Source organism: Aquamicrobium lusatiense (genome assembly GCF_014201615.1).
Classification (GTDB): Bacteria; Pseudomonadota; Alphaproteobacteria; order Rhizobiales; family Rhizobiaceae; genus Mesorhizobium; species Mesorhizobium lusatiense.
Genome location: NZ_JACHEU010000005.1, coordinates 57,672 through 112,597, shown reverse-complemented (window position 1 = coordinate 112,597; position 54,926 = coordinate 57,672). Strand labels below are relative to the sequence as shown.

At 63.2% G+C, this 54,926-nt stretch carries 54 protein-coding genes and 1 tRNA gene (1 of these 55 only partly in view); 24 read left to right on the top strand and 31 right to left on the bottom strand.

Annotation, left to right across the window (positions count from 1 at the left end):
- Together HNR59_RS18685 and HNR59_RS18680 are read left to right on the top strand one after the other, a co-directional pair.
- A protein-coding gene (locus HNR59_RS18685; RefSeq protein ID WP_183832560.1) for an EAL domain-containing protein crosses the window boundary here: on the top strand, positions 1–686 show its 3' portion. Its footprint begins 172 nt before the window's first position; the window shows 686 of its 858 coding nt (coding positions 173–858); its start codon lies beyond the left edge, outside the window; its stop codon occupies positions 684–686.
- 72 nt (positions 687–758) lie between these two features.
- Positions 759–1,376: a glutathione S-transferase family protein gene (locus HNR59_RS18680; protein ID WP_183832559.1), complete on the top strand. Its 618-nt coding sequence runs from the start codon at positions 759–761 to the stop codon at positions 1,374–1,376.
- A 17-nt stretch (positions 1,377–1,393) separates the two neighbouring features.
- Here the strand turns inward: HNR59_RS18680 and HNR59_RS18675 are convergent, their stop codons facing one another.
- Together HNR59_RS18675 and HNR59_RS18670 are read right to left on the bottom strand one after the other, a co-directional pair.
- Positions 1,394–2,146, bottom strand: coding sequence for a bestrophin-like domain (locus HNR59_RS18675; RefSeq protein WP_183832558.1), 753 nt, complete (start codon positions 2,144–2,146; stop codon positions 1,394–1,396).
- Between the two features lie 255 nt (positions 2,147–2,401).
- Positions 2,402–2,611 (bottom strand): cold-shock protein, encoded by a 210-nt coding sequence (locus HNR59_RS18670; protein WP_183832557.1) that lies wholly within the window; start codon positions 2,609–2,611, stop codon positions 2,402–2,404.
- Between the two features lie 245 nt (positions 2,612–2,856).
- Between HNR59_RS18670 and HNR59_RS18665 the strand changes: the two genes are divergently transcribed.
- On the top strand, positions 2,857–3,201 hold the full coding sequence (locus HNR59_RS18665) for a hypothetical protein (RefSeq protein WP_183832556.1): 345 nt from the start codon (positions 2,857–2,859) through the stop codon (positions 3,199–3,201).
- Between the two features lie 27 nt (positions 3,202–3,228).
- Here the strand turns inward: HNR59_RS18665 and HNR59_RS18660 are convergent, their stop codons facing one another.
- On the bottom strand, positions 3,229–3,816 hold the full coding sequence (locus HNR59_RS18660; RefSeq protein WP_246374852.1) for a methylated-DNA--[protein]-cysteine S-methyltransferase: 588 nt from the start codon (positions 3,814–3,816) through the stop codon (positions 3,229–3,231).
- Positions 3,817–3,930: 114 nt separating this feature from the next.
- Here HNR59_RS18660 and HNR59_RS18655 point away from each other — a divergent pair, with 114 nt between their 5' ends.
- Both HNR59_RS18655 and HNR59_RS18650 read left to right on the top strand, forming a co-directional pair.
- A complete protein-coding gene (locus HNR59_RS18655; RefSeq protein WP_246374851.1) occupies positions 3,931–4,758 on the top strand; it encodes a lytic transglycosylase domain-containing protein in 828 nt (275 codons plus the stop codon).
- 817 nt (positions 4,759–5,575) lie between these two features.
- Entirely contained in the window at positions 5,576–5,833 is a 258-nt protein-coding gene (locus HNR59_RS18650; protein WP_183832555.1) for a hypothetical protein, read from the top strand.
- A gap of 134 nt (positions 5,834–5,967) precedes the next feature.
- Here the strand turns inward: HNR59_RS18650 and HNR59_RS18645 are convergent, their stop codons facing one another.
- From HNR59_RS18645 to HNR59_RS18625, 5 genes are all read right to left on the bottom strand, one after another.
- Positions 5,968–6,291 carry a DMT family transporter gene (locus HNR59_RS18645; protein WP_183832554.1) on the bottom strand — a complete coding sequence of 108 codons (324 nt, stop codon included), beginning with the start codon at positions 6,289–6,291 and terminating at the stop codon, positions 5,968–5,970.
- A gap of 99 nt (positions 6,292–6,390) precedes the next feature.
- Complete coding sequence (locus tag HNR59_RS18640; RefSeq protein ID WP_183832553.1) at positions 6,391–7,137, bottom strand: F0F1 ATP synthase subunit A; 747 nt, start codon at positions 7,135–7,137, stop codon at positions 6,391–6,393.
- Positions 7,138–7,354: 217 nt separating this feature from the next.
- On the bottom strand, positions 7,355–7,798 hold the full coding sequence (locus tag HNR59_RS18635; RefSeq protein WP_183832552.1) for an SRPBCC family protein: 444 nt from the start codon (positions 7,796–7,798) through the stop codon (positions 7,355–7,357).
- A 25-nt stretch (positions 7,799–7,823) separates the two neighbouring features.
- Positions 7,824–8,450 (bottom strand): TetR/AcrR family transcriptional regulator, encoded by a 627-nt coding sequence (locus HNR59_RS18630; RefSeq protein ID WP_183832551.1) that lies wholly within the window; start codon positions 8,448–8,450, stop codon positions 7,824–7,826.
- Between the two features lie 805 nt (positions 8,451–9,255).
- Complete coding sequence (locus tag HNR59_RS18625) at positions 9,256–10,287, bottom strand: helix-turn-helix domain-containing protein (protein ID WP_183832550.1); 1,032 nt, start codon at positions 10,285–10,287, stop codon at positions 9,256–9,258.
- Between the two features lie 138 nt (positions 10,288–10,425).
- Here HNR59_RS18625 and HNR59_RS18620 point away from each other — a divergent pair, with 138 nt between their 5' ends.
- A complete protein-coding gene (locus HNR59_RS18620) occupies positions 10,426–11,508 on the top strand; it encodes an alpha/beta hydrolase family protein (RefSeq protein ID WP_183832549.1) in 1,083 nt (360 codons plus the stop codon).
- A gap of 234 nt (positions 11,509–11,742) precedes the next feature.
- Entirely contained in the window at positions 11,743–12,126 is a 384-nt protein-coding gene (locus tag HNR59_RS18615; protein WP_183832548.1) for a bleomycin resistance protein, read from the top strand.
- Between the two features lie 68 nt (positions 12,127–12,194).
- On the opposite strand, the gene carB is transcribed toward HNR59_RS18615, so the two are convergent.
- Positions 12,195–15,680 carry a carbamoyl-phosphate synthase large subunit gene (gene carB, locus HNR59_RS18610; protein WP_183832547.1) on the bottom strand — a complete coding sequence of 1,162 codons (3,486 nt, stop codon included), beginning with the start codon at positions 15,678–15,680 and terminating at the stop codon, positions 12,195–12,197.
- 353 nt (positions 15,681–16,033) lie between these two features.
- On the opposite strand from carB, the gene ypfJ reads away from it, so the two are divergent.
- From ypfJ to HNR59_RS18595, 3 genes are all read left to right on the top strand, one after another.
- Positions 16,034–16,978 (top strand): KPN_02809 family neutral zinc metallopeptidase, encoded by a 945-nt coding sequence (ypfJ, locus tag HNR59_RS18605; RefSeq protein ID WP_183832546.1) that lies wholly within the window; start codon positions 16,034–16,036, stop codon positions 16,976–16,978.
- Positions 16,979–17,160: 182 nt separating this feature from the next.
- Positions 17,161–17,982, top strand: coding sequence for a sulfite exporter TauE/SafE family protein (locus HNR59_RS18600; RefSeq protein ID WP_183832545.1), 822 nt, complete (start codon positions 17,161–17,163; stop codon positions 17,980–17,982).
- A gap of 78 nt (positions 17,983–18,060) precedes the next feature.
- A complete protein-coding gene (locus HNR59_RS18595) occupies positions 18,061–19,314 on the top strand; it encodes a TCR/Tet family MFS transporter (RefSeq protein WP_183832544.1) in 1,254 nt (417 codons plus the stop codon).
- 18 nt (positions 19,315–19,332) lie between these two features.
- Here HNR59_RS18595 and carA read toward each other — a convergent pair whose 3' ends face one another.
- Complete coding sequence (gene carA, locus HNR59_RS18590; RefSeq protein ID WP_183832543.1) at positions 19,333–20,535, bottom strand: glutamine-hydrolyzing carbamoyl-phosphate synthase small subunit; 1,203 nt, start codon at positions 20,533–20,535, stop codon at positions 19,333–19,335.
- Between the two features lie 282 nt (positions 20,536–20,817).
- On the opposite strand from carA, the gene HNR59_RS18585 reads away from it, so the two are divergent.
- Positions 20,818–21,267: a GatB/YqeY domain-containing protein gene (locus tag HNR59_RS18585; protein WP_210307434.1), complete on the top strand. Its 450-nt coding sequence runs from the start codon at positions 20,818–20,820 to the stop codon at positions 21,265–21,267.
- Positions 21,268–21,273: 6 nt separating this feature from the next.
- Here HNR59_RS18585 and HNR59_RS18580 read toward each other — a convergent pair whose 3' ends face one another.
- The 4 genes from HNR59_RS18580 to HNR59_RS18565 all read right to left on the bottom strand — a co-directional run bounded on the left by HNR59_RS18580 (position 21,274) and on the right by HNR59_RS18565 (position 24,962).
- Positions 21,274–22,206 (bottom strand): NAD(P)/FAD-dependent oxidoreductase, encoded by a 933-nt coding sequence (locus HNR59_RS18580; protein ID WP_183832542.1) that lies wholly within the window; start codon positions 22,204–22,206, stop codon positions 21,274–21,276.
- Positions 22,196–22,660 carry an Rrf2 family transcriptional regulator gene (locus HNR59_RS18575; RefSeq protein WP_183832541.1) on the bottom strand — a complete coding sequence of 155 codons (465 nt, stop codon included), beginning with the start codon at positions 22,658–22,660 and terminating at the stop codon, positions 22,196–22,198. Before HNR59_RS18575 ends, HNR59_RS18580 begins: the two co-directional genes overlap by 11 nt.
- Before the next feature lie 209 nt (positions 22,661–22,869).
- Positions 22,870–23,226: a hypothetical protein gene (locus HNR59_RS18570; RefSeq protein ID WP_183832540.1), complete on the bottom strand. Its 357-nt coding sequence runs from the start codon at positions 23,224–23,226 to the stop codon at positions 22,870–22,872.
- A gap of 74 nt (positions 23,227–23,300) precedes the next feature.
- Positions 23,301–24,962: a Na/Pi cotransporter family protein gene (locus tag HNR59_RS18565; protein ID WP_183832539.1), complete on the bottom strand. Its 1,662-nt coding sequence runs from the start codon at positions 24,960–24,962 to the stop codon at positions 23,301–23,303.
- Between the two features lie 385 nt (positions 24,963–25,347).
- Between HNR59_RS18565 and HNR59_RS18560 the strand changes: the two genes are divergently transcribed.
- From HNR59_RS18560 to rpoD, 3 genes are all read left to right on the top strand, one after another.
- Entirely contained in the window at positions 25,348–25,794 is a 447-nt protein-coding gene (locus HNR59_RS18560; RefSeq protein ID WP_183832538.1) for an RcnB family protein, read from the top strand.
- 124 nt (positions 25,795–25,918) lie between these two features.
- Positions 25,919–27,865 carry a DNA primase gene (gene dnaG / locus HNR59_RS18555; protein WP_183832537.1) on the top strand — a complete coding sequence of 649 codons (1,947 nt, stop codon included), beginning with the start codon at positions 25,919–25,921 and terminating at the stop codon, positions 27,863–27,865.
- Positions 27,866–28,247: 382 nt separating this feature from the next.
- Positions 28,248–30,257, top strand: a complete 2,010-nt coding sequence (rpoD, locus tag HNR59_RS18550; RefSeq protein ID WP_183832536.1) for an RNA polymerase sigma factor RpoD — start codon at positions 28,248–28,250, stop codon at positions 30,255–30,257.
- A 67-nt stretch (positions 30,258–30,324) separates the two neighbouring features.
- Here the strand turns inward: rpoD and HNR59_RS18545 are convergent, their stop codons facing one another.
- Complete coding sequence (locus tag HNR59_RS18545; protein ID WP_183832535.1) at positions 30,325–30,951, bottom strand: LysE family translocator; 627 nt, start codon at positions 30,949–30,951, stop codon at positions 30,325–30,327.
- 255 nt (positions 30,952–31,206) lie between these two features.
- Positions 31,207–33,384, bottom strand: coding sequence for a right-handed parallel beta-helix repeat-containing protein (locus HNR59_RS18540; RefSeq protein ID WP_183832534.1), 2,178 nt, complete (start codon positions 33,382–33,384; stop codon positions 31,207–31,209).
- A 177-nt stretch (positions 33,385–33,561) separates the two neighbouring features.
- Here HNR59_RS18540 and HNR59_RS18535 point away from each other — a divergent pair, with 177 nt between their 5' ends.
- From HNR59_RS18535 to HNR59_RS18525, 3 genes are all read left to right on the top strand, one after another.
- Positions 33,562–34,176, top strand: coding sequence for a LysE family translocator (locus HNR59_RS18535; RefSeq protein ID WP_183832533.1), 615 nt, complete (start codon positions 33,562–33,564; stop codon positions 34,174–34,176).
- Between the two features lie 232 nt (positions 34,177–34,408).
- Complete coding sequence (locus tag HNR59_RS18530) at positions 34,409–35,062, top strand: PadR family transcriptional regulator (RefSeq protein ID WP_425488680.1); 654 nt, start codon at positions 34,409–34,411, stop codon at positions 35,060–35,062.
- A 241-nt stretch (positions 35,063–35,303) separates the two neighbouring features.
- Positions 35,304–35,597, top strand: a complete 294-nt coding sequence (locus HNR59_RS18525) for an HlyU family transcriptional regulator (RefSeq protein WP_183832531.1) — start codon at positions 35,304–35,306, stop codon at positions 35,595–35,597.
- 41 nt (positions 35,598–35,638) lie between these two features.
- Here the strand turns inward: HNR59_RS18525 and HNR59_RS18520 are convergent, their stop codons facing one another.
- Positions 35,639–36,238 carry a TetR/AcrR family transcriptional regulator gene (locus tag HNR59_RS18520; RefSeq protein ID WP_183832530.1) on the bottom strand — a complete coding sequence of 200 codons (600 nt, stop codon included), beginning with the start codon at positions 36,236–36,238 and terminating at the stop codon, positions 35,639–35,641.
- Between the two features lie 68 nt (positions 36,239–36,306).
- On the opposite strand from HNR59_RS18520, the gene HNR59_RS18515 reads away from it, so the two are divergent.
- The 4 genes from HNR59_RS18515 (at position 36,307) to HNR59_RS18500 (ending at position 39,739) form a co-directional block, all read left to right on the top strand.
- On the top strand, positions 36,307–36,756 hold the full coding sequence (locus HNR59_RS18515) for a VOC family protein (protein WP_183832529.1): 450 nt from the start codon (positions 36,307–36,309) through the stop codon (positions 36,754–36,756).
- A gap of 253 nt (positions 36,757–37,009) precedes the next feature.
- Entirely contained in the window at positions 37,010–37,876 is an 867-nt protein-coding gene (locus tag HNR59_RS18510) for an SDR family oxidoreductase (protein WP_183832528.1), read from the top strand.
- Between the two features lie 211 nt (positions 37,877–38,087).
- Entirely contained in the window at positions 38,088–38,423 is a 336-nt protein-coding gene (locus tag HNR59_RS18505; protein ID WP_183832527.1) for a Pepco domain-containing protein, read from the top strand.
- Positions 38,420–39,739: a M48 family metalloprotease gene (locus tag HNR59_RS18500; protein ID WP_183832526.1), complete on the top strand. Its 1,320-nt coding sequence runs from the start codon at positions 38,420–38,422 to the stop codon at positions 39,737–39,739. The genes HNR59_RS18505 and HNR59_RS18500 overlap by 4 nt, the downstream gene beginning before the upstream one ends.
- Positions 39,740–40,038: 299 nt before the next feature.
- Here the strand turns inward: HNR59_RS18500 and HNR59_RS18495 are convergent, their stop codons facing one another.
- The 3 genes from HNR59_RS18495 to HNR59_RS18485 form a co-directional block, all read right to left on the bottom strand.
- A complete protein-coding gene (locus tag HNR59_RS18495; protein ID WP_183832525.1) occupies positions 40,039–40,821 on the bottom strand; it encodes a hypothetical protein in 783 nt (260 codons plus the stop codon).
- Between the two features lie 388 nt (positions 40,822–41,209).
- Positions 41,210–41,662 carry a GNAT family N-acetyltransferase gene (locus HNR59_RS18490; protein WP_183832524.1) on the bottom strand — a complete coding sequence of 151 codons (453 nt, stop codon included), beginning with the start codon at positions 41,660–41,662 and terminating at the stop codon, positions 41,210–41,212.
- A 354-nt stretch (positions 41,663–42,016) separates the two neighbouring features.
- Positions 42,017–44,017: an OmpA family protein gene (locus HNR59_RS18485; protein ID WP_183832523.1), complete on the bottom strand. Its 2,001-nt coding sequence runs from the start codon at positions 44,015–44,017 to the stop codon at positions 42,017–42,019.
- A gap of 174 nt (positions 44,018–44,191) precedes the next feature.
- On the opposite strand from HNR59_RS18485, the gene HNR59_RS18480 reads away from it, so the two are divergent.
- Positions 44,192–44,638, top strand: coding sequence for a YcgN family cysteine cluster protein (locus HNR59_RS18480; protein WP_183832522.1), 447 nt, complete (start codon positions 44,192–44,194; stop codon positions 44,636–44,638).
- A gap of 17 nt (positions 44,639–44,655) precedes the next feature.
- Here HNR59_RS18480 and HNR59_RS18475 read toward each other — a convergent pair whose 3' ends face one another.
- The 4 genes from HNR59_RS18475 to HNR59_RS18460 form a co-directional block, all read right to left on the bottom strand.
- On the bottom strand, positions 44,656–45,510 hold the full coding sequence (locus HNR59_RS18475; RefSeq protein ID WP_183832521.1) for a sulfite exporter TauE/SafE family protein: 855 nt from the start codon (positions 45,508–45,510) through the stop codon (positions 44,656–44,658).
- A gap of 123 nt (positions 45,511–45,633) precedes the next feature.
- A complete protein-coding gene (locus HNR59_RS18470) occupies positions 45,634–46,071 on the bottom strand; it encodes a YqaA family protein (RefSeq protein ID WP_183832520.1) in 438 nt (145 codons plus the stop codon).
- A gap of 501 nt (positions 46,072–46,572) precedes the next feature.
- Positions 46,573–47,295, bottom strand: coding sequence for a glycosyltransferase family 32 protein (locus tag HNR59_RS18465; RefSeq protein WP_183832519.1), 723 nt, complete (start codon positions 47,293–47,295; stop codon positions 46,573–46,575).
- A 13-nt stretch (positions 47,296–47,308) separates the two neighbouring features.
- Positions 47,309–47,998, bottom strand: coding sequence for a class I SAM-dependent methyltransferase (locus HNR59_RS18460; protein ID WP_183832518.1), 690 nt, complete (start codon positions 47,996–47,998; stop codon positions 47,309–47,311).
- A gap of 215 nt (positions 47,999–48,213) precedes the next feature.
- On the opposite strand from HNR59_RS18460, the gene HNR59_RS18455 reads away from it, so the two are divergent.
- The gene (locus HNR59_RS18455; protein WP_183832517.1) at positions 48,214–48,399 is read left to right on the top strand and encodes a hypothetical protein; all 186 of its coding nucleotides are present in this window, start codon (positions 48,214–48,216) and stop codon (positions 48,397–48,399) included.
- Between the two features lie 476 nt (positions 48,400–48,875).
- On the opposite strand, the gene HNR59_RS18450 is transcribed toward HNR59_RS18455, so the two are convergent.
- Positions 48,876–48,951 (bottom strand) — tRNA-Ile (locus HNR59_RS18450).
- 186 nt (positions 48,952–49,137) lie between these two features.
- Here HNR59_RS18450 and HNR59_RS18445 point away from each other — a divergent pair.
- Positions 49,138–49,854, top strand: coding sequence for an SIMPL domain-containing protein (locus HNR59_RS18445; protein WP_183832516.1), 717 nt, complete (start codon positions 49,138–49,140; stop codon positions 49,852–49,854).
- 112 nt (positions 49,855–49,966) lie between these two features.
- On the opposite strand, the gene HNR59_RS18440 is transcribed toward HNR59_RS18445, so the two are convergent.
- The 6 genes from HNR59_RS18440 to HNR59_RS18415 all read right to left on the bottom strand — a co-directional run bounded on the left by HNR59_RS18440 (position 49,967) and on the right by HNR59_RS18415 (position 54,922).
- The gene (locus HNR59_RS18440; protein ID WP_183832515.1) at positions 49,967–50,356 is read right to left on the bottom strand and encodes a hypothetical protein; all 390 of its coding nucleotides are present in this window, start codon (positions 50,354–50,356) and stop codon (positions 49,967–49,969) included.
- 252 nt (positions 50,357–50,608) lie between these two features.
- A complete protein-coding gene (locus HNR59_RS18435) occupies positions 50,609–51,508 on the bottom strand; it encodes an energy transducer TonB family protein (protein WP_183832514.1) in 900 nt (299 codons plus the stop codon).
- Positions 51,508–51,969 carry a TonB system transport protein ExbD gene (gene exbD / locus HNR59_RS18430; RefSeq protein WP_183832513.1) on the bottom strand — a complete coding sequence of 154 codons (462 nt, stop codon included), beginning with the start codon at positions 51,967–51,969 and terminating at the stop codon, positions 51,508–51,510. The genes HNR59_RS18435 and exbD overlap by 1 nt, the downstream gene beginning before the upstream one ends.
- 11 nt (positions 51,970–51,980) lie before the next feature.
- Positions 51,981–53,111: a tonB-system energizer ExbB gene (gene exbB / locus HNR59_RS20995; protein ID WP_343060866.1), complete on the bottom strand. Its 1,131-nt coding sequence runs from the start codon at positions 53,109–53,111 to the stop codon at positions 51,981–51,983.
- Positions 53,112–53,425: 314 nt separating this feature from the next.
- A complete protein-coding gene (locus HNR59_RS18420) occupies positions 53,426–54,265 on the bottom strand; it encodes an alpha/beta hydrolase (protein WP_183832512.1) in 840 nt (279 codons plus the stop codon).
- Between the two features lie 153 nt (positions 54,266–54,418).
- Positions 54,419–54,922 carry a cytochrome b gene (locus tag HNR59_RS18415; protein WP_183832511.1) on the bottom strand — a complete coding sequence of 168 codons (504 nt, stop codon included), beginning with the start codon at positions 54,920–54,922 and terminating at the stop codon, positions 54,419–54,421.
- Between the last annotated feature and the right edge of the window lie 4 nt (positions 54,923–54,926).

Sequence of the window (54,926 nt, the reverse complement as noted above, 5' to 3'; positions counted from 1 at the left end):
CGCACCGGCGTGGCTGCGCCGTTTCTCCGGCTGAATTCCTCGATACGGTCGCCCCTTGCGAACGGCAGTATGTGGATGCCCTGTGCCGGATGCTGCATCTGCGCAACTACCGGCATGTGGGCGTTGAAGGGGTGAAGCTGTTCTTCAACTTCGACTTTGCCGCAAACGACCTTGACGGCCGCATGGTGGCAGAGCTGCGCCAGATGGCGGGAAGGCTCGATGAGCTCGGGCTGCATCCCGCCCGGCTGATGTGCGAGATCGTGGTGTCGTGCAGCGACGACAGCGAGACGCTTGACGTTCTGGTGCAGGAAATGCGGGCAGGCGGGCTTGGGGTGGCGCTTGCCAGTTTTGGAACCGGCAACGACACGGAGCGGCTGCTGAATCTGGTCCGTCCGGATCTGGTGCGTGTCGATGGCGCTCTCTTCGCGCTGCTGTGCTCCTATCCCGCAGCAGGCCGCTTGTTCGGCCGGCTCGTTTCCGTGGTGCAGGACAGCGGGGTTAAGGTGCTTGTCGAGGGCATTGCCACGCCCCGGCAATTGCAGGTTGCTCTGGAAGCTGGTTGCGATCTTCTGCAAGGTTCGTTGCTGGCCAGACCCCTTTCGGCCGGGGCATTCTTCGATGACGGGCCCCTGGCGATCCAGCATTTCCTGCCGTCGGCCCGCGAGGCGTCCGAGCAGGCATTTTGATCTTCCCAGCAAATTAACTCATTGGAAGCGGTAACGTGGCTGCGCAATATGCGGGGCCACGGAGATTTTTCGATGACTGTGCTTTATGGAATGACCGACAGCGGCAACTGCTACAAGCCGCGTCTGCTGCTGGCGAAGCTGGGCCGGCCCTTCACCCATGTCGAAGTGAGTTCCCGCGACGGGTCCACACGTACGCCCGAATTCCTCACGCGCAATCCGAATGCCATGGTTCCGGTGCTTTTGCTGGAAGACGGCCGGCCGCTTGCCGAATCGAATGCCATGCTGCTGCACCTCGCCGAGGGCACGCGCTTTCTCCCCCATGACAGCTATGAGCGGGCGTTGGCCTATCAATGGCTGTTCTTCGAGCAGTACAGCCACGAACCCTATATCGCTGTTCGCAGGGCGTTGCTGACTTATCCCGAGCGTGCGGCAGCCGCCACGCCGGAACGGCTGGCGTTGACGCTGGAGCGCGGCAACAAGGCGCTGGGCGTCATGGAGGCGCATCTCGCAGGACATGATTTCTTTGCAGGCAATGCGCTGAGCGTGGCGGACATTGCGCTCTATGCCTACACCCACACGGCGGACGAGGGCGGCTTCACCCTGAACGATTATCCGCAGGTGTCGGCGTGGCTGCGACGGGTCGAGCAGGATCCGGGACATGTGCCGCTTGCCTGGGTGCCGGACGCCTGATCCGGAGCCTGCCTTGGTCAGCGGGACGATGTGCTCGCGAACAGGGTGACCGGCATGCCCTTGTAGGGGTTGGTGTGCATGGCCAGTATCCAGAGGCACACGCAGACCACGACGCTGAAGATCGCCAGAGCGTTTCTGCCGGCCTTCGGAACTTCGGCGTGAACCATGGCGATGGTGATCATCGCCATGACGGTCAGGCAGAGCACGAGATACCATTTGGTCAGGTCAACGGCAGTCTGGCCAATGGCGAGGCGCTCGTTGCGGGCATCCTGCAACTCGTCGAAATCATTCACGGCCTTGCTGACGAGAGGGGAGGCAATGCCTCTTTTGACCATGTCCACGATGCCGATGCGTATCTCCTGAAGGGCGTCGTCGACCAACGGATTGGGGACGCGGTTCAGCGTCTCCTGCCATTCCGTGGTGCGGGCCAGATCGGCATAGTTGCGAACGGCTTCATTCATGGCGGGCAGGTTCAGCGCCGATTCATCCGACACGCCGATCAGACGCATGACGGCGGATCGCTCGGCTGTTGCGGCGCTGTCGGCGCGGGCATCGAGCGACCACACGTCGGAGGCGGCGAAGCCCATGGAGAGCGCCCAGGCCGTGGAGACGACGCCCATGAAGGCCGGCGTGGGAACCTGACCCGGCATGCCCTTGAAGAGCCGCGAGGCGATATTGAGAAATGAAAGGCCTATGGCCAGTGCGCCGATGCAGAAGCCTGCAATGACAAGGAAAAGAACCGGCGAGGACTGGGCGAGCAAAGTGTGCATCGCTCAATTCCAGCACGACACCCTTAAAATGGGGTCAATGCGCTGTGCTTATCACCCGAAACCAGAAAGGCGGGCAAAGCCCGCCTTTCCGGATCGGTAGCCTGACGGGAAGCTTTCTGTCCGGGCCGGCAGACAATCCGCTGCTCGGCTGGTCGGGTCTTCAAGCTTCGGCGCGCTTCCAGCGCGACCGCCAGTACATCCGTGGCTTGTCGCGCAGTCCGGGTCTTTTCAGACCCGGCGCGCGCTCACGCTGGGTCAGGCTGCTTCGAGCGATCCAGCGGACGACTTGCCGGTGCGGCGGTCCTGCTCGATTTCGAAGCTTACCTTCTGGCCGTCAGCAAGCGAGGTGAGACCTGCGCGCTGCACGGCAGAGATATGGACGAAAATGTCCGGGCCGCCGTTGTCGGGCTGGATGAAGCCGTAGCCCTTGGTGGCGTTGAACCACTTGACGGTTCCAGTTGCCATATGCGTATTCCTTCAACTTCTGCTTTGTCTAAGACCGGAAATACATCCGGCCGGTGGTATCGAGATTTTGGAGATAGACGGCAGCAAGCTCTTAGGAACGCGCGGCCCGGATCGATCGGCCGAAATATCAACGGCACCAATATAAGCTGTGCTTGTTATGCTTTCAAGAGGCTGCAATAAGCCTAATTTACGGAACAATGCAGGCCGCAACAGCGTTTCAGATACCTTGCATTGCGGAGGATGCCATGCGGATTTCCAGATTGATCGGACTGGCCATCGTGGGGGCCGGCTGCCTCGTCGCGGCAGGGCAGGCCCATGCCATATCCCGCTATGATCCGACGCGCATGAGTTGCGGTGCGATCCAGGACAGGGTGGCGCGCGAGGGCGCGGTGATCCTGCGCTACACCTCGAAGCGCAATCCCAACCTGCCGATCTATGATCGCTATGTGCTCAACAACCGGTTTTGCCCGGCTGGGCAGGTGCGCGAGAGGGCCGATGTGCCGAGCGCCGATGCTTCTTCGTGTCCGGTCTACAAATGCGTGCAGCCTGAATTCGAGCGCCGGGACCGCTTCTGGCGATTCGGGCACTGACATTTCAGAAGCCATAATGCCTGCTGGTCAGAAGCCGAAGGATTGCTGAGCTGACGGCGGCGGCCCGATCTGCACGCCCTCCAGCTCCAGCATCTTCTGCTTGGTTGCCGAGCCGCCCGGCGCCGAAAAGCCGCCGATCCGCCCGCCAGCTGCGACGATGCGGTGGCAAGGCACCACCAGCGGCACCGGATTTGCGCCGAGGGCGACACCGGTTTCGCGGGCCATGCCTTCATGCCCCGCGCGGCGGGCAAGCTCGCCATAGGTGACGGCTTCACCGAAACGCAGGCGCCGCGCGGCCGCGTAGATGTCGAGGCGGAAGGCCTCCATTCCGGCGAGATCGACCTCGACATCGGAAAAGTCGATCATGTTTCCCTCGAAATAGGCTTCGATGCGGGCGACCAGTTCCGCGGCCTGCGCGCGTGGCGAATCAACGGCCGCGCCGTGGCCTGATAATCGTCGTTCCACAGCCGTTCTGCTTTTCTCCGGCAGGCACAGGCGCGTGATGCCGGCATTCCCCCATGCAAAGCCGGCAAAGCCCATCTTTGTCTGGAAAACGGTATGCCCGGCGGTCTTCATGGCGCTGGTGTCTTCGTTCGGAATGTTACGCACTGACATATTATCTCATCTGTCCGGCTCGCCCACCACCCGAAAACCGCGCCGGTGCAGGTTGCTCCGCCGAATCGGCTGGTGTAATGACCGCTTAACCGAACAACGGACTTTGAACGTCTCTTGCCAGCGAAGCTCAAAATCGTCGCCCTTGGCATGGTGCTGGCCGCAACCGGTCTTTCCGGCTGCACCACCACCTCGCAGACCAGCCAGAGCTTTGCCGAGACGACCGAAGCCGATGGCGGCGATGCCGGTTTCGCGCTGGCGCTGCCGGACATGGTCGCCATTCTTCCCGAGAGCGCTTTTGCCGGGACGACGGTGAATGCCGATGTCGCTTCGCTTCAGCCGCAATTGCCTGCCCCGATGCAGCCGGGCGAGACGCCTGTCGCTGCGCTGGCGCTCGCTGCCCAGCCTGCCGCTTCCCCGATCCAGCTTGCTTCCGCAGCCGCGCTGCCGCGCGCGGAGCCTGCCGTGCTGACCACCGCCGAAGATCCGGCGCCGGCTTCGCGCGGCCATGTCGACGGGCTGATCGCCAAATATGCCAATGTCTACGGCCTGCCCGAACCGTTCGTGCGCCGCGTGGTGAACCGCGAAAGCACGTTCAACCCGAGCGCCTACAACAACGGCCATTGGGGCCTGATGCAGATCAAGCACGCGACGGCGCGGGGCATGGGCTATGAAGGGCCGGCCAAGGGCCTTCTCGATGCCGAAACCAACCTGAAATATGCCGTGAAATATCTGCGCGGCGCCTGGCTGGTTGCCGATGGCGACGAGAAGCGGGCCGACCGGCTCTATCAGACCGGATATTACTACCACGCCAAGGAGCGCGGCATGCTGGGCATCACCGGGCTCGGCAAGGACCGCAAGCGCCGCCGCGAACCGGCTGCCGCAACGCCGGCGGTTCTGGTCGAGACGCCGCAGCAGGTCGACCTGCCGATCGCGCTGAACTGATCTTTTCATCGTTTTTTCTTCCTGCGCATGATGCGCTGCATACGCCGCGTGATTTTGGCCGCGCAATGCTGGCCGCGCTGGGGCACCGCCACGCCCGGAAAACCGTCTGGCCATTGATCGCATCAGGATGACGGGCGGCCGTCAGGTCGCTCGTAAGATGTTTTTGGGTGCGGCCTTGCGACCGCCCGTCCGGCGTCCTACCGGGCCCGGCTGGCTACAGCCCTTCTGGCCGCGCATTCCTTGCGAAACACGCGTGCAATGGACCGACCCGTTCCCGTTTCCGGGGTGGTCTGAGCCGGACTGCCGCGTTACCAAGCAGCCCCGCCTGCGGCGAACCATCGGTCCCTTCGCCAGGCACTCCCCGTCGGCGGCCCGCCCTCACGTTCAGGGTTCGCCACCGCGCCGTCCCATCCCAGGCCTGCCATCGTCATGACCGGCTTTCCCGCAGGAAGGGCAAGGGACATGATAGGCGAGGCGCAGAGAGTGGGGATAAAATAAGCGGTGCGGGCCAGGAGAGCGCCGCGCCCGCTTCAAATCATCACGATCGTTCGGACGGGTTACCGCGCCTTCATCCAAAGGCAGGAAGCGGTGCGAGAGGTCGATCGAGCATCGCACAAATCGTAAGCCGGATATCGTTTTTCGCCCCTGCCATAGTCATGAAGGCAAGGAATTTCCAGTATTTAGCGTTCAACATCCGTGAACAAAGCGGACACAAACCGAGCCTTTCAGCGAGCGGAAAGGAGACCTATCTCCCTGATATCAAGGCAGGCAAGAAGCTGCCTCGAGACAAATCGAAACCCGATCCAAGGAGTTTATCATGATCAGGATTATCGCTTCCGCAGCCGCTCTCGCACTGGTGTCCGGCTCTGCTTTCGCCGCCTCGATCAGCGGGCAGGTGGCCTCCTATGACGCGCAGGCACGCACCATCCATTTCGAGAATGGCGAGACCGCGTCGATCCCTGTTCATGTTGCCGTACCGGCCGATCTGGCCGCTGGCTCGCATGCCACGGTCCAGATCAATGACAATACGGGCCTGATTGGCGCCGTGTTCTCCAGCACCCTGCTCGGCAGCTAAGCATCAGCGACCGTTAAAAAAGGCCCCGCAACGAGCGGGGCCTTTTTTTATTGGCGCTGCGGGCTCTGCCTGATGTGGCCCTGACAGATTGCTGCCGCTGATCATGGACCAGAGAGAGATTGCATTACCCGGTTTCAGGCCCCGGAGCTGGAAAGCTTCATCAGAACCAGACCCGAAACGATCAGCGCTGCGGCTGCGACGCGCATCGGGGTGATCGCCTCGCCAAGCACGACGATGCCGACGACGAAAGCGCCGACCGCGCCGATGCCGGTCCACACCGTGTAGGCGGTTCCGAGCGGCAGCGACCTCATCGATACCGACAGGAGCGCGAAGCTTGCGATCATGGCAATGATGGTGATGACGCTCGGTGTCAGCAGGCTGAAGCCTTCCGACTTCTTCATGTAAAACGCCCACACGATTTCAAGCAGACCGGCGACCGCCAGATAAATCCAGGCCATGGAACGGCCCTCCTTTGATTGCCGGGCCGTCCCGGTTTTCGATGGTTTTGAAGAGAGGCCGTCCTCACTCGCGATAATTGGTACGATTGTGGCCTCCGGTCAATGACCGGGATGCAACGCATCGTTCAGATACATGCAGGTGAGCATGGTGAAGATATAAGCCTGTATGACCGACATCAGCAGTTCCAGCCCTGTCAGGCCAACGGTCATGGCAAGCGGCAGCACGGCTCCGGCAATGCCGAGCGCGCCCTGCTCGCCCAGCGAAACCACAAAGCCCGCAAAGACCTTCAGCGTGATGTGCCCGGCCAGCATGACCGCGAACAGGCGCACCGAATGGCTGACGGGGCGGGAGATGTAGGATACCACCTCGATCGGCACGAGGATGGGCGCCAGCACCAGCGGAACGCCGGGCGGCATGAACAGGCGCAGGAAGCCGAGACCGTTGCGGATCAGCCCGTAGACGGTGACGGTGAGGAAAACCAGCATGGCCAGTGCAAACGTGACGATGATGTGGCTGGTGACCGTGAAGGCATAGGGGAACATGCCGATCAGATTGGCGACGAGCACGAACATGAAGAGGGAAAAGACCAGCGGAAAGAAGCGCATGCCTTCTTCGCCGGCATTGTCGCGCAGGGTTTTGCCGATGAACTCAAACAGCAGCTCGGCGCAGGATTGAAGCCGGCCCGGCACGATGGCGCGGCGGCGCGTGGCCAGCAGCAGAAAGCCCGCACCGAGCGCCACGGTGAGCACCATATAGGCCGACGCATTGGTGAAGCTGAGGTCTAGCCCGCCGATTTCGAGCGGGACAATCCGCGAAATTTCAAACTGTTCGATTGGTCCGGCCATGGCGCGGCCCTCCTTCGAGTGGCCGGGCCGTCCCGGTATTCTTCAACTGAGGCGAGGGTCGTCCCCCGCGAGGCTCCCCTAGCCAACGCCACGGCTTTCGTCAATGGAAGGGCGTTGGCCGGGGTTTGAGCGGGGGCCTGAGCCGGGGGCAGGCGGGGCGGATGCCGCAGAGGATCGGCACCCGACAGGCGTGGCCGCCTGGCCGATATGCGGGCCGCTACTGGTTGATTTCGGGTTCGACCAGTCGCGCCAGCTTGTGCAGCGAGTCCTGCCAGCCCAGATAGCAGGCGTCCGGCGGGATGACGTCGGGTACGCCCTGCTGCTCGATATGGATTTCGGTGCCCATGGAAACGGCCTTCAGGGTGACGGTGACGCGCATTTCGCCCGGCAGGTTCGGATCGTCGAAGGTGTCGGTGTAGACGAGGCGCTCGCCGGGCACGAGTTCGACATAGGTGCCGCCGAAGGAATGGCTCTGGCCGGTCGTGAAGTTGCGGAACGACATTCTGTGCCGGCCGCCGACCTTCGCATCCATTTCATGCACGGTGCAGAGAAATCCGTAGGGCGGGAGCCAGCTTGCAATGGCATCAGCCTCGGTGAAGGCGCGGTAGACCTTTTCGGGGCCGGTTGCGAGCACGCGGTGAAGTCGGATTGTAGCGGGCATGTGACAGTCTCCTCCTGATGTGGCGTTACGGTTGGTGGTCCGTGGCCCCCGGCCCGAAAAGCAGACGCAGATAGCGAATGAGGTGGTCGATGCTGTCGGCGGCGATTTCAGCGCCGCCTCTGGCCTTGGCGAGAATGAAGGCCCCCTGAAGGACGGCCTGCGTGTGCAGCGCCAGCGAAGCAGCACTCCACTCCGCAGAAAGGCCGCGCACCTGGATGGCCGCTTCGATGTCGGCTTCAAGGGTTGCCGCGTGGGCGCTGATGCTGGCGTTGCAGGCCTCGCGGATGGCGGGCGCGGTCTCGTAGCTCTCCTGCACCATGGTGCCGACAAGACAGGTGAATTCCGGCACGCCGCCCCGCAGCAGCGCCTTGCGGAACTCCAGATAGCCGATGATGCGCGCGAACGGATCGGGATGCGCGTGATAGGGGGCGGCCGCGAACAGGGCGCCGGTGAGCTGCGACCAGTGGTTCGCAGCCGCGACGCCAAGCTCTTCCTTGCTTTTGAAATGGTGGAAGAAGGCCCCCTTGGTGACGCCGGCCGTCGCGCACAACTCATCGACGCTGGTGGCCGTATAGCCTTTGGCGCGGATCACCGACAAAGCGGCATCCAGCAGCTTCAGCCTGGCATCTGGTCTGGTGGCGGGTTTCGGCATCGGGTTTGACCTTTTACGAAAACCATACCGACTGGTTGGTATGTTGTCAACGAAAGGGCGGGCGGAAGGCGGAGATGCTGGTGGGGTTCGTTGAGAGCGGGGAGGCCGGGGCGGGATGGCCGGGGTCGGATAGCTGACGAGTTGGTAGGTAACAGGACCCCCCGGCGTGGCGCGCGTTGAGCTTGCTTGGGAAGGTGGGGAGAATGGCGCGAACACTTTTGGGGGAAGGGGGTGTGGCGGGCCGGATGGACCGGAGGCTAGAGAGCGGAAAGGGGTGGGGAGAGGTGGGCGGGGGATGGGGGGTGGCGGGAGGACGAGAAGGCGCGGATGAGAAGGAGTTGGGGCGGGTGGGATGGATGGGGGTTGTAGCGTTGGAAAGGGGGGAGACAAATGTGTGGGAGGGGGGCAGAGGGGCGGGAGGACGAGAAGGGGGCAAAGGAGGCAATGACGCTGCCCCTGCGGCAATCCCGAACTGGTGTTCGCGATCCTCGATGCCACTCCGTCCGGAAGGGTCTGGGCATCAATGAAGGCAGGGGAAAGGTCACAGCAGATGACGGTCTGTGGCCTTGGGTCAGTTCCTGCCAATGTCGTTCCGGCTCTCAGCCGGCATGGGCAGTTGTTCAGGTTCAGGGTGGGGCGGAAGGGATCCTTGTATACTGAAGGCTGCGTACCCTCGGGGGAACGGGCCCTCTTCCACCTCCCCGGCTGCCACAAATCACACAGACAGAGAGGGTCTGTGGCGGGCCGGATGGATTGGGGGAGCAGGAAGCTTGGAAGCGGGGCGCGGGGAGATGGAGGGCTGATGTCAGGCTTCTGTGGGATGGTCCTGCCGGTTGCTGTCGCGCCATGTTGCGGGGCTCAGGGAGGTGACGCGGCGGAATTCGCGGTTGAAGTTGGACTTGGTCTGGAAGCCCGATTCCAGCATGGCGGCGGTGACGGAGACGTCGGTCTGGCGCAGCAGCCGGCAGGCTTCGGCGATGCGATAATCGTTGATGTACTGGGAGACGTTCCTGCCGGCGAGGCGGTTGATGGCACCGGAAATCTGTCGGGCGGGAACGCCGGCGCGGCGCGCCAGCCGCGACAGCGTCAGGTTTTCGTCGAGAAAAAGTTTCTGGCCGGCGAGCAGGGTCTCGACACGACTGAGGATCTCCCGGTCCTGCTCGGGAGAGGTGGTCTGTACGGCTTCGTGTGCGGGCTCCGGGAAGGCTTTGGCGCCCGCGGCGACAAGGGTGGTCGCACCGATCATCAGGAGCCCGAGCAGGCTGCCATTGCCGGCGATCAGGGCGGCATGATCGCCGCGCGTCCATTCGAAATCCAGCCAGATCACCAGATCGAACAGCGCGGAGATGCAAAGCGCGGCAGCCGCGATGACAAGTGCGCGATGGGCCGCGACGGCTTTGTCGAAGCGGGCCTCGTCGAGGGCGTCCGGACCGCGTTTTCCAAGCTGGAGCAGGGCGACGGCATAGCCGAGGAACAGCGCCACCAGCGCGATGTCGATGGACTGGGGCGCTGCGACGAGAAGCAGGGCTATCACCACTGGCGGCAGCCAGTGGAGCCATGAACTCCCGCCCTGATCCGCTTCGCTGCGCGCGATCAGGCAGCGGAAGCTCGCCAGCGTGAGCGGCGGCACACAGGCGGCCAGAACCGGCAGCACATAGCGCAGAGCGGTCAGGTCATAGCCCCAGCGCAGCCCGACCAGAAAGGTCTGCAAGGCACACAGGGCAATGAGGGCCAGAAACGGCCAGTTGACCTTGGCCTGATCGGTGGTGCGCAGCAATGCCGCCAAAAGGATCAGCAGCAGCAAGGCGACGACGAAAGGCAGAGGGACGAAGATCATCGGTGCTTCATGAGGTTGGATGGCGGACGCAGATAATGGCCCGGATCGCGATCGGGTACGACCTCAATCGCGATCGAGGAGGCATCAAACGCACGGTTCCCGCACTGTCGTCCTGTCCTTCCAACACAGGAAACCGTGATGTTCAATTTCCAAACGCTCTGCGCCGCCGCATTTGCCGCCGCGATGGCCACGCCCTCTTTCGCAGCGGAGGTCGGCGTGCGCCAGATCTCGCTGACTGCTGCCCCGACCGATTACGGACGCGACCTGCATGTGACTGTCTGGTATCCGGCCAAGGATGCTGGCGAGCCGGTCATGATCGGCGCCAACAGGGTATTCGCAGGAGCCCCGGCCGTACCCGACGCGGCACCGGCACAGGGCCGGTTTCCGCTGGTGGTTCTGTCGCACGGCTCGGGCAGCCGCGTTCAGGGCATGAGCTGGCTGGCGACGGAACTCGCCAAAGCGGGCTTCGTCGTGGCCGGTCCGAACCATCCCGGCACGACCAGCGGCTATTCGACACCGGGCGACACCCCGAAACTGTGGCAACGGGCGGCGGACCTGTCCGCCGTGATCGACAGGCTGACCGGCGAGGGGGGGGCGGGCGACGGGCAATGGCATGGCCTTGTCGATGCCGACAGGATCGGCGTGGTCGGCTTTTCGCTTGGCGGGGCGGCGGCGATGCTGAGCGCCGGCGCGCGCGCCGATCTGGAGGCTTATGCGCGCTATTGCGACACGTATGACAGGTGGGACTGCGCCTGGTATGCGGGCGGGATCGGCTATGTGAACGAAGTGCAGGTCAAGGTCGGCAAGGTGGACCTGCGCGCCGTCGACAAGACGCTGTTCGAGCAGTCGAACCTCGATCGCCGTGTCAAATCTGCCGTGCTTGTCGATCCGGGGCTGGCGCAGGCCTATGACGCGCAGAGCCTGAAGGACATTTCCATTCCGATGAGCTTCATCAATCTGGGAAGCGCCGGCACCGTTCCGCCCGGCGTGATCGCCGACAAGCTGGCAGCGCTGACGCCGAACGGGACCTATGCCGCCGTCGCGGACTCCGTGCACTACAGCTTCCTGCCGGAATGCCGGGAAGGGGCCGCCGAGATTCTGAAATCGTCCGGGGAGGACGAACCGATCTGCGAGGATGGTGGCGCTCGGTCCCGCGCCGATATCCATGCCGAACTGGTGCGGCTGATACGCGACGATCTGGAACGTACGCTTGCACGCTGACCGGGAAGTGCCCTGATGAATGTCTGCCTGCGGAGCGCTGGCGAAGCGGCGCTCCCCAAACAGGCCATGAGGACGCTCGAAAACGTTGCAGGCTGGGTCTGAAGCAGGCCGGCCCGGTTTCCCGGACCGGCTGTCTTTATTTTTCCTGCGCTCCATGCGATTCTAAGAAAAGGGACACCGCTCCTGACCGGTCATGCGCACTGCCGCCTCTGCCCACATTTTCAGGAGCATGCGATGGGTTCTTCCCCAGTTTGTACAATTACCTTCGGCCGCGTGGCCCCATGTCTGCCGGTTCGTGACATTCGGGCAGCCTTTGCCTTCTACTCCGGTATTCTCGGCTTTCAGAAAGTGTTCGAGAACGGCGACCCTGTCGGGTTCATGGTTCTGAAGAAGGATGCCGCCGAGATACATCTCAGCCAGAACCGGGCGCATGTCGCGACGACGGTCAATGTGTTTCACATGTTCGTCAGCGACATCGACGCATTTCATGAGATCTGCGAAGCGGCGGGCGTGCGGATCATCAAGGCGTTGAAGGACAAGGACTACGGCCAGAGAGCCTTCGTTCTTGCCGATCCCGATGGCAACCGGATCGATGTTGGGGAACGACGTCCGGCCTGATCGCTAGGCGGCAGCACCAACAAAAAAAGCCGGGTCGAAACCCGGCTTTTTTAGGGAGTTCGCGCCGCTCAGAAATAATCCTGCAACGGGCGCACTTCGAGGGAGCCGGCCTTGAGGGCGGCGATGGCTTCCGCCACGGCGGCCATGCCGGCCAGCGTGGTGTAGTAGGGCACCTTCTGCATCAGCGTGGCGCGGCGCAGCGACTTGGAGTCCGACACCGCCTTCTGGCCGTCCGTGGTGTTGAAGACGATCTGCACCTGACGGTTGCGAATGGCGTCCTCGATGTGCGGGCGGCCTTCGAGCACCTTGTTGATCTTCTCCGCCGCGACGCCGTTCTCGGCGAGGAAGCGCTGGGTGCCGCCGGTGGCGAGCACGCGAAAACCCTGTTCGGCGAGGCGGCGCACGGGCTCAAGCACGCCCTGCTTGTCGTCATCGCGCACCGAGACGAACAGCGTGCCGGAACGCGGCAGGTCAACGCCCGCGCCAAGCTGCGCCTTGGCGAAGGCCAGCGCATAGTCGCGGTCGAGGCCCATGACCTCGCCGGTCGATTTCATCTCCGGCCCGAGCAGGATGTCTACGCCGGGGAAGCGCGAGAACGGGAACACGGCTTCCTTGACCGCGATGTGGCCGGGATTGCGCGCGTTCGGCTTCTCGCCATAGTGGGCGAAGGCGGCGTCCAGCGTCTCGCCGGCCATGATGCGGGCGGCGACCTTGGCGATCGGCTTGCCGACCGTCTTGGCGACGAACGGCACGGTGCGGCTGGCGCGCGGGTTCACTTCCAGCACATAGATGGTGCCGTCCTTGATGGCGTATTGCACGTTCATCAGGCCGCCGACATTGAGCGCCTTCGCGAGTGCCGCGGTCTGGCGCTCCAGCTCGTCGACGATCTCGTCGGAAAGCGAGTGGACGGGCAGCGAGCAGGCCGAGTCGCCCGAATGGATGCCGGCTTCCTCGATGTGCTCCATGATGCCCGAGACATAGACGTTGTCTCCCCCATGGGCGGCGTCGCACAGGCAGTCGACATCGACCTCGATGGCGCCCGACAGATAGGTGTCGAACAGCAGCGGGTTCTTGCCGAGCAGCGTGTTGATCTGGCCGGTCTTGTCGTTCGGGTATTTCTGCTTGATGTCTTCCGGCACCAGCTCGGGCACGGTGTCGAGCAGGTAGGTCTGGAGCATGGCCTCGTCGTGGATGATCTGCATGGCGCGGCCGCCCAGAACGTAGGAGGGGCGCACCACCAGCGGGAAGCCAAGCTCGCCGGCCACGGTGCGGGCCTGCTCGACCGAATAGGCGATGCCGTTCTCGGGCTGGGTGAGGTCGAGCTTCTGCAAGAGCTTCTGGAAGCGGTCGCGGTCTTCGGCGAGGTCGATCATGTCGGGCGAGGTGCCGAGGATCGGAATGCCGTTCTTCTCAAGCGCTTCGGCGAGCTTCAGCGGGGTCTGGCCGCCGAACTGGACGATGACGCCGACCAGTTCGCCACGGCTTTGCTCCATCCTGAGGATCTCGATGACATCCTCGGCGGTGAGCGGCTCGAAATAGAGGCGGTCGGAGGTGTCGTAGTCGGTCGAGACCGTCTCCGGGTTGCAGTTGATCATGATCGATTCATAGCCGGCCTCGGCCAGCGCGAAGCAGGCGTGGCAGCAGCAATAATCGAACTCGATGCCCTGTCCGATGCGGTTGGGGCCGCCGCCGAGGATGACGACCTTCTTGCGATCCGACACGCCGGCCTCGTTGGCGGGCGCGCCGGCAAAGGGCTGCTCATAGGTGGAATACATATAGGCGGTAGGCGATGCGAACTCGGCGGCGCAGGTGTCGATGCGCTTGTAGACCGGGTGGACGGCGAGCGAATTGCGCAGATGCGCGACCTCCTTCGGCTTGGTGCCGGTAAGCGAAGCGAGGCGGGCATCGGAAAAGCCCATGGCCTTGACCATGCGCATATTGGCGGCGTCCTGCGGCAGCCCATGCTCGCGGATGCGGGCTTCCATGGCGATGATGCCGGCGATCTGCTCCAGGAACCACGGGTCGATCTTGCACATGGCGTGCACGTCTTCCAGCGAGGTGCCCATGCGGATGGCCTGCGCCACCATGCGCAGACGGTCGGGCGTCGGGGTGCCGAGGGCGGCGCGGATGGCGTTCTTGTCATCGCCCTGACCGACGCCGGGGATCTCGATCTCGTCGAGGCCGGTGAGGCCGGTTTCCATGCCGCGCAGCGCCTTCTGCAGCGATTCCTGGAAGGTGCGGCCGATGGCCATGACCTCGCCGACCGACTTCATGGCGGTGGTCAGGGTAGGCTCCGCGCCGGGGAACTTCTCGAAGGCGAAGCGCGGGATCTTGGTGACGACATAGTCGATGGTCGGCTCGAAGGAGGCGGGCGTGGCGCCGCCGGTGATGTCGTTGTCCAGCTCGTCCAGCGTGTAGCCGACAGCGAGCTTGGCCGCGATCTTGGCGATGGGGAAGCCGGTGGCCTTGGAGGCGAGCGCTGAGGAGCGCGACACGCGTGGGTTCATCTCGATGACGACGAGGCGGCCATCGGCCGGGTTGACGGCGAACTGGACGTTGGAGCCGCCGGTCTCGACGCCGATCTCGCGCAGCACCGCGATCGAGGCGTTGCGCATGATCTGGTATTCCTTGTCGGTCAGCGTCAGCGCCGGCGCGACGGTGATGGAATCGCCCGTGTGGACGCCCATCGGATCGATGTTCTCGATCGAGCAGATGATGATGCAGTTGTCCGCCTTGTCGCGGACGACCTCCATCTCATACTCCTTCCAGCCGAGCACGCTTTCCTCGATCAGCACCTCGGTGGTGGGGGAGGCGTCGAGGCCGGACTGGACGATCGAAAAGAATTCCTCGCGGTTGAAGGCGATGCCGCCGCCGGTGCCGCCGAGCGTGAAGGAGGGGCGGATGATGGCGGGCAGGCCGACCGCATCGAGCGCCTGCGCGGCCACGCCCATGGCATGCGAGACATAGCGCTGCTTGCGGTCGCCTTCGCCGAGGTTCCAGCTCGTTTCGAGGGCGTCCAGTTCCTTGTCGGACGCGCCGGAGGCCTTGAGCGCTGCGCGCTCGGCCTCATGCTTCTTGCGGTCGGCGTCCTTGACCTCGGTGGCGTTGGCCAGCATCGATTTCGGCGTTTCCAGCCCGATCTTCGCCATCGCCTCGCGGAACAGGGCGCGGTCCTCGGCCTTGTCGATGGCGTGCGCGTCGGCGCCGATCATCTCGACATTGTAGCGCTCCAGAACGCCCATGCGGCGCAGCGAAAGCGCCGTGTTGAGCGCGGTCTGGCCGCCCATGGTGGGCAGCAGCGCATCCGGGCGCTCGCGGGCGATGATCTTGGCCACGACTTCCGGGGTGATCGGCTCGATATAGGTGGCATCGGCCAGATCCGGGTCGGTCATGATGGTGGCCGGATTGGAGTTGACCAGAATGACGCGGAAGCCTTCCTCGCGCAGCGCCTTGCAGGCCTGTGTGCCGGAATAATCGAACTCGCACGCCTGCCCGATGACGATAGGGCCTGCACCGATGATCAGGATGGATTTGATATCGGTGCGTTTTGGCATGGCGGGGTCCGTTATGGCTGTGCATGCGAAACACCGGCGCCGGTTTTCCGGGTCGGTTCACGCTGCGTGGATTCTTGGTTCAGGCTAAGGGGGCCTTATAGGGGAGAGTTTCCGCCGATGTAACCCCGAAAAATGCATGTTTGCCCAGCGAATACGCATAGGCCGGCAAATTGTCGGTGCCGTGAAGCTGCGGAGCGGCGGGCGGAACGACCGGCGGGGCAGGGCGTTGTTGCCATGACCGGAACCGGCGGCCGAGATTGGTCATGACTCGGTCCCATGGATACGGTATCTATCGAAGCCGAAGGGACAAGGCTGGCCTGCGAGGTCTGCCAGAGAATGAGGACGACAAGCGCATGCGCTGGAGAGGCCGTCGCCAGAGCGACAATATTGACGATCAGCGCGGGCAGGGCGGTTTCGGCCGGCCCGGAAACATTGGCAGCGGTCCCGGCCGAATGCGCATACCGATTGGCGGGCGCGCCGGCGGCGGCGGACTTTCGACGATCGTCATACTGGTGGTGCTGTTCTTCGGGCTGAAGGCCTGCGGCATCGACCCGATGCAGGTGCTGACCGGCGGCGGCGGCGGACTGCTGCCGGGTGAGGACAGCGGCCGCACGACGTCGAGCGAAACCGGCCCGGGCTCCAGTTCAGGCTCGGCCCGCAACGACGAGATGAAGCAGTTCGTGGCCACGGTTCTGGCCGAAACGGAAGATGTGTGGAACGGCATCTTCCAGGCCAACGGCCTGACCTATGAGGAGCCGAAGCTGACGCTGTTCGAGGGGCAGATCCGCTCGGCCTGCGGCTTCGCGTCATCGGCTTCCGGCCCGTTCTACTGCCCGGCCGACAAGAAGGTGTATCTCGACACCTCCTTCTTCCGCCAGCTTTCCGAGCAGTTCGGTGCTTCCGGCGATTTCGCTGAGGCCTATGTGGTTGCGCATGAGGTTGGGCATCACGTCCAGAACCTGATCGGCGTGCTGCCGAAGTTCAACCAGATGCGCCAGCGCATGGGCGAGAGCGAAGCCAACCACATGTCGATGCAGGTCGAGCTTCAGGCTGACTGCTTCGCCGGCGTGTGGGGACACTACACGGCGCAGAAGGGCATTCTGGAGGAGGGCGATCTTGAGGAGGCGCTGAACGCCGCCCAGCAGATCGGCGACGACACGCTGCAAAAGCGCACGCAGGGCTATGTGGTTCCCGAGACCTTCAACCACGGCACTTCGGCACAGCGCCAGAAATGGTTCGCCCGCGGCTACAAGAGCGGCAAGCTCTCTGACTGCGATACGTTCAACAACCCGATCTGACGCGGGAAAACTCTCCATCCTGCCGCCATTGCCTGAAGGTGGGGGCCTGAAGGTGAAGGGCGGCAGGGTGCGGGGCCTGTGATGCCTCGGCGCGAATGGGGTTTTCCGATCGGCTCTCCGCCGGGCTTTTCCTTTCCGGGAGAAGCGCGGGGAGCCGACACAGGTCATGCCAGCCGGATACCATGTGGAATTTGTCGTCACTGCCGGTCGATTTGCCTGTGCTGGCCTTTCTGGCGCTGGTCGCGGCCCTGTCCGGACTTGCGCGCGGATTTTCCGGTTTCGGCGCGGCACTGGTGTTCGTGCCGCTGGCCAGTACCGCGGTGCCGCCGGCGGTCGCCGTGCCGCTGCTGCTGGTGATGGACGCCCTGCTGGCGTGGGGCTTCATCCCAAAGGCGGTGCGGCTGGCGAACCACCGCGATGTGGGGCTGATGACGCTCGGTGCCATCGCGGGCATTCCCGCCGGCGTCTACCTGCTGAGCACTCTCGACCCGCTGACCATCAGATGGTCGATCGTGGCCATCGTGGTTCTGCTTCTTGCACTGCTGATGTCGAGATGGCGCTATGACGGCGAGCCGGCCAGCCCGCTGACCGTTCTGGTCGGAGCCGTTTCGGGCGTGCTGGCGGGCGCCGCGCAGATCGGCGGGCCGCCCGTGGTCGCCTACTGGCTCGGCGGCCGCTCCAGCGCCAGCGTCGTGCGGGCCAACATCATCCTGTTCTTCGCCATCTCCACCGTGCTCTCGGCCATCAGCTACATATGGGGCGGGCTGATCACCGTTCACGTGCTCATGCTGGCGGTGCTGCTGGCGCTGTTCTACGGTGCCGGCCTGTGGCTGGGCAGCCGGATGTTCGGGCTGGCGAACGAGCGCACCTTCCGCCGCATCTGCCTCGCCATGATCGCCGTCTCGGCCCTGATCAGCATGCCGATCCTCGACGGGCTGCTGCGGCCGCAGGCGGATGCGGAAATCGGCGCTGCGCCAGCCGATGTCAGCATCATGAAACGCTGATCCGTTCTTCTATTGTTCCGCAGTTGCGGCTGGAATATAAGAAGCGTCCGCCGCGTTGGCGCAGGAGGACAGTCCGGAATGGTCGAAGCCGGAACAGCACGGCGCGGGCTTGCCCTCGTCTTCACCATATTGCTGCTCGACATTGTCGGCTTCGGCATCATCATGCCGGTGCTGCCGGCGTTCCTGCAGGAATTGTCGGGGGTCGACGTGAGCGCAGCGGCGCGGGAGGGCGGATGGCTGCTGTTCGTCTATGCCGCCATGCAGTTCGTGTTCGCGCCGGTGATCGGCAATCTCTCGGACCGCTTCGGACGCCGCCCGGTGCTGCTGGCCTCGGTGTTCACCTTCGCCATCGACAATCTGATCTGCGCCATCGCGTGGTCCTATCCCATGCTGTTCATCGGCCGGGTGCTGGCCGGTATCAGCGGCGGCAGCCATTCGACGGCGTCGGCCTTCATCGCCGACATCAGCACCGACGAGAACCGGGCGCGCAATTTCGGGCTGCTGGGCATCGCTTTCGGCGTCGGTTTCGTCATCGGGCCGGTGCTGGGCGGCATCCTTGGCGAATTTGGTCCCCGCGTTCCCTTCTTTTTCGCGGCGGGGCTGGCCTTCGCCAATTTCATCGTCGCCTTCTTCTTCCTGCCCGAAACGCTGGAGGCGAAGCATCGCCGGCCTTTCGAGTGGCGGCGGGCGAGCCCGCTCGGCGCGCTGCGGCAGATGCGCAACTATCCGGGCATCGGCTGGCTGGGGCTGGTGTTCTTCCTGATGATGCTCGGCCACATGGTCTACCCTTCGGTATGGGCCTTCGTCAGCGACTATCGCTATGGCTGGAGCGAACGCCAGATCGGCCTGTCGCTGGGACTGTTCGGCCTGTGCGGGGCGGTGATCATGGCGACCGTGCTGCCGCGCGTGGTGCCGGTGCTGGGCGAATGGCGCACCGCCGCCATCGGGCTTGCCTTCACGGCGATCGCGGCGTTCGGCTATGCCGCAGCATGGCAGGGCTGGATGATCTATGCGGTGATCGTGGCGACCTGCATGGAGGCACTGTCGGAGCCTCCGCTGCGCAGCCTTGCCGCCGCACAGGTACCGCCGTCCTCGCAGGGCGAGTTGCAGGGTGCGATCACCAGCCTGTTCTCGGTCACAGCCATCATCGCGCCGCTCATCTACACCAACATCTTCTCGTGGTTCACCGGGCCGGCCGCGCCGGTGGAATTCGGCGGGGCTTCCTATGTGGTGGCCGGCCTGTTCCTGAGCGGTGCGCTGCTGGTGCTGGTGACGAAGGTGCGCGCGCCGCAAAGCAAAACGGCGGCCATGGAGGCCGCCGCCGAAAACTGAATGCGCCCCTGAAAGGGTTCAGGCCCGCTCGGCCAGAGCCGGCTCACCCTTGCGGGCGCGAATGAGATTGGCGAAGCGGCGGAAGAGGTAGTGCGAATCCTGCGAGCCGGGTGAGGCTTCAGGGTGGTGCTGCACCGAGAAGACCGGCTTGCCGACGATGGTGATGCCGCAGTTCGAGCCGTCGAACAGCGAGACATGGGTTTCCGTCACGCCTTCCGGCAGCGAGGCGGTATCGACGGCAAAACCGTGGTTCATGGACACGATCTCGACCTTGCCGGTGGTGTGGTCCTTGACCGGATGGTTGGCGCCGTGATGGCCCTGATGCATCTTGACCGTGTTGCCGCCGGCGGCGAGCGCCAGGATCTGGTGGCCGAGGCAGATGCCGAAGATCGGAATGTCGGTTTTCAGCAGCTCGCGAAGCGTCGGCACCGCATAGTCGCCGGTGGCGGCCGGATCTCCGGGGCCGTTGGAGAGGAAGATGCCATCCGGCTGAAGGGCCAGGATGTCCTGCGCGGCAGCGGTGGCGGGCACCACCGTGACCTTCGCGCCAAGGCCGGCCAGCAGGCGCAATATGTTGCGCTTGACGCCGAAGTCGACGGCGACGATGTGCATGGAGGGCTCACCCTGCTCACCATAGCCTTCGTTCCACACCCAGGGCGTTTCTTCCCACAGGCTGGACTGGCCGCTGGTGACGTCCTTTGCAAGGTCGAGGCCGACGAGGCCCGACCAGCCGGCGGCCTTCTTCTTCAGCGTCTCGATGTCGAAATTGCCGTCCGGCGCATGGGCGATGACGGCATCGGCCACGCCCTTGTCGCGCAGCAGAGCGGTGAGCGCGCGGGTGTCGATGCCCGACATGGCGACGATGCCGCGCTTTTCCAGCCATTCGTTCAGGCCGCCGGTGGAGCGGTAGTTCGAGGGGGTGGAGATGTCGGCCTTGAAGATGGCGCCGACGGCGCCGGCACGCGAGATGGGCGCCAGGCTTTCCTCGTCTTCGTCATTGACGCCGACATTGCCGATATGTGGGAAGGTGAAGGTGACGATCTGGCCGGCATAAGAGGGATCGGTGAGGATTTCCTGATAGCCGGTGAGCGCGGTGTTGAAGCAGACCTCGCCGATTGCCTCACCCGAAGCGCCGAGGCCGCGGCCCTCGATCACCGTTCCGTCGGCGAGGACGAGCAGGGCGGTCGGCTTTTCCGAAACCCAGGGGGCAGTGCTGGCCATGGCGGCGCTCCATCGTGAAGTTGCACGGATGCGCGGCCGGCCGGCCGAATATCCGCGGCAAAAGGCACGGGGCCTGCGAAAATCACGCCGCCGCCGCACATCTGATGCTCAGTTCATGCTAAGGCTCACGAAATAGGGGAAGCGGCAGGCCCGGTCAACACCATGCGCCGCCAAGTCGCAGCTTTTCTGCGCCGTCCGGATATTTCATGCAGGATGCGGCCCAAAACCGCTTTTCAGCGCCGGGCGACATGCTCTATCTGGGCCATTCAAGGAGAAACGATCATGCGCGAACGGCTGATGGACGAAGTGAAAACGGCGATGAAGGCGGGCGACAAGTTCCGCCTGACCACGCTGCGGCTGATTCAGGCGGCAATCAAGGACCGCGACATTGCCAATCGCGGCGTCGGCAAGGAAGCCGCGGGCGCGGACGAACTGGCGCAGCTTCTGGCCAAGATGGTCAAGCAGCGCGAGGACTCGGCAAAAGCCTTCGACGATGGTGGTCGGCCGGAACTGGCGGCCAAGGAGCGCGAGGAGATCGTGGTGATCCGCGATTTCATGCCCCGCCAGATGGACGAGGCCGAGACGGAAGCGGCGATCCGCGCGGCAATCGCCGAAACGGGGGCCGCAAGCGTCAAGGACATGGGCAAGGTGATGGCCGCCTTGCGCGAAAACTATGCCGGCCAGATGGATTTCGGCAAGGCGAGCGGAACGATCAAGAGCCTGCTCGGCTGAACCAAATCACCCGAACACGAGCGAGCGGTGCGTGGCCACGCCGGCCATGACACCATCGCCGCAGGCCCAGGCGACGGAGTGCGCGCCGCGCGCAATGTCGCCTGCGGCATAGATGCCGGGAACGGTGGTTTCCTTCAGGGAATCGGTGCGGATGAAGGTCCCGGCGGCATGCTCATCGACGGCGCAGCCGAGTTTTTGCGCGATGTCGCTGTTGAAGCGGGTGCGCGGGCCGACATAGAGCGCATCCAGCGGATCGATGCGCCCGTTTGCCAGTTCGATGCCGGACAGATGCGGCAGGTCGCCATGCAGGGCTGTGACGGCGGCGGGTTCGATGGCGACGCCGCGCTGTTCCAGTTCGGCGAGTTCCTGTGGGTCCGGGGCGGGCTGGCCGTTGAGATAGAAGGTCACCGGCCCCCATTCCGCCACCAGCATGGCCTGATGCGCAGACATGGGCGTGGAGGCGAGAACGCCGAGGCGCTGGCCTGAAAATTCATAGCCATGGCAATAGGGGCAATGGATGACGGACGCGCCCCAGCGCTCCGCCAGTCCGGGAATAGCGGGCAGATCGTCGCTCAGACCGTAGGCGAGGACCAGCTTGCGGCCATGGAGCGTGGTGCCATCGTCCAGATCGATGCGGAAACCGTCTTTTTCGCTGCTGGCATCGGTGGCGCGGGCGCTGATGAAGCGCGCCGTGGGGTAGGCGCTGACCTGCGCGCGGGCGGTGGCGAGGATGGCGGCGGGGTCGCTGCCGTCCTGCGCCAGAAAGCCGTGCGAGTGGGCGGCGAAGCGGTTGCGCGGCGCGCCGGCATCGACGATGCAGACGGAGCGGCGGGCGCGGGCGATGTAGGTGGCTGCGGACAGGCCGGCAAAGCTGCCGCCGATGATGATGGCGTCATATTGCGCGGGAGCCCCGGCGCGGATGGCTGTGTCAGGGAGCATGAATTGTCTCCAGATCGTGGGCGCCGCCATGGACGGCAAAACGGCGGTGAAAATCCTCGCTGAGCATGGCCAGCGTCACCTCGCCGAAACGGGCGAGCAGGTGTGCCTCGGCGTCGTCGAAGGCAGCGCCAAGGGCTGCGTTGACGGCCTGCTCGACCAGGCAGCCCGGCGTTTCGGTGCGATTGCCCATGGCGAGCAGGGCCGGCTGGCCGATCGCATCATAAATGTCGCGCAGGGTGATGCGGGAGAGATCGCAAGCCAGCACCCAGCCGCCACCATGGCCCTTTTCCGAGCGCACATAGCCTTGCTCGCGCAGGCCGGCCATGATGCGGCGGATGACCACCGGGTTGGTGTTCATGGCCCGCGCCAGCACTTCGGAGGTGACGGGTTCCCTGTGCTCGGCCATGTGCAGGAGAACGTGGAGGATGCCGGAAAGTTTGCTGTCTCTTTTCATGTAACTTTATATGTTACGTGATGGCCCTGGCGTCAAGATGTGCTCGTCGCCTGTTCGCGAACTGATTCAGTTTTTGCCGGTTATCCTGTTGTTTTTGGGAGGGAAAAATTTATTGCTCCGGCGCTCTGAAGCGCGTCGCGATCTTTCAGATGCGCCCCTTGCGCATGCTGTTGTCCCGAAACCGGCTCCCGCTTTTCGGGGGACATGTTTTAGCCGGTGAGGTGGTGCTTGAGGGGCATGCAGACATCGGAGGCCGAGACGCGGGGGAATGTGGAGCGTCCGACGTGGTGCGGCGGCGGTGCGTTGCTGTCGTGGATCAGAATTGACGGGCGGTGCCGGGGCGGAAGTTGCGGATGGGGTGGGAGAGTCTCGCTGCCCGCCATGGTGGCGAGACGCTTCCTGCCGGCACGTGCAGCGATAGTTGCCGCGAAGAGATCTGTTGTCGGGCAGCTCTGCGCTGCGAACTTTGGTCCGGTGCCGGAGGACAGCTTCACCGGCATGAGGAAGATAGGATGCATGACCAGGAAAAGGCTGTTCAGGCGGATATCGGAATGCACGCCTGTCATGCCAAAACCGTCATGACATATCCGCCGAATGGTGGCCGTAAGAGAGAGCGGGTGAGGGCTTTGCAGCCTTGCCTTCAGCTTGCGCGCAGGCGCGAGCCGCGCAGCAGGCCGCGCTCTTCCAGAACCGGATAGACTATGGAGGTCAACAGCGAGTTGATCTGCTTGAGGTCGCGCAGCGTGTCGAGGTGGATGGAACTCGTTTCGATCGACTTCAGCGTGCCGTCGCGCAGGCGCAGGAAGTGGCTGTTGCTAGCCTCGCGCTCCATGTCGCGCAGCCGGTCCTTTTCCTGAACGAGCTGGCGCGCGGTTTCCGTGTCGCGTGACACCAGAACGTTGAAGGTGAGGCGGGCATTGGCGAGAACGGCGCTGTGGAAGGCGGTGATTTCCTGCCAGCCTTCCGGCGTGAATTCCAGATTGAGCGCCATCTTCTTGCGCACATGGACCAGCATGTTGCGCACGATGATGTCGCCGACCTGCTCCAGCTTGACGCAGGCACCGATCAGTTCCTGGCAGCGCAGCGCCTGATCCTCGGTGAGCGGATTGCGGATCAGCTTCGCCAGATAAATTTTTATGGCGGCATGGCGCTCGTCGACGCGGTCGTCGAGGGCTGCCAGCGCGTTGATCTTGTCCTCGTCGGCATTCTCGTAAAGCTCGATGATGCGCTTGAGCATGATCTCGACGGTCTCGCACACGCGCACTACCTCGCGCGTGGCGTTGGCCAGCGCCTGCGGCGGACTGGACAGTGCCGTCTCCGACAGGGCCGACAGTTCCGTGACCTGCACCGGCTCTGCCGCCTGCTTTGCGCCGAGCGCCACGATTTTTTCCGAGGCGCGGTAGACGAGACCGGCCAGCGGCAGGCCGGCGATCAGGATGATGACGTTGAACAGGATGTGCGCGTTGACGATCTGGTCCGATGCGGTGGCGCCGAGAAAACCGATCTGCGGCTTGAACGTCATGACCAGAACCAGCATGACGATGGAGCCCATGCCGCGCATCAGAAGATTGCCGACCGGCACGATGCGCACCCCGGGCTCGGAATTGCGGGTCAGCATCGGGGCGATGATGGAGGAGCCGAGATTGACGCCCAGCACCAGAACCACGCCGAGTTCCGGCGTGATCAGGCCGCGTCCGGCCATGGTCGCCATCAAAAGCACGGAGGCGATGGAGGACTGGAACAGCCATGTGATCAGTGCCGCCAGAAGATAGGCGGTGATCGGGTCGCCCGAGAAGTAGTTGATGATCATCGGCATCAGCGGGCTTTCGCGCAGCGGTTCCGATGCCTGGCCGATCATTTCAAGCGACAGGATGAGCAGGCCGACGCCGACCAGAATGCGGCCCTTCTGGCGCCAGTCGCGGCTTTCCGTGGCCATGAACAGGAATGTGCCGATGATGAGGCAGAGCGGCACCAGCAAGGTCAGATCATAGGTCAGAAGCTTGGCCACCAGCGCCGAGCCGATCTCGGCCCCGCGCACGGCAAGCTGGCCGGCGAGGCCGGACACGATGCCCGCACCGGCAAAAGAGCCGACGAGCAGGGTGACGGCGGTGGAGCTTTGCAGGGCGATGGCAAGGCCGGTGCCCGCCAGTACGGCCATGATCGGGTTCTGCAAGGTTGCGCGCAGCTTGTGGCGCAGCACATCGCCATAGGCGCGCTCGACGCCCGTCTTCACCAGCCGGGTGGCATAGAGCATCAGCGCTACGGCGCCAGCCAGATGGATGAGGACGACGGATCCGGTCATGCACACCTTCCCGCACGGTCGGCCGCCACGGAGGCTGTTTGCAGCCGCCACGGTGAACAGGGGGCGCGACCAACGCGCAAACGAAGGCGAATCAATTTCATGGCGGGAGTATCCATCAGGAGCTTATATTTTAGCCGGGTAATCAATATTGTCCAGCCCTTACAGGAGTTTGTCTTATATATATGGCCGTATGGAGGCGTTTTCACAGGCAGCTTGCCGGGAGGTCGAAAAACGGGCTCCGGGCGCGATGTGTGGCTTCACAGCATGAATCAAGTGACCAGCATAAGAGGCGGATTTCATTACGGTATTGTAATGCGCCTGTTCAGTTTCTGTTCATCGGCCGGGTTCTATCCCTGTAGTCATCGACAACACAGGAGCGCTTTCCATGAAACGCATCATTCTCTCGCTGATGGCCATCTCGATGCTGGCTGCGACTTCGCTTCAGGGGCAGGCCGCTCCGATCAACAGGCCGGCAGCACCGCAGGCCGAACTGGTTCAGGTCGACTACCGCAAGCCCGTGCAAGGGCAGAACCACAAAAAGCCTGTCTACAACAACGCCAAGAAGAAGCCTGCGCCCAAGTACGACAACCGCCGCGACAATGGCCGTTATGGCAACCACCACACGGCGAAGAAGCCGAATTATGCGAAGCAGCATAACTGGAAGCGCGGCCAGCGCTATTCCGACTGGCGCCGCCACCCGCCGGTGCGCGACTATCAGCGCCACGGTCTGAAGCGCCCGGCACCGGGCCAGCAGTGGATCAAGGTCGATAACGACTATCTGCTGGTCGGGCTCGCCACGGGGCTGATCGCCGGGGTGATCGCAGCGCGGTAAAATGCGTTCGAACAAGCGGAGAGGGCGGCCATGTGCCGCCCTTTTTGCGTTCGTGCCTGTGAATATCGTGCATGGGCCGCGTAGCGATTCGTCTTCCGCGGGTGCTGCGTCTATATGAAGAGCTATGCGCTTCTCGCCCTCATTCCTCGACGAAATACGCGACCGCGTGCCGATCTCCTCGGTCATCGGCACGCGGGTGACGTGGGACCGCAGGAAAACCAACGCGCCGAAGGGCGACTGGTGGGCCTGCTGCCCGTTCCACGGCGAGAAATCTCCGAGCTTCCACTGCGAGGACCGCAAGGGCCGCTACCATTGCTTCGGCTGCGGCGTTTCGGGCGACCATTTCAAGTTCCTGACCGAGCTGGACGGCTTAAGCTTTCCCGAGGCGGTGGAGCGCGTGGCCGACATGGCGGGCGTGCCGATGCCGGCGCGCGACGTTCAGGCCGAGGCGCGCGAGAAGCAGCGGGCCGAACTCACCGACGTCATGGAAATGGCGACGGCCTTTTTCGAGGAGCGGCTGCAGGCTTCGGAGGGGGCAAAGGCGCGCGCCTATCTGCGCGACCGTGGCCTCACGCCGGCGACGCAGCAATCGTTTCGGCTTGGCTATGCGCCCGAGAGCCGCAATGCGCTTAAAGAGTATCTGGCTTCACGCGGGGTCGGCCGCGACGAGATCGAGGCTTGCGGCCTTGTCGTGCACGGGCAGGACGTTCCCGTCTCCTATGACCGCTTTCGCGACCGCATCATGTTTCCGATCCCGGATTCGCGTGGGCGCATCATCGCTTTCGGCGGGCGCGCCATGTCGCCGGACGCGCCGGCCAAATATCTGAACTCGCCGGAGACCGAACTCTTCCACAAGGGCAATGTGCTCTACAATTTCGCCCGTGCCCGCAAGGCGGTGGCGCGCGGCGAGACGGTTCTGGTGGTGGAAGGCTACATGGACGTGATCGCGCTGGCGCAGGCCGGTTTCGAGAACGCCGTGGCGCCGCTCGGCACGGCGCTGACGGAAAACCAGATCGAGCTTCTGTGGCGGATGACGCGCGAGCCGGTGCTGTGCTTCGACGGCGACGCTGCCGGGCTCAAGGCGGCGTGGCGGGCGGCCGATCTGGTGCTGCCGCTGATCCAGCCTGAGCGCACGGCGCGTTTCGCGCTGCTGCCGGACGGCAAGGACCCCGACGATCTGGTGCGCAGCGAGGGCGCGGACGCCTTCCGCACCGTGCTGAACGAGGCACGGCCGCTGGCCGACATGCTGTGGACGCGCGAGACTTCCAACGGGGTTTTCGAGACGCCGGAACGGCGGGCCGAGCTGGAAAAGACGCTGCGCGAGCTGGCCGGCCGCATCCGCGACGAAAGCGTGCGCTTCCACTACAATCAGGAAATGCGCGACCGGGTGCAGAATTTCTTCGGCGCGCAGCGCAACCGTCAGCAGGGGCAGGGGCGCGGTCAGGGGCGCGGGCAGGGCAATTTCCAGAACGGCTTCAAGGGGCCGGGCCCGTGGTCGCGGCAGGGCGGCGGCCGCAACGCCATCACCGAAAGCCTCGGGCGCTCGGCGCTGGTGAAGCGCGGCGGCGAGGTGATGACGGCGCGCGAGGCCACGATCATGGTGGCGCTCATCAATCATCCGGCGCTGATCGACGAGTTTTTCGAGCATATCGAGTTCCTCGACCTCGCCAATGGCGACCTGCGCAAGCTGCATGCCGCACTTCTGGATGCGCTGGCCCATGACATGGCCAACGAGAAGCAGGCGGTGATCGAGGCGATTGGCCGGGCCGGATGCGCCGAAATATGGGAGCGCGCCGAGGCGCTGATGCGGCGCACGCGGCAATGGCCGGCGCTGGAGGGGGCCGCTCTCGACGATGCGCGCGACGCCTTCGCGCAGGCCTTGCACTTGCACCGCAGCGCGCGCACTCTACATAAGGAGCTGAAGCAGGCCGAGGCCGCGCTCGCCAGCGAGCCCACAGATGAGAATTACAGGCGCCTTGTCGAGATACAGGCGCAATTCCGGGATGTGCAGGCGACGGAGGCCCTGATCGAAGGCTTCGGAGTGTTGTCGGGACGAGCCGGCAGGAGTTAGCCGGCAGCAGCAGTCTGCGGAACGCTGAGGAGCGATCCGCGGCCTAAGGAAGCATTTGGGGCAATTGATTCGCTTTTTTGGGGCGAATCATGCCACAGGCGCTTGACCTATTGGCAGAATGACGGAATCAGGTCGATTCGAATTACTGTTAACCCGACTTGCTTTCAACTCAACGGGGCGTCGACGAAAAGAACGCAGATGCAGATGTGCCGTTTGATGCTCGGTGAAAAATCTGAGACACGATGAAGAGACCAGGGTTAATCCAGGCTTAACGAGAGATGCGGCAAGTGTCGCGATGAACGCGTCGTTTCAGCGGACGCAGACGAATTTGCAGCAGGCTTAGATTTCGCGGCTTGAACAGCCGTCCGGAGGCAGAAGAAGAATGGCGACAAAGGAAAAGGAAGAGGTCGAGACCGAGCGCGAGGGCACAACCGACGGCCCGCTGCTCGACCTTTCCGACGATGCTGTCAAGAAGATGATCAAGGTCGCGAAGAAGCGCGGCTATGTCACCATGGACGAGCTGAACGCCGTCATGCCCTCCGAGGAGGTCACTTCCGAGCAGATCGAAGACACGATGGCCATGCTGTCCGATATGGGCATCAACGTCGTGGAAGACGATGAACAGGCCGAAGATGGCGAGAACGAGGCTTCGGAGGACGATCCTCAGGAAGTCGCCGAGCAGACCGGAACCGCTGTCGCGACCGTCGCCAAGAAGGAGCCGACCGACCGCACCGACGACCCCGTGCGCATGTATCTGCGCGAAATGGGCTCGGTGGAGTTGCTGTCGCGCGAGGGCGAAATCGCCATCGCCAAGCGCATCGAGGCTGGCCGCGAAACGATGATCGCGGGCCTGTGCGAAAGCCCGCTGACTTTCCAGGCCATCATCATCTGGCGCGATGAGCTGAACGAATCCAAGATCCTGCTGCGCGAGATCATCGATCTCGAAGCCACCTATGCCGGCCCCGAGGCCAAGCAGGCGCCGGTGGTGGAGCGCACCGACGAGGACAACAAGCCCAAGGCCGAGGAAAAGCCGCGCCGTGGCCGTGGCGAGGACGACGACATCACCAATGTCGGCGGCGATACGCGCGGCGAGGAAGAGGAAGAGGAAGAAGACGAGGCCAACCTGTCGCTGGCCGCCATGGAGGCGGAACTGCGGCCGCAGGTCATGGAGACGCTCGACGTCATCGCCGACACCTACAAGAAGCTGCGCAAGCTGCAGGACCAGCAGGTGGAAAACCGTCTGGCCGCCGCCGGCACGCTGTCGCCCAGCCAGGACCGCCGCCTGAAGGAGCTGAAGGACCAGCTTATCACGGCGGTGAAGTCACTGTCGCTCAATCAGGCCCGCATCGAGGCGCTGGTCGAGCAGCTTTACGACATCAACAAGCGTCTGGTGCAGAACGAGGGCAAGCTGCTGCGTCTGGCCGAGAGCTATGGCGTGCGCCGCGAGGAATTCCTGAAGGAATATCAGGGCACCGAGCTTGATCCCAACTGGACCAAGGCGATCGCCAATCTCTCCAGCCGCGGCTGGAAGGAGTTCTACCAGAACGAGAAGGACACGATCCGCGACATTCGCGGCGAGATCCAGAACCTCGCCACCGAGACGGCGATCTCGATCCTCGAATTCCGCAAGATCGTCAATCAGGTGCAGAAGGGCGAGCGCGAGGCGGCCATCGCCAAGAAGGAAATGGTCGAGGCAAACCTGCGCCTCGTCATCTCCATCGCCAAGAAGTACACGAACCGCGGCCTGCAGTTCCTTGACCTCATTCAGGAAGGCAATATCGGCCTGATGAAGGCGGTGGACAAGTTCGAGTACCGGCGCGGCTACAAGTTTTCAACTTACGCGACATGGTGGATTCGTCAGGCGATCACCCGTTCGATCGCCGATCAGGCGCGCACCATCCGCATTCCGGTGCACATGATCGAGACGATCAACAAGATCGTGCGCACCTCGCGCCAGATGCTGCACGAGATCGGCCGCGAGCCGACCCCGGAGGAACTGGCGGAAAAGCTCGCCATGCCGCTGGAAAAGGTGCGCAAGGTTCTCAAGATCGCCAAGGAGCCGATCTCACTCGAAACCCCGGTGGGCGACGAGGAAGATTCGCATCTCGGCGATTTCATCGAGGACAAGGGCGCGATCCTGCCGATCGACGCGGCCATTCAGGCCAATTTGCGCGAGACGACGACGCGCGTGCTGGCTTCTCTGACGCCGCGCGAGGAGCGCGTGCTGCGCATGCGCTTCGGCATCGGCATGAACACTGACCATACGCTGGAGGAAGTCGGCCAGCAGTTCTCGGTGACGCGCGAGCGCATCCGCCAGATCGAGGCCAAGGCTCTGCGCAAGCTCAAGCATCCGAGCCGCTCCCGCAAGCTGCGCTCGTTCCTCGACAGCTAAGCGGCATTACGATTTCAGAAAAAAGGCCGGGCATTTGCCCGGCCTTTTTGCTTTTCCGCGGCGGGGTTCAGGCTGGCCACAGCTCCATTGCCGTCATGACGATGCCGCCGGCAGCGACAATGATGAGCAGCGCGCCGGAAATGCGCAGCATGGTGCGGTGGACGGACGGCTTCAGGAGCCTTGCGACCAGCAGGTAGATGAGGAACAGCGTCGCGAAATCCAGCACGATCCACAGCACCGTGAGCAGGGCGATGCTGGTGTTGGGGTCGGGGGTGATGCCGATGAACTGCGGGAAGAAGGACGCGAAGAAGATGATGTCCTTCGGGTTCGAAATGGCCATGACGAAGCCTTTCGAGAAGCCGCCGACCCGTGGCTGGACGGGCTCCAGTTCCGGTTCGCCGGCCCCGGACTCCCGCAAAATCTCCCATCCGATCCAGCCTATGTAGCAGGCGCCGGCGAGCTTCAGCACGCTGAAGGCGGTTTCGTTGACGGCAAAGATGCCCTTCACCACCAGCGCCGACAACAGGATGAGCACCAGCGAGGCGGCATTGGTGCCGGCAATGGTGTTGAAGGCTTTTCGCGCGCCGCCTGCCAGCCCCGCGCCGGTGACCAGAACGGCGACCGGACCGGGAATGGCGATCATGGTGATGACGGTGATCACGTAGAGAAAGAGAATGCCGAAATCGATATGCATGGGCTGTTTCCGTGAAAGCACCCTGCGTCCGGGCAGAATCGGGCGCGGTGCTTCAGATCATTGTTGTTGCGCGGGGGTGCGCTTTGCCGAAACCGGTTCGCGCGTTGGGGCGGCAGCTTCAGTGCTGCGACAAAGCACGGAAAACCGTCTCAGGCCAGCGCCAAATGATGTGCTTGCTCCGGACAAAGGGACCATGGGCCGCTGAAAGTGAAAAGCCGGGCAGTGCCCGGCTTTTCGTGGGAGCGCGCACGCTGCTTATGGCATGCAGCGGGTCTGGAAGTTCGATCCGTCGAGGGCCGCGCCATTGACGTTGAGCACGGAGCCGGGGTTCTGGGTGAGCGAGCCACCGACCCATGAGCCCCAGGCGGAGACGAGGCAGTCCTTCGGTGTTCCGGCGACCGTGACATCGCCCTTCAGGTCGATGGAGGGTCCCATGAAATAGAGACCGGCCTGACCGGCATTGCTGATGCTGGTGGTGCCGAAGTCGATGTTGTTCACCGGCCCACCGAGGAATTCATAGTCGCTGCCGTAGATGAATACGCCATAGGTGCCGGGATTGGTGATCGACACATTGTTGAAGCTGATGTCGCCGACCGGATTGAGGAAGATGCCCGTGTTGCTGGCGCCGTCGCTGGAGAAGCCATCGACGCGGACATTCGTGGTGACGGCTGCATCGGGCAGGGTGGAGGAAGTGATCAGCATCAGCCCGTTGACGCCGCCCTTGAGGGCCATGTCCGTGATGGTCACGTCCGAGGTTCCCTGCAGGACGACGAGGTCCATGTCGCGGTCCTGCGCGGAATTGTCGATCGTCACCTTGTTCATGGTGACGTCATTGGCTGCGACGAGCAGGATTCCTTCGCGGCGCGAGCGGGTGATGGAGACATTGTCGATGGTGATGTCGGTGGCGGCGCTGGTGATGACCGGCGGCCAGCCGCTGTCATCGATGTGGCTGCCGGCGAAGATGCCGTAGGTGACGCCTTCGATGACGGTGTCGCGCACCGTCAGGCCGCTGGTGCCCAGCGCGCTGACCGCGGCATGCGGCGCGTCGTTCGGCCGGCCGACCGCGAACTCGCACGTCGTGTTGTTCTCGCAGATGTAGAGATCGTGGATATAGGCATTCGCGATGGTGGCGCCGGTGACGTTCTCAAGGCGAATGCCGTCGCCGGCCGTGCCGCTGATGTCGACGTCGTGGATGAGGATGTTCGCAGCGCCCGTGCTCTGGATGGCGGCAAGCCCGCCGGTCATGGTGACGGAGGCGATCTCGCTGCCCGAGGCCATCGACACCACGTCGGCAAGCGGGTTCGTGCCGCGCAGGGTGGTGGCGACGCCGTCGTTGCGGAAGGTGGTTTCAAGCCCGCTTTCGGCACCGCGCACGGCAAGGGTGCCGCCGCCACCGATGAGATGCTGGTTGGTGCCGAGCAGAAGCGCCTGCGTCAGCGCGATCTCGCCGCTGGCCAGCGCCAGCGCATTGTCGCCGGCAGCGGCAAGGCTGCCGTTGATGGTCGAGGCGTCGCCGCTGTTCGGGCCGATGGTGACGACCTTGCCGACCGTCTGCCCGGAGGAAACATATTCCGCCGCTTCGACATTGCCGGTCGTGCCGAGATGGGAGCGCACCTTCTCCTCGCGCTCGACGGGCTGATAAAGCGGATCGAAGGCCGTGGTGGAGGAGGCGGAGCCACCGGCGCCGAGCGGGATCCGCAGGCGCACGCGCAGACCGGCCTCCAGATGCTCCTCGTTGTCGTAGGACAGGGATGTGCCGAGGCTGAGCGTCGCGTCCGGCCGCACGCCGGGCAGGCCGGCGAGAACCAGTTCGGCGCGGGCGCGGGCGCCGACCGTGTCGTCCATGTTTTTGCCTTCGTACCAGTAGGCGCCGCCGAACAGCTTGAACTGCGCCTGCGCATCGCGCGGGAACACGGGCAGGCGCGCGCCCACCTCCGCATCGACGCCTGCGCGCGCACGCTCGCGGCCCGACTGGAAGAGCAACTGGTCGCCGGACACATAGGCGCTGTTGAACTCTTCCGCCAGCCGTGACCCGGTGAGCGGCAGATAGGCGTTGGCGCGCGCCTCGAAGACGCTGCCGAACAATTCGGCACCGAAGGAAAGCTGCTGGAAGGTGTTGCCGCGCTCCGTGCGCAGCGCATCATAGTAGCCGTAGCCGCCGAGGATCAGGCCGTTGTCCAGTTTTCGGCGCAGGCCCGCGCCGAAGGAGCCGAAACGCACCGACTGTTCCGCCATGCCGCCACGGCCCTCGATGAAGAGATAGGAGCCGTCGTCGAGCGTGAAGGGGAAGGTGATGCCAATGCTGCCATTGCCGGTTCCATAGGACAGCCCGCCCTGCAGTTCGACGACGGGTTGCGGCGACTGAGCCAGGGCGGACACGGGCAGACATACGCCGGCCAGAAGGGCGGCGACGAGGGCAGGGAAGGATTTCATGGCAGATCCGAAGCTTGAGACTGTGGCCGCGAGCTAGATTACATGACTGTAAGAGTCAACTTTTTTGCAGGGTGAAAAACAGATGTTCCTGTGGACATGATCCGCAGGTTGCCACGCGCCGATGGGCTGGTATTGTTCCTGCCTGCGCCGGCGGGGCGCTCGGGAGGGGACTGCCGCATGTCAATCGAATTCCTGCTGACCACGCTCATCATCGTCGCCTCGCCGGGAACGGGCGTGGTCTACACGCTGGCGGCCGGGCTTTCGCGGGGCGGGCGGGCCAGCGTGCTTGCGGCCTTTGCCTGTACGCTCGGCATCGTTCCGCATCTGGTGGCGGCGCTGACGGGGCTTGCAGCGCTGCTGCACACCAGCGCGCTCGCCTTCGAGATCGTGAAATATGCGGGCGTCGCCTATCTGCTCTACATGGCCTGGCAGAGCCTGCGTGAGAAGGGCGCGCTGCGGATCGATGACAACACGGATGCGCGCAGCGTGCGGCAGGTTCTGGTCGACGGCATCCTCATCAACCTGCTCAATCCGAAGCTGTCGATCTTCTTCGTGGCCTTCCTGCCGCAGTTCATTTCCGCCGGAGAGGAACATGTATTGGCGCGCATGCTGGAACTGTCGGGCGTGTTCATGCTGGCGACCTTCATCATCTTTTCCCTCTACGGCCTGTTTGCCGCGGCCATGCGTGACAAGGTGGTCGGCAGCCCGCGGGTGATGGCGTGGATGCGGCGCACTTTTTCCGCCGCCTTCGTGGCGCTGGGCGCGCGGCTGGCGCTGCAACAGCAACAATAAGCTGCCGGTCAACGGCGCTTTCCTTTCAGGGTGCGCCGCCGATTATCACCCGGCCTGCGTCAGGTTTTTTGACGCGGGCTGATGGCTGTTTTGCCCCGCTGAGATACCCGCAGGGTTTACGCTCTCAGCCGGTGCTGCCTGCATTTTTTCGATCTATCGTAAGATATATCTTGATTTCGATTTTCGCGATCCTAATTGAGATATATCTTACGATATGACGAAAGGAATTCACATGCGTGGACATCATCATTTCGCCAGCCGCGCGGAGCGCGCGCTCTGGCATGCGGCGGAACGTTTTGGTCGCGGGCCGTTCGGCTCGGGAATGCGGGGCGGCGGCCCCGGCGGGCGGCGCGGCGGGCCGGGCGATTTCCTGCGTGCCGGCCGCATGTTCGGCGACGGCGACCTCAAGCTGGTGGTTCTTTACTTGATGGCCGAAGCGCCGCGCCACGGCTACGACATCATCAAGGCGCTGGAAGAGCGCTCCAGCGGCTTCTATGCGCCGAGCCCCGGCGTGATCTATCCGACGCTGACCTTCCTCGAAGAAGCCGGCTATGCCGTCTCGGCTCCCGAAGGCGCGAAGAAGGTGTTTTCGATCACCGAGGCGGGGTCCGCCCATCTGGCCGAAAACCGCGACATGGTGGAGCGGGCGCTGGAGCAGCTGGAGCGTTTCGGCCGCAAGATGGCCAAGGCGCGCGAGTGGTTCGGCTGGGACGACGAGGCGCAGGAACGGCGCGGCGGGCGCAGGGATGACGAGCTTCGTTCCGTGCGGCGCCGGCTGAGGGCAGCGCTTGCCGACATTCTGGATGGTCCGGAAGAGCGGCGCGCGCAGGCTGCAGATATTCTGAAGACTGCCGCCGAGGCGCTGGAAGCCCTGAACCGGGACTGAGCCGGTCACTGGTTCCGCCAGCCGGCGAGGCGTTTTCGCGCCTTGCCGGCTTTGGCTTGGCAGTGAGGGTTTTCCCATCTGCGGCTTCGGAAGCCGAAAAGCGATTTCCCTTTGCGGCCCGATGTTCTAGTTAGACATGCAGCTGCCGGATGCGTGCCTGCGGGACGATGTTTCCGCGTTCGCGCCATTGCGGGAGCCATTTGCACCGCGGTGTTTGCTGGAATTGCCCAAGGAGGAGCCCATGTCTTTCCTGAAACGTCTTTTCGGCGGCGGAGCGCCTGCGCAGGATGCGGAGCCGGCACCTGCCAGACAGGTCGAGCACAAGGGCTTCACCATCATCGCGACACCTTACAAAGCTGATGGCCAGTACCAGACCTGCGGGCTCGTCACCCGCGAGATCGACGGCGTGGTGAAGGAACACAAGTTCATCCGCGCCGATCGCTTTCCCGGACTGGACGATGCGGCAGACATTTCGATCCGCAAGGGCATCCAGCTCGTGGACGAGCAGGGCGACAGCATTTTCGGCCCTGCCTGATCGGGGGCCTGATCCGAGGGGGCTGACCCGGCGGGCGGGAGTCATCCCTGTGGCAGGGACAGCCCGTCGATCATGGCACTAAGGGTTTCGATGAAATCCTCCCGCGGCGCGCCGGCCTCGATGGACAGGGCGGCGCGGTCGAAGGCGGCGGAGAAAAGCGCGGTCAGCGCAGCCGGCGGAAACCGCCTCATCGCGCCTTCGCGCATGGCCGCTTCAAGCCCCTCCCGCAGGGTGCGGGCGCCATGCTTTGCATCGATTTCGTCCATGACGGCGCGGCCAAGCACGGCCGGCCCATCCAGCAGCAGCAGGCGGGTGCGGCCGGGCGCCGCCATTGCCGTAAGAAAGGCCATGCCGCCATCCAGAAGGGCCTGGCGGGGATTTTTGGTATCCGGCGCAGCATGGTCGATCGCGGCGGCAACATCCGCCGCTTCCTGCTCGACCACCGCCCGGAACAGGGCCTGCTTGTCGGCGAAGTGATGATAGAGCGCGCCGCGCGTGACGCCGGCGGCGGCAACGATCTCCGGCGTCGCCGTTTCCGCATAGGACTTTTCAATGAAGAGCGCCCGCGCCGCAGCCATCAGTGCGGCGCGGGTCGCCCCCGTGCGTTCGCGGTTGGTGCGGCGGGGGTTTTCCTGTTGCATGCATGCAGCCTGTATGTTAATTAAAGAAACATGCAGAGTGTATGTTAATTCAAGCCGCGAGGAAAGCCATGAAAACGACCAGCTATTATCCGGTCATCATGACCGGCGACGTTGCCGCTACGGCGGACTTCTATGTGCAGCATCTGCGCTTCCGACCGCTGTTTTCGAGCGACTGGTATGTCCATCTGCAATCGCAGGAGGATGAAACCGTCAATCTGGGCATTGTCGATGCCGGCCACGAGACGGTGCCGGAGGCGGCGCGGGGCAGGGGCGCGCAGGGGCTGCTGATCAATTTCGAGGTCGAGGATGTCGATGCCGTGCATGAGCGGATCGCGGCGGCCGGGCTGCCGATCCTGCGCAGCCTGCGCGACGAACCTTTCGGCCAGCGGCATTTCATCTTCGCCGATCCGAACGGCGTGCTGATCGACGTGATCACGCCGATCCCGCCCTCGGCGGAATTTCTGGCGCAGTACGAGGACGGCGCGGCAGCGAGCCCGGTAAGCGGGGCTGCGACGTAGGGCCGGGCTGCCATTCCGGCCTGAAACCGGCCGCAGATACTAAATGCACCTTACGTAAACGTAATTTTTTCGTCTGGCAGGCTTGCGCGGCGCGGAGGATCGGGGCAAGGATCGGTCCCGGAGCGCCGCGCAAGCCTGCCGGTGCGCAAGGCAGGCTCCGGCATATTGATCGAGCATCGGGGATCGAGCATGGGACCATCCGGAACCGGATGATCCGGCCGGTCCGACGCTCCAGCTGAAGAGGAGGCCGGACATGTCCCTTAAAGGAAAGACCCTGTTCATCTCGGGCGGATCGCGCGGCATCGGGTTGGCGATCGCGCTGCGCGCGGCCCGCGACGGCGCCAATGTCACCATCGCCGCCAAGACCGCCGATCCGCACCCGAAGCTGCCCGGCACCATCTATACGGCGGCCGAAGAGATCGAAAAGGCGGGCGGCAAGGCGCTTCCCGTGCTGTGCGACATTCGCGAGGAAAAGCAGGTTCTGGACGCGGTCGCCCGAACGGTCGAGGCGTTCGGCGGCATCGACATCTGCGTCAACAACGCCAGCGCCATCCAGCTTTCAGGCACGCTGGAAACCGACATGAAGCGCTTCGACCTGATGCACCAGATCAACACGCGCGGCACGTTTCTGGTGTCGAAAGCCTGCATTCCGCATCTCAAGCAGGCGCAGAACCCGCACATCCTCAATCTGGCGCCGCCGCTGGACATGAAGGCGAAATGGTTCAGGAACCACGTTGCCTACACCATGGCCAAGTTCGGCATGTCGATGTGTACGCTGGGCATGAGCGCGGAGTTCGCCGGCGACGGCATCGCCGTCAACTCGCTCTGGCCGCTGACGGCGATCGACACCGCTGCGGTGCGCAATGTGCTGGGTGGCGAGAGTATGGCCTCGATGAGCCGCACGCCCGACATCATGGCCGACGCCGCTTACGCGATCTTCAACCGTCCCGCACGCGAGGCGACCGGCAATTTCTACATCGACGAGGAAGTGCTGAAAGCCGAAGGCGTGAGCGACTTCACCCCCTACGCCCCCGACGCGACCGGCCCGCTGGTGGCCGACTTCTTCCTGCCCGACGAGGTGATCGCACGCAGCGACACGAAGCTGGCGGGGATGTTTTAGGGCGGCGGAGTGTGGGTGGTGTGCGGACTGGCATGTTTCGGTAGGGAAGTCCGTGCAGGCTGCGGCATAGGTCTACTCGACTTGTGAATTGCGTTTGGAGTCACCAAGGCGGGTTAACTCTGCCGGACCTACAAAGTACAAGAATATGATTGCCGCCTGGGGCTTCCGGATCGTAAGAATTCGCCAATGAAATGAATATTAGTGAGGAATAATGTCTGACCAGATTAGCGTAATCGTTGCAGTAGATGCACCGATGACTGCGAAGGAGAAAGTTCGCGGTGCGTTTCCTTCCTGGCAAACCCCGCCACGCCACATGCATGTTTCGCTCGATAATGCGCTCATCGAAGAAAACATGTTGGAAATGATAAACAAGTTCGGCAATCGACTGCTTGCATCGACCCCGCCTGAGCAAGGCTTTGAGGTGGATGAAATCGAGTTGACATTGTCCATCGATGCTAAGGGGGGCGTCTCGTTGATAGGCAGTGTCGAAGTCGGCGGCCACGCCGGTATCAAGGTTAAACTCAAGCGCAAGGCGAGCCAGAATTGACGCGAGCTTCGGCTCAGCGGCTTCAACGACGCCAGCAGCGTAGGCAAGTCGACCCGGAAAGCATTCTTGCCGCGCAGATCGACAAGATGCGCAAGCGCGAGAGCGGTGCCAATCCGGACAAGCTTGCTCGTCAAATGGTCAAACGGGCTTGGTCGGAAGCACTTCGCCGCGCACATGGCTGCCTGGGTATATCAGTGGGCGAACTGTTTACTCTGGAAATCCTTCCTGACGGGGCGGAGCTTGCGACAATCGATTGCTCGAAACCTCCCTTTACCGTTCGGGTGAGCGCCGGCTTACCTCCATTTATCTATAGAATTTCCCGCCTGCTGGCGGCACGGAGCTCGCCGTTCACGAGTGATGCCGTGCCTCGGAAGGATGATGATTCATGGCCACCCTTTGAAGAATCCGTAGAGCGCCTGCATCGCGCTTTTTTTTGGTATTCTGCCACAGGCCACTCAACGATACATCAGGATTATCAGATCGATGGTAATCAGGCGGTCGTGGGAGGATGGCTCGCGACCGAGGCGGAAATCTTCCTTATGTGTCACGAGATCGCTCACGGCCTAATCGCGCGCTTGCCGGTGGAGGCGCCCGATCTGCTGGCTAATCTCGAAGCAGGCTTAGAAGACATGTCAGAGGCTTGGCGTGAGGAATTCGTTGCGGATCGGCTGGCGTTATTTCTTGCCATCGGGCAAGTGAATGGTAGCCGTGATGGGCACCGTCTCGCGATGGCTTATGCGGGGTGGGAGTTCGCTCTTCTCTTGCACCGCGAGTGGGAACGCTACGAGGAAGTCGCAAGGTCCGAACAATACTTCTTCGAAACTCATCCACCAGCGGGCGATCGCATCGAAAACCTCAGAGGATCATTCCAGCGTTGCCTTCCGACCGAGGATGCAGCGCATCTGCTATCGGCTGCGGAATCAATCTCGACTCTTTTTCGCAATCTAGTTGACACGATGTTTTCCCCAGAGTTCCAAGCGGCGCTTGTTGAACGGGACGAAGCCCGCGCTCGACGGCTTAAGGAACTCGCGATCGACTGTAACAAGGGTCCCGTACCCGATTACTCCCGTTACGTTCCAGAGGCGATCATAATCCTACAACAGGCCGAGAGCTGGACGTTGCTTGATTTGGTACTTGAGCTCACCGCTCCTTTGCGAGGTGAAAAGCCCCTCGATGTGACGAACTTCGGTGTCGCGAAACTGGTCTGGAGAGCTTGTGAAGATTTGCCCGATCCACTTTATTTGGCCGTCAAGAAAGTGACCGCAATGCCTGACCTCGTGGATAGACGCGCCCGATACACATCCATGAAAAGGTAGACACTCACACCAGAATGGTCAGGCCCTGCGGAGCTCGATAGCATCGCTGGACCAGATCGGCTCGCAGCGATCGGGATGACCGGGTGGAAATCATCGATTTCGAGATAGTCAGCAGAGAAATGCCGGTCGCCCTAATAATGCGTCGTGCTGAAGGAACTGCCGCCGTGTTTCTGGAAAGTATTGATCGGAGAAGGAGCAGAAGGTAGGCTTTCAGTCGGTCCCCCATCCAGCCATGGACGGCTGAAATGAGGTCGTTTGCCGCCGTTCGATGGGCGGACGTTGCGATCCCGTTCGGGGGCTCAGAGGCCCCTTGCGGTGCGCACCCATTGTTCGATTTCGGCAAGGTTGCCCGGGACGGGCAGGCCGCACTGATTGAGTTCGCGGTCGAGGAGCAGGGTGATGCCTTCCTTGCCCTTGCCGAAGGCGTCGGCGATCGGGCCGCTCTCGACGGTGGTGGTGGCGTTGCGGATGTCGGACGCGTCCTGACACAGGTGCACCACCTTGCCACCGGCGGTCCACCAGACAAGGTCCTGACCGACGAGATGGGTGACGACCTGCGATTCCACCGCTGCCTGTTCCTGCGACAGCGGCTTGAAGTCGATGCCGAGCACGGTTGCCGCGATGGCGACGATGATGCCGGCGGCACCGGCAATGTTCTTCTGCTTCGCGTCCATGTCCTTGTTGAGGAAGATCATGACGATCAGCGGCAGGAAGGCCAGAAGCGCGATGAACGCGCCGAGCTGGTTCTGGATGAAGAATTTTACCGGCTGCTTGTTGGAGGCCGGATCCAGATGATTGGCCTTCTTCCACAGCACCGAGCCGACGATGGCGAGCACGCCGATCACCGCGATGAAGCCAAGCAGCGTGTACCAGCGCCACTGCGGGAAGCCCTGACTGGCGGCCAGCTCGTCGAATGACGGGCGCATCACCCAGAAGATGGCGACCAGTTCAAGAACGATGGCCACCGCCCACAGCACCAGCGCGATGATGCGCGAACGGGTTGCCTGAGCCTTCGCCTCCGGCGTGGGTGTGAATATCGGAGTGTCGGCCTTAGCCGCCGTCTTCGTGGAAACTTTCGCCATTGGCCCGAACCCTCTCCTGTGCCGCCCTGTATCGCGCGCGGCAATGCCGGTAAAAAACCCGCCAGATGTTAGCAGTTTTCCTGTGTCGAAAAGACCGTCACGCAACATAATCCCCAGTCCTGATCGCCAATATGTCAGTGAACGTTTTTTTGAGGCGCGGATGAACGGAAACGAGGCTGGTTCGGGAATATTTTTCTACTGTGTGGACCGTTTTCGATGCATTGGAGCGGCAAACATGATCCCTGCCGGCGGAAAGAGACCGGGCAGGGCGGTTGCCGCTGCCCGGTCTCCGGAGAAGTTCTGCGAATCGCAAAAACTTCTCCGGCTCCTCAGTTCGGTGCGATTGCGGATGTCAGCCCGCCGTGCGGCTTCAGCGGAATTGTCGCCGTCATTTCTTCAGGCGCAGCAGCGCGTTTTCGAAGGGGAGGCCTTCGTCGTCACTGGCGCGCCGCGACAATTCCTCAAAGCCGAGCGATGCATAAAAGCGCATGGCGCCCGTGTTGCGCGTATAGACTTCCAGTGAAAGCTCGCCTCTGAGGTTCAGGGCATGGGCGATCAGCCTGCGGCCGATGCCCAGCCCTTGCCATTGCGGCGCGACGAAAATGCCGCCGACGAACGTGTCGAGCAGGCTGATGAAGCCGGCTGGGACATCATCGACGCAGGCAACCCAGCTTTCCGCAACGGGAAGATAGCGGGTTTCAATCAGCGCCTGCTGCTCGAGCAGGCGCTGATCGCCGATGAATGCATGGGCGATGCGGGAGGCTTCCAGCCAGATTTGTGACAGCGCGGGCGTGTCTGTTTCCGGAGCATAGGCCCGGATCGAAATGTCGTTGTTCTTCATGAGAACTCCGCAAAAAAAGATATGCAAAGAGGTTCAGCACGCCTTTGGGGTGCCGGCGATACCGCCAAGTGCGGTTCGGATAAAAGCCTCTGCGCATAGATCTCCTTCTGCTGTGCGGGCTTTGTATGAGTGCGGCAGGAAGGCGTCAAGCAGCGTGGACCCGGATCAATGCGGGCCTTTGGCAGGCGTTTTGCGGAGGTCTGGAACGAGAGTGCCCCGTCGGTGGGAACCGGCGGGGCGTTTTTCCGCCGAAGCGGAAAGGGCAGGGAACCCTTCAGTCTATCTGGGGCGGAGGACGCCAGAATTCAATGCTTCAAAACCCTGGCGTCATCACTTTGTTTAACCGGCTTTCATTCAATTGGCCTGCGCCACCGGGGCGACGAGCGGGGTGATCCGGCGGATCGTCACGCGCCGGTTCTCGCGTTCCGGCTTTTGCGTGTTGATCTTGAGATACTGCTCGCCATAGCCCTGCGTTGCCAGATTTTCCGGCGGGATGCCGAAGGCGCCCGTCAGCGCTTCGGCAACCGCCTCGGCACGGCGGTCGGACAGCGCCAGATTGGCCTGATCGGAGCCGACCGCATCGGTGTGGCCCTCGATCAGGAAGGTTTCGGCCGGGTTCTTCTCCAGCATCCTTTCGATGGCCGTGGCGACGCCATCCAGCTTCTCGATCTCGCTGTCGCCGACGGAGGCGGAGCCGAACTCGAAGTTGAGCGTATCGAGATCGACGCGCCGGGCGATGTCGCGGACGCGGGCCGAGCGCTTCACCTCTTCCACCGAATAGAGACGCTGGACGCGCTCCACCGGCGGCTGTTCGAGGAAGCGGTAATAGGCGTCCGGATCCCGCACCCGGCGCGATTCCAGAATGTAGTCGTCGCGCGGGATGGTGAGGCGGATGGGCGGCAGATCATAGCCCGGATCGCGCCACTCGCGCACATCGTCATAGCGCTGCTCGTCCGCATAGCTGAGGATGTATTCGCGCCCGTCCGGCGTGATGCGCGAGCGCTGGATCACGTCGCCATGGCGATTGCGGATGGTGACGATCTGGCTGCCATTGTCGCGGATGATGACCTCGCGGGTGCGGCCGCGCGGCAGGTCCTCGTAATAGACGTCGCGCGCATCGCGGGTCATGCGCGGACGGTCGTTGCTTTCAACGATGGTCTGGCCGCCGAGTTGCAGGATTACGCGGTCGCCGATCTCGCGCAGCACGTCGATGCCGTCAGCGCGCTCGCGGCGCGGTTCGGGCGGACGCTCGCGCCGTGTGCCTTTCTCCTCGATAGCCGGCACGATCTTTTCAGGCGCGATGGCCTGCTGGGCGGCGCGGTCGTCCGCCGGCGGCGGGCCTGCATCGACAGGCGCGGGCTGGGGCGCCTGTGTCTGGCCATCGGGGGTCTGGCCATCAGGGGTCTGGCCATCAGGGGTCTGGCCGTCAGGCGCAGGGGCCGGGGTAGGCACGGGCTGAGCGCCGTCGGGGGCGGGTTGTCCACCTTCAGCAGGTGGGGGCGTCTGCTTCTGGCTGTCAAGAAGAGGTGCCTCGTCGGGATTGGCGGGAGGCGCTTCGCTCTGCGTTGGCGGCTGGGGGGCAGGCTGTTCGGGCTGCGCCGGCTGCCCGGCTGACTGACCCTGTTCATTGTCGTTGCCGGGCTCGGGAGGCTGGCGCGGAGCCGTCTCACCGTTTTCGGCGGGTGCGGGGGCGGGTTGTTCAGCCGCCGGGGCTTCGGGCGCAGGTTTTTCGGCCTCCGGCTGTGGGGCCGGTTCCTGTGCTTCGGGCTCTGGAGCGCTGGGCGTGGGAGCCGCGGGCTGCTCGGGTTGCGGAGCCGGGGCGGGCGCTGGCTCCGGTGCCGGCTGTTCAGCAGGCGCTTCCGGCTGTGGAGCGGGTTGCCCGGGCGCTGGCTGTTCGGCCTGCGGCTGCGGTTCTGGCTCCGGTGCAGGCGCGGGAGCTGGTTCGGGCGCGGGTGCTGGTGCGGGCTTGGGTGCCGGCTCCGGCGCGGGAGGCGGCGCAGGCTCCGGGGCTGGTTCTGGCGCGGGAGGTGGTGCAGGTTCAGGGGCCGGCTCAGGGGCAGGTGGCGGCGCCGGCTGAGGCGCAGGTTCGGGTTCCGGAGCGGGTTCAGGCGGCGGGGGTGGAGGCGCTGCTTCCGGCTCCGGCGCCGGGCGCTCTTCGGCCGGCTGCTGCTGGCGGGGCGCGCAATTTTCCGCCGCTTCGCCTTCGGGGCATTCGGCCTGCGCCAGCATCAGCGGGTTGTCGCCCATGGAAGATGCAATCCCGGCCTTGCCGCCAAGGGGCAGCGCGGCAAGCGGCCCGGTGGCCATGAGCAGGCCAAGTGCGGTGCCCGCGAGAATTCCAGGGTGAAGTTTCATGCAGTTGCTCTCCTTCAAGGTCCCTATCTTGCCGAAACTTGCCGTCCCGCAATTGGTTCCGACGAATAATGGTTATGCAGGATGCAAGGCGTTTGCCAGACCAAATCATGGCCGTACCGTGTCCGTTTCACGGCCGGCTTGACCTTCGTGGCCCCACGGGCCACATGCGGGATCATGGAAAAGCCTTTCTGGAAAACCAAAGCGCTTGAGGAGCTGAGCGCGGCCGAGTGGGAATCGCTTTGCGACGGCTGCGGCAAGTGCTGCATGTCGAAGCTGGAGGACGAGGATACCGGCGACATCTACTGGACCAGCGTGTCCTGCCGGATGTTCGATGCGGCCACATGCCGTTGTTCGGATTACCCCAACCGGCTTTCGCAGGTGTCGGATTGCGTGGGCCTCACGCCGCAGAACGTGCGCACCATTTCATGGCTGCCCGGCACCTGCGCCTACCGGCTGGTGGCGGAGGGGCGTGATCTCTACTGGTGGCACCGCCTGCTTTCAGGCAGCGCCGAGACGGTGCATGAGGCGGGGGTTTCCATGCGCGGGCGCGTTTGCGCCAGCGAAAGCGATCTTCAGGAGCCGGAAGATTATTTCGACTATGTGCTCGACGAGGAGCCCTGAACTCATGGCCGCAGAGGTCACGACCCGATCATCGACCACAGGAAGCGAAGCGCGATCGCCAGCAGGAACAGGCCGAAGGCGACTTCCAGCCTGCGCTTGGGCAGCGCGTGGGCAAGGCGCGCGCCCCATGGCGCCGTCAGCATGCTGACGGGGAACAACAGCACCATGCCGAGCAGCGACACATAACCCAGCGCATAGGGCCATTGCAGCAGCACGACGTCGGGCCAGGCCGCAGCCTTGCCCCATCCGGCAAAGATGTAGGAGATGGCGCCCGGCACGGCGATCAGCGGTCCAAGACCGGACGAGGTCGCCACCGCCTGATGGATCGGGCGGCCATAGAAAGTCATGAACAGGCTGGAGAGCTGGCCGCCGCCAATGCCCATCAGCGACGACAGCACGCCGATCAGCCAGCCGTAGATGCGCATGACGAAATTTCCGGGAATGTCGCTGCCCAGCTTCCAGCTTTCTCGCGCGCCAAGCAGCTTTATGGCCGAGATGCTGGCGACGACGACGAACACGGTCTTGAACAGGGTTTCGGGCGCATAGCGAGCGACGAAGCCGCCCATGATGACGCCGATGACGACCGGAACCGCCCACAGCTTCAGGATCGACATGTCGACCGCGCCTTTCTTCTGGTGGGCGCGGAAGGAGCGCACCGAAGTCGGCGCGATGATTGCCAGCGAGGTGCCGATGCACAGCGGCATGCGCACTTCATCGGGAACGCCGAGCACGCGAAAGAATTCGTAAAGCACCGGAACGATGACCGCTCCGCCCCCGACACCGAACACGCCGGCCAGCAGGCCGGTGAGCGCACCGGCAGCCCCAAGGGCGACGACGATGATGAAAAGTTCGTAGCCGGAAATGCCGAACATGATGCCTCGGTGCTGGAATCGTGCCTCGGGAGAAGGCAGGTCACGGGCTCATAGCCTTTTTGCATTCACCGCGCCACCTTGCCGTCGCCGGCTGCATGGCGTGTTTTTGCAGAAGGTCTGGCTTCACAAAAGGCCAAGCGTGATCGCCGCGAGCACCAGATAGCGGCCGGTCTTGGCGATGGTGACGAGCAGAAGGAAGCTCGGCAGCGGCTCGCGCAGCACGCCGGCGGCGACCGTCAATGCGTCGCCGACGAGGGGCGCCCAGCTCAGCAGCAGCGACCAGCGACCCCAGCGGTGGTACCAGCCCGTTGCGCGCTCAAGCGCCTTGTCGCCGACGGGAAACCATTTCCGGTGCCGGAAACGCGCGATGCCGCGCCCCAGCGCCCAGTTGACGACCGCGCCAAGCACATTGCCCGCGCTGGCGACCGCGACGAGCAGCAGGGGCGGCCATTGCCCGGCAACGAGCGCCGCGACAAGCGCTGCTTCCGACTGGGCCGGCAATATCGTGGCCGCAACGAAGGCAAGGCTGAAAAGGCCGCCGAGAACGGCAATGTCCGGCATTTTTTCTCATCCCTTGCGCGCGGGTTGCGGGAAAGGATCGTGTAAGCCAAGGCCCGGTCGGAAACCAGTTCCGATCGCCCGCCGGATGGTCGGCATCGCCGATCGGGTGGCTGGGTCCGAGAGGGGGAGGGCGAACAAGGTCACATCGCCGCTCACAAGCTCCACGTGCCGGAAGCCTGCCTTAGTGAAGGGTGGCGATGTGGGTATAGCAGCTTAGGGCGAGGTTGGCGAAAGCGTTACGAAACGTCGTTGTGTATGTGGCGGCTTATATTACGCCGTCCGGTGGCGGCAAGGAACAGACGGAAGCGCCGATGGTCTGCTTGATGCAGTCGGCGGATAATTATCAACACAACCGCGCGGTACAAATTGCCTTTGCAAACAGCGGCACCCTTGTTCGTCACCAACCAACGATGCCGGCCGGATTTTTAGCTCCCGGCTTTTCGATGATGCAGATTGAGCAGTTCTTCGCAAGGACGTTTAGCAGGCGTCGAGAACAACATATCAGTATCCTGAAAATGTGGAGCCCCAGAGCTGATAGGCATATACAGGGCCGCCGCCAGTGTAGGCGTAGCCGTCTTTGCCAACTTCGGGATAAAAGAAATGTCCGGGGAGAATTGTTAGGTTGGAATATGCTTCGCGTTGGTAAATCCGGGTCAGATATCGTGGCCCAACACTTTTCCATGCAGGGTAGCGCTTATGGCGGAAGCCAAGAATAGTCTTGAATAATGCATTGGGATTGCTTTCCAGTTCCCGCACCAGCGTCTCATAGAACTGATTTTTGGGCCTGGTTCCCTGAAAGCCGCAGGCGATCAGAGGAGTCCGGAAAAGTCCGTTTTCGGTTGCAGCCACAGCTTCGCATTCTAAAATCCACTCTGGCAGCGGCTTCAGGCATATGCTGTCGGCATCAAGCGCGATTCCACCATTTTCCAGGAGGATTTCGTAGCGCATCATATCTGCGACACCGTTCAGTTCATAATTCCACATGTCCTGCATGTGGGACTTCAGGCGCCATTGCCGATTGTTGTAGTCGTCATTGCCCCAGACCTTGATCACCCAGTCCGGGTGATGAACCCTCCAACTGTCAATGCAATGATGCGGACATTTTGCTTCGTCGCCGACCCACACAAAGTGAAGAATCTTTGGTATCTGCTGGATTGGGACTCTCTTCGAATAGTGGAGGATGCCCGGCTGCAGGTGCTGGTTTGAAATAAACTCTGACTTCATTGGACGCGCTCTGTCAGGCCACCGGTCCAGCAGGGGACCGCGGTGTTCCAATTATCATCTGGGTGGAATCGTCAAAGTTTGTTATGCGGTGATCTTCTATGTTGAACCATCGTTCAACATAGATACGGAACTCATCCATCGACCATTCGCGGCAATGTGCACGGTTTCGCGGTGGTCCTGAATGATCCCAGCCATAGACGCGGTATCTGTCCGGAGTCGAGATAACAAGCTTTCCTCGTGTAATGCGTGACAGGTACTGCATGAGCAGATCCGGGTTTGGGATATGCTCAACCACGTCAGCACAGATAACGATATCCGCCTGATCCGTATCTGTTTCGAAGTCGGCTGAGGCCCACTGCCTCTCAGGATATGTCTGCCTCAAAAATGACAGGGTGGGCTCCAAATCAAAACCAACGGTTTCGGTGTCTGGAAAGAACTTCATCAGCTTGAAGCCGGACCCGCATCCTATATCAAAGACTTTTTTCGCGCCAATTTCTTTGCTGGCTGCGGCCGCGGCTTCATACACCTCGCGCTGGTGCTGATCTTTCTGGGCTGTATCATCATAGAAGGCGTTTTCAGGTCTGTGCCTGTATCCAGCGCGGATGCCAAATTGCTCCGTCTTCACGACCGGCTCTTGAAAAAAGCCAAATTTGTGCCGGAAACCATACCGCAGTTTCCTCCTCAAGAGCTTCCATTTGTTCATGCGGTGTGCTCCCAACAGACCAGCAAGCATAGCAAGGGTCGTTGCAATATGATGCAAGACATCGCGCCTTAGCATGCCTGCCAATTTGCAGAAAGCGTAAGTCATGGGCCTCGGGGAGCAAAACTGCCCCCTTTATTGTTCGTATCGCTGGCCTTAAGCCTCTTTTAGACCGGGACTTCATCAGTCCTTTTCGCGTTTCGGGAGGCCAGTCACACATGCCTGACCTCACTTACCAGTACGTCACCCGCGTCAACCGCGTGCCCGAAGGAACCATGTCGTTCGAGATCCTCGACCGGACGCTGGCCGGCAACCTCAACGGGCCGGTGACGGCCGCCGGCGGCCGCTATCTGCTCGAACCTGCATCTTGCCGATGTCAGTTCGCTGGCGGTCGACCTGATTGATGCCACGGTTCTGGTGCCGGGGGCGGATGGGTAACCTGCTGCACGGCCCGCCAAGGCCTGTGTGGCCGGGGTGGACTGCCAGATCATCCTTGACGGCGATCCGAACGCGAAAAAGCAGCCGATTTCCGGGTGTCATGATCGAATGTGGTAATCGGCGGTATCGTCGGCCCCGCGCATGCGATCACCTTCGATTACACTGATCCCGACGCCGAAGGACCTGCTCGAGGAAAACCGCATCAACACCCGCCGTGCGCGATGGCGGTTACCGGATCATTTCTGAAGCACCTTGCCTCAAAGCTTGCAGAGCAGGGGCAGAGACAGGCTGGCTTCAAATACCGCTTGAGACGGGTTCAGGCTGCGAATCTCAAAAGTAATTTGATGACAGAAGCGGTGACAAGATTGCCAGATCGCGCGACCCGCTACACGGGTTTCGTGCTGCCGGTGGGAATGTACATGTTTTTGATTTTAAGGGGAAATGGTGGGCCCGGAGGGACTCGAACCCCCAACCAAGCGGTTATGAGCCGCCGGCTCTAACCATTGAGCTACAGGCCCCACGCAGGGCTGATTAGTGCGTTTCCGTTGCCGGCACAAGAGCCACGGCTGCAGAAGCGGGGCCGGTGGGGGCTTAAAAGTCGGGAACTTCATTCATTTGATGAGACTATGGCGTCAAGTGCCCAAATCAGTCCATATTCGCCACTTAAAGCATTCCGCGCTGGGACGCATTTCATGGAGCACCTGATGAACGGATTCCTTCTACCTCTGGCACTGGCTGCGGCAATGGTTTTGCCTGCCGTCGCCAATGCCGCCGATGCCAGGCCGGCGCCGCAGATCGTGGTTACCGGCGAAGGGGAGGCGACTGTTGCTCCCGACATCGCAATCCTGTCGCTGTCGGTCATGCGCGAGGCCAAGACCGCGCGCGCGGCACTCGACGCCAACAATGATGCGATGGCCGCGGTGATCTCGGCCATGAAGGCGGCGGGGATCGAGGACCGCGACCTGCAGACGGCCGGTATCCAGATCAGCCCGCGCTACAACTACAATTCCAAGCCGGATGGCGGACAGGAAGCCGAACTGGTCGCCTATCAGGTCACCAATGCGCTTTCGGTGCGCATTCGCGACATCGACAAGACCGGCGAGCTGCTCGACAAGGCCGTTACGCTGGGCGTCAACGAGGGTGGCGGCATCGTCTTCACCAATGCCAATCCGGCCGCGGTTGTCACCGAAGCGCGCAAGAAGGCGGTTGCTGATGCCATCGCCAAGGCCAAGACGCTGGCCGAAGCAGCCGGCTCTTCGGTCGGCAAGGTGCTCGAAATCTCGGAGCAGTCGGCGCCGCCGATGCCTATCCGCATGGCTGCAAAGTCCTTCGACGCCGTTCCGCAAGCCGGCGCTGCACCGGTTCAGGCCGGCGAAAATGCCTATCGGGTACAGGTCAACGTGACCTTCGAGTTGAAGTAAGCCTGAAAAACCCATCTGAAAAAGCCCCGGAAGCTGAACGCTTCCGGGGCTTTTTGTTGTCGGAACCCGATTTCGGCCTGTGCCGTGCGGGAAATGTCTCAACCGAGACGGGTTAGCGAAGCACCGGGCAGCCGCGCTGGTTTGCGAAGGTCAGCACGACGCGATGATTGAACTTGTGGCCAGCCACCCGCACGATGCGGCGGTTGGAATCAACCACGCGTGCGCGCCGTACGCCCATGCGATCGGCCTTGTTCAGGGCCGTGCGTGCGCTGCATCCATCATGACGGCCCCTGTCGCGGCGCGCGTCATGATGCCGCTCACGGTCACGGCGCCAATCCTGATGGCGGCCGTGGTCGCGATGCTGGACATTCATGCCATAAGCGGAACCCTGACCGCCGTAATTGAGGTAAAGGCCGTCCGCCTGCGCTGCGGCTGGAAGGGCGGCCAGCCCGCCCAAGCCGATGAGAGCGGAAAGAACTGCGGTCTTAATCATCCTGATCATGGTCTTCTCCTTGATGTCCTTCGGGGCTTGCGGGACAGGCAGTCGCCATCACCCATCCATGAGAGGAATCTAGGGCGCTCTGGCTGAACCGACCACGAACCGCGCATTCATATCGTGTTCATTTTCGCGGAGAGGCCGTGCCAATCCGGCAATTCCCATGGAAAAAAGCAAAAACGCCGGGCTTCATGAGGAAACCCGGCATGTCGTTTTTGCAGCACGGAAAGGAAATATCGCCCTTCAGTGCGGGATGTTTCAACGCGAATAGCGGATCGGCACGACGAGACTCATGCGCGACTTGGCCAGATCCGGCGGTGGGGCTGGGACCGGCGAGGCACGGCGCACCAGCTCAACAGCCGCACTGTCGAAGGCTGGATCGCCCGAAGAACGAGCGAGCGAGACGGCAAGCACTTCGCCGCCGGGATTGATGGTGAAGCTGACGGTGGCGATGCCGACGCCTCTGGCGCCGCTGGGATAGCGCTTGTAGCGGTTGAGGTGAGCGTTGACGCGGGACTGCCAGCGTGCAGGCGACATTCCCGAGCCGGCCGCAGCCCTGGCGACGCGGGGCGCAGCGGTTGCCGGCGCATCGGTGGCCGACTTGGTGGCGGCCACCTGCGGCTTCGACTGCTTCTTCTCGACCTTCTTTTTCTCGACCTTCTTCTCAACCGGCTTTTCGATGGGCTTGGGCTTTTCGGGCACGGGACGGCGCTGCGGCACGGCCATCGCAACCTCGGGAAGCGGCACTTCCTCAAGCTCCTCGACCACATCTTCGAGGGTTTCGACGGGCTCAAGCTCCGCCACTTCCTCGGTCTCCACGGGCTCTTCCTCGACCACTTCCTCTTCGAGAACGGGCTCTTCGACCGGGTCGATCTCCTCGACGATTTCCTCGACCTCCTCGGCGGGAGCGCTGTCAACCACCTCGGCCATCTCGTTGAGAACGGCTTCGGGCGCCACGACCATGGGTGCCAGCTCCATCATGATGGCGGGAGCGGCATCAAGGGAGGGCGCTTCCATGGCGGGAACGCGATTGAGATACCAGACGCCGGCCAGATGCACGGCGAGAACGAAAGCGGCGGCACCCGACCAGAGCGCGATTTCGCCCTTGCCGAGATTCAGCGAAAGACTGTCCGCCGGATGGTAGGCCGCGTTGCTCATCACGGTGATCCGGTTTCACTTTCGGTGGTCGCTGCGGGCAGCATTTCAAGGCCGACCAGAGCGATCTTCAGATAGCCTGCCTTGCGCAGCAGGTTCATGACATTCATCAGCTCGCCGTAGTCGACGGCCTGATCGGCGCGCAGGAAGACGCGCTGCTCCTTGTCGCCGCCGGTGAAGTTGTCGAGCGCGCTCGGCAATGTATCGCGCGCCACCTCGTCATTGCCGAGAAGGACGGTGAGGTCCTCCTTGACCGTGAGGTAGAGCGGCTTGTCGGGCCGCGGCGCCGGCGTGGCGGCCGCCGCCGGCAGATCGACATTCACATCCACGGTTGCCAGCGGCGCCGCCACCATGAAGATAATAAGCAGAACCAGCATGACGTCGATGAAGGGCGTGACGTTGATCTCGTGGGTTTCCTGAAGATCGTCGTCTTCCCCGGTGCTTTCCCTGATGCCTCCGGCCATGGTTCCAGCTCCTATTCCGCTGCCAGCCGTTCGCGCGCGGCGGCAGGGGCCTTGCGGAAGTCGAGATCGCGGCTGACGAGGCGCTCAACGCCGGCGGCGGCATCGGCCAGAGCCTGACGATAGCCGGTGATCGAGCGGGAGAAGACGTTGTAGATGACCACGGCGGGAATGGCGGCGACGAGGCCGAGCGCGGTGGCCAGAAGGGCCTCGGCGATGCCGGGCGCCACAACCGCGAGGTTGGTGGTCTGCGATTCCGAGATGCCGATGAACGAGTTCATGATGCCCCAGACGGTGCCGAACAGACCGACGAAGGGCGAAGTGGAGCCGATGGTGGCGAGAACGCCGGTGCCGCGGCTGAGGCGGCGGCCGGTCTGGATCTGGATGCGCGACATGCGCGACCAGACGCGTTCCTTGAGGCCGGACGGATCGGCGTAATCCAGTGCGCCCGCCGACATCTTCGATTCCTCGACGGCGGCCTGAACCAGACGCGAACCCGCATCTCCGCGCTTGCCGAGCTTCTGGGCTGCCTCGTCCAGCGAAGCCGAGCCCAGAATGGCGCGCAGGGCCGAGCGCAGGCGCGCCTTAGAGCCGGCCAGTTCAAGCGACTTGGCAAGCCAGACCGTCCAGGTGACCAGCGAGGCGAAGGCAAGGCCGATCATGACCGCCTTGACCACCCAGTCGGCGGCCATGAACATGCCCCATGGCGAAAGGTCGTGCGGCAGGGAGAGATCCCGTTCGCCTTCTTCGCCGGGGGCTGCTTCCTCTGCGCCGGTTTCAACCGGCTGGGCGGAGGATTCGATATTGTCCTGCGCGGCATTCGCATCGGCGGCAGGCGCCCGTGCCGGCTGCTGCTGGCCGTCCTGTGCGGGCGCGGCAGCGCCGGGGGCTGCACCGTCGGTGCCGGTGGCGGGCTGCGTCGCATCTGATGCCGGAGCGGCAGGGGCCGGTGATGACGTATCCTGTGCCTGGGGGCGGGCGTAGCCGGTGCCTGAACGGCAGGGGCTGCGGGAGCCGTTTCTGCTGCTGCCGGCTGAGTGGGGGCCGGTTGCGTGGGGGCGGGTGCTGCCGGCGCGGTTGCGGCGGCCGGGGCCTGCGGCGCGGGCTGTTCCTGGGCAAAGGTCGTTTGGGTGAAGGCAGCACACAGGCCGGCACAGAGTGCGACAGCGGCCAGACGTTTCAGTGCCGATCCCTTAGCACAGGTTTCACGCCTCATCAGATCGACCATTCTGCAACCCTACCTCAAATTGTTCCGCGGCGTTCGAGCACCATCCTGCCGGACATCGCGCAGATTTCCGCACTCCGTCGAAGGCATCCCGAAGGGCACCGTTCGATCAAACTGGGTGGCGGTTATCATTGTTGACTAAAGCATTCAAGATTATAAGGCATTTTTCACCATAAACTCTGTCGAAACTTTCACAGGCCGGTGAGCGCGCCGCGTTGCCGGATGCCCGGCAAATTACCCGGCACCGGCTAACTTCATTGCGGGGCCGAGCGAAGCCGGCAGGGTTGCCGCGTGGCCAAGTCCGGCAAAGATGTCATGCCCGACCTGAAGGCCGGGGCGCCGTTTCAGCCTCTCAACCATCTCCAGCGTGTGGGGGGCGGGGCCTTCCCAGTGCGGGCCTGCGGGATTGGAGCGGCGCTCGCTGTCGCCCAGCATGACGAGAACCCCGGCATCGTTAATCCCGGCATCGTTTTCGGGCAGGGCAGCCCGCGCCTCGAAGTCCAGCATCCATTCGTCGTTCCACCAGATCGACGGGCTGACGGAGGCGTAGCGCCGGAAGGCGCCGGGTTTGCGCAGAAGTGCATAGAGCGTGCACATGCCGGCCAGCGAATGGCCCCACAGGGTGCGGCGCAGCGGGTCGACAGGGAGCCCGGCTTCCGATTGCCTGCGCAGTTCGCCGGTAAGGAGATCGAGGAAGGCGTCCGCGCCGCCGGTCCTGCGCCCGTTCGCGGCTAATGGGGTCTCGGCAGGGGTGTAATCGAGCGTCCGTGCCAGAACGTCGAAGCGCAAATCCGTATCGTAGCCTATTCCGGCAATGGCGAGGGCGGGATTGGCTTCCAGATGTGCGGTCGTAAGGGCATCGAAGGCGGCATTGCCGTCCAGCATGTAAAGCAGGGGGTGGCCGCGCGCCGGTGCGGGATTTAGCGGAACGGCGCGGAAAATCACGAATGCCCTGTCGCCCGCCGTGACGCGGCGGCGCTCCAGCCTGTGGGTGGAGACGGGGGTGCCGAAAATGCCGAGCGCAGCCGGCTGCGGCTGTTTGGGCTGGGCAGGAATGGCAGTTTGCGGTTGCATGGATTAGCTGTGGCAGGTCGGGCGAAATGCCGTCAAGGCCGCGGCGGATCAAACTTGATGAATTTTATCATGTAGCCGTTGAAATGAAATGTTTTTCATCGCGGAAGAGGCTTTCCGGCGTTTTTCCGCGACCCCTGAACGGAAACCGCGCCCTCATCGTGTCTGAGCGGAAAACCGTGCCGGCAGCATGCGTGCCAGAAGGCCGTCCCTGCGGATCAGCTGGTGCCAGATCACGGCCGCGACATGCAGGATGATGATGGCGAGGATGAGTTTTGCCGCCAGATTGTGCGCGTCGCGTGGCCAGCGGCCCAGCGTCTTGCCGAAGCCGGAGATCGCCAGCAGGCCGAGTGCCGGCTGCACCAGAATGGCAAGGTAGAGCAGGCCATGCCCGGCATGAGCGGCGATGCGCTGCAGGCGTGTCATGCCTTCCGGCAGGGGCGGGGCGCGGTGGGTGAGGCGCCAGCCGACACGCGCCACGGCCAGCGCCAGAATGGCGGAGCCCAGCGTGATATGGGTTCTGAACAGGTAAAAGCGCGGTTCCGAGCCACGCTCGAAAAAGCCCCAGACCCAGCCGGTCGCGAACTGGATGAGCACCAGCAAAGCGACCAGCCAGTGCAGCCAGATGGCGACGGCGTCATATCGGCGCTTTTCAGTCATGTGG

Bases quoted from the DNA above. Each gene is read 5' to 3' on its own strand.
- HNR59_RS18420 (WP_183832512.1), bottom strand. From the start codon at position 54,265: ATGCAACCGCAAACTGCCATTCCTGCCCAGCCCAAACAGCCGCAGCCG.
- HNR59_RS18480 (WP_183832522.1), top strand. From the start codon at position 44,192: ATGGAAAAGCCTTTCTGGAAAACCAAAGCGCTTGAGGAGCTGAGCGCG.
- HNR59_RS18440 (WP_183832515.1), bottom strand. From the start codon at position 50,356: ATGATCAGGATGATTAAGACCGCAGTTCTTTCCGCTCTCATCGGCTTG.
- carA (WP_183832543.1), bottom strand. From the start codon at position 20,535: ATGGCCAGCACTGCCCCCTGGGTTTCGGAAAAGCCGACCGCCCTGCTC.
- HNR59_RS18665 (WP_183832556.1), top strand. From the start codon at position 2,857: ATGCGGATTTCCAGATTGATCGGACTGGCCATCGTGGGGGCCGGCTGC.
- HNR59_RS18650 (WP_183832555.1), top strand. From the start codon at position 5,576: ATGATCAGGATTATCGCTTCCGCAGCCGCTCTCGCACTGGTGTCCGGC.
- HNR59_RS18680 (WP_183832559.1), top strand. From the start codon at position 759: ATGACTGTGCTTTATGGAATGACCGACAGCGGCAACTGCTACAAGCCG.
- HNR59_RS18575 (WP_183832541.1), bottom strand. From the start codon at position 22,660: ATGAAAAGAGACAGCAAACTTTCCGGCATCCTCCACGTTCTCCTGCAC.
- HNR59_RS18475 (WP_183832521.1), bottom strand. From the start codon at position 45,510: ATGTTCGGCATTTCCGGCTACGAACTTTTCATCATCGTCGTCGCCCTT.
- HNR59_RS18580 (WP_183832542.1), bottom strand. From the start codon at position 22,206: ATGCTCCCTGACACAGCCATCCGCGCCGGGGCTCCCGCGCAATATGAC.
- HNR59_RS18670 (WP_183832557.1), bottom strand. From the start codon at position 2,611: ATGGCAACTGGAACCGTCAAGTGGTTCAACGCCACCAAGGGCTACGGC.
- HNR59_RS18635 (WP_183832552.1), bottom strand. From the start codon at position 7,798: ATGCCCGCTACAATCCGACTTCACCGCGTGCTCGCAACCGGCCCCGAA.
- HNR59_RS18545 (WP_183832535.1), bottom strand. From the start codon at position 30,951: ATGCATATCGATTTCGGCATTCTCTTTCTCTACGTGATCACCGTCATC.
- HNR59_RS18485 (WP_183832523.1), bottom strand. From the start codon at position 44,017: ATGAAACTTCACCCTGGAATTCTCGCGGGCACCGCACTTGGCCTGCTC.
- HNR59_RS18560 (WP_183832538.1), top strand. From the start codon at position 25,348: ATGAAACGCATCATTCTCTCGCTGATGGCCATCTCGATGCTGGCTGCG.
- rpoD (WP_183832536.1), top strand. From the start codon at position 28,248: ATGGCGACAAAGGAAAAGGAAGAGGTCGAGACCGAGCGCGAGGGCACA.
- HNR59_RS18435 (WP_183832514.1), bottom strand. From the start codon at position 51,508: ATGAGCAACGCGGCCTACCATCCGGCGGACAGTCTTTCGCTGAATCTC.
- HNR59_RS18660 (WP_246374852.1), bottom strand. From the start codon at position 3,816: ATGTCAGTGCGTAACATTCCGAACGAAGACACCAGCGCCATGAAGACC.
- HNR59_RS18525 (WP_183832531.1), top strand. From the start codon at position 35,304: ATGTCTTTCCTGAAACGTCTTTTCGGCGGCGGAGCGCCTGCGCAGGAT.
- HNR59_RS18455 (WP_183832517.1), top strand. From the start codon at position 48,214: ATGCCTGACCTCACTTACCAGTACGTCACCCGCGTCAACCGCGTGCCC.
- HNR59_RS18620 (WP_183832549.1), top strand. From the start codon at position 10,426: ATGTTCAATTTCCAAACGCTCTGCGCCGCCGCATTTGCCGCCGCGATG.
- HNR59_RS18565 (WP_183832539.1), bottom strand. From the start codon at position 24,962: ATGACCGGATCCGTCGTCCTCATCCATCTGGCTGGCGCCGTAGCGCTG.
- HNR59_RS18505 (WP_183832527.1), top strand. From the start codon at position 38,088: ATGTCTGACCAGATTAGCGTAATCGTTGCAGTAGATGCACCGATGACT.
- HNR59_RS18640 (WP_183832553.1), bottom strand. From the start codon at position 7,137: ATGGCCGGACCAATCGAACAGTTTGAAATTTCGCGGATTGTCCCGCTC.
- HNR59_RS18570 (WP_183832540.1), bottom strand. From the start codon at position 23,226: ATGACAGGCGTGCATTCCGATATCCGCCTGAACAGCCTTTTCCTGGTC.
- HNR59_RS18495 (WP_183832525.1), bottom strand. From the start codon at position 40,821: ATGGCGAAAGTTTCCACGAAGACGGCGGCTAAGGCCGACACTCCGATA.
- HNR59_RS18460 (WP_183832518.1), bottom strand. From the start codon at position 47,998: ATGAACAAATGGAAGCTCTTGAGGAGGAAACTGCGGTATGGTTTCCGG.
- HNR59_RS18415 (WP_183832511.1), bottom strand. From the start codon at position 54,922: ATGACTGAAAAGCGCCGATATGACGCCGTCGCCATCTGGCTGCACTGG.
- HNR59_RS18595 (WP_183832544.1), top strand. From the start codon at position 18,061: ATGGTCGAAGCCGGAACAGCACGGCGCGGGCTTGCCCTCGTCTTCACC.
- HNR59_RS18625 (WP_183832550.1), bottom strand. From the start codon at position 10,287: ATGATCTTCGTCCCTCTGCCTTTCGTCGTCGCCTTGCTGCTGCTGATC.
- HNR59_RS18530 (WP_425488680.1), top strand. From the start codon at position 34,409: ATGCGTGGACATCATCATTTCGCCAGCCGCGCGGAGCGCGCGCTCTGG.
- HNR59_RS18600 (WP_183832545.1), top strand. From the start codon at position 17,161: ATGTGGAATTTGTCGTCACTGCCGGTCGATTTGCCTGTGCTGGCCTTT.
- HNR59_RS18645 (WP_183832554.1), bottom strand. From the start codon at position 6,291: ATGGCCTGGATTTATCTGGCGGTCGCCGGTCTGCTTGAAATCGTGTGG.
- HNR59_RS18675 (WP_183832558.1), bottom strand. From the start codon at position 2,146: ATGCACACTTTGCTCGCCCAGTCCTCGCCGGTTCTTTTCCTTGTCATT.
- HNR59_RS18470 (WP_183832520.1), bottom strand. From the start codon at position 46,071: ATGCCGGACATTGCCGTTCTCGGCGGCCTTTTCAGCCTTGCCTTCGTT.
- carB (WP_183832547.1), bottom strand. From the start codon at position 15,680: ATGCCAAAACGCACCGATATCAAATCCATCCTGATCATCGGTGCAGGC.
- HNR59_RS18615 (WP_183832548.1), top strand. From the start codon at position 11,743: ATGGGTTCTTCCCCAGTTTGTACAATTACCTTCGGCCGCGTGGCCCCA.
- HNR59_RS18490 (WP_183832524.1), bottom strand. From the start codon at position 41,662: ATGAAGAACAACGACATTTCGATCCGGGCCTATGCTCCGGAAACAGAC.
- HNR59_RS18510 (WP_183832528.1), top strand. From the start codon at position 37,010: ATGTCCCTTAAAGGAAAGACCCTGTTCATCTCGGGCGGATCGCGCGGC.
- HNR59_RS18540 (WP_183832534.1), bottom strand. From the start codon at position 33,384: ATGAAATCCTTCCCTGCCCTCGTCGCCGCCCTTCTGGCCGGCGTATGT.
- HNR59_RS18585 (WP_210307434.1), top strand. From the start codon at position 20,818: ATGCGCGAACGGCTGATGGACGAAGTGAAAACGGCGATGAAGGCGGGC.
- HNR59_RS18515 (WP_183832529.1), top strand. From the start codon at position 36,307: ATGAAAACGACCAGCTATTATCCGGTCATCATGACCGGCGACGTTGCC.
- HNR59_RS18445 (WP_183832516.1), top strand. From the start codon at position 49,138: ATGAACGGATTCCTTCTACCTCTGGCACTGGCTGCGGCAATGGTTTTG.
- exbD (WP_183832513.1), bottom strand. From the start codon at position 51,969: ATGGCCGGAGGCATCAGGGAAAGCACCGGGGAAGACGACGATCTTCAG.
- HNR59_RS18520 (WP_183832530.1), bottom strand. From the start codon at position 36,238: ATGCAACAGGAAAACCCCCGCCGCACCAACCGCGAACGCACGGGGGCG.
- ypfJ (WP_183832546.1), top strand. From the start codon at position 16,034: ATGCGCTGGAGAGGCCGTCGCCAGAGCGACAATATTGACGATCAGCGC.
- HNR59_RS18535 (WP_183832533.1), top strand. From the start codon at position 33,562: ATGTCAATCGAATTCCTGCTGACCACGCTCATCATCGTCGCCTCGCCG.
- HNR59_RS18465 (WP_183832519.1), bottom strand. From the start codon at position 47,295: ATGAAGTCAGAGTTTATTTCAAACCAGCACCTGCAGCCGGGCATCCTC.
- HNR59_RS18630 (WP_183832551.1), bottom strand. From the start codon at position 8,450: ATGCCGAAACCCGCCACCAGACCAGATGCCAGGCTGAAGCTGCTGGAT.
- dnaG (WP_183832537.1), top strand. From the start codon at position 25,919: ATGCGCTTCTCGCCCTCATTCCTCGACGAAATACGCGACCGCGTGCCG.